Annotated in this window: 53 protein-coding genes (1 of these 53 cut by a window edge); 28 read left to right on the top strand and 25 right to left on the bottom strand. The window is 65.1% G+C overall.

Annotated elements, in window-relative coordinates; genetic code table 11:
- Positions 1-224: 224 nt before the first annotated feature.
- The 3 genes from P0R31_RS27360 to P0R31_RS27370 form a co-directional block, all read right to left on the bottom strand.
- Positions 225-1325 (bottom strand): alkene reductase, encoded by a 1101-nt coding sequence (locus tag P0R31_RS27360; protein ID WP_275517493.1) that lies wholly within the window; start codon positions 1323-1325, stop codon positions 225-227.
- A gap of 180 nt (positions 1326-1505) precedes the next feature.
- Positions 1506-2009 (bottom strand): DUF1993 domain-containing protein, encoded by a 504-nt coding sequence (locus P0R31_RS27365; protein WP_036013837.1) that lies wholly within the window; start codon positions 2007-2009, stop codon positions 1506-1508.
- A 111-nt stretch (positions 2010-2120) separates the two neighbouring features.
- The gene (locus P0R31_RS27370) at positions 2121-3416 is read right to left on the bottom strand and encodes a lytic murein transglycosylase (protein WP_275517495.1); all 1296 of its coding nucleotides are present in this window, start codon (positions 3414-3416) and stop codon (positions 2121-2123) included.
- Between the two features lie 282 nt (positions 3417-3698).
- Here P0R31_RS27370 and P0R31_RS27375 point away from each other — a divergent pair, with 282 nt between their 5' ends.
- Positions 3699-6023 (top strand): AI-2E family transporter, encoded by a 2325-nt coding sequence (locus tag P0R31_RS27375; protein WP_275517497.1) that lies wholly within the window; start codon positions 3699-3701, stop codon positions 6021-6023.
- A gap of 38 nt (positions 6024-6061) precedes the next feature.
- On the opposite strand, the gene P0R31_RS27380 is transcribed toward P0R31_RS27375, so the two are convergent.
- Positions 6062-8002, bottom strand: a complete 1941-nt coding sequence (locus P0R31_RS27380) for a glycosyltransferase (protein ID WP_275517498.1) — start codon at positions 8000-8002, stop codon at positions 6062-6064.
- The gene (locus P0R31_RS27385; protein ID WP_275517499.1) at positions 7999-9345 is read right to left on the bottom strand and encodes an HlyD family secretion protein; all 1347 of its coding nucleotides are present in this window, start codon (positions 9343-9345) and stop codon (positions 7999-8001) included. The genes P0R31_RS27380 and P0R31_RS27385 overlap by 4 nt, the downstream gene beginning before the upstream one ends.
- Before the next feature lie 284 nt (positions 9346-9629).
- Here P0R31_RS27385 and htpX point away from each other — a divergent pair, with 284 nt between their 5' ends.
- The 3 genes from htpX to P0R31_RS40895 all read left to right on the top strand — a co-directional run bounded on the left by htpX (position 9630) and on the right by P0R31_RS40895 (position 11946).
- The gene (gene htpX, locus P0R31_RS27390; RefSeq protein WP_036037078.1) at positions 9630-10568 is read left to right on the top strand and encodes a zinc metalloprotease HtpX; all 939 of its coding nucleotides are present in this window, start codon (positions 9630-9632) and stop codon (positions 10566-10568) included.
- 135 nt (positions 10569-10703) lie between these two features.
- Positions 10704-11345 (top strand): tetratricopeptide repeat protein, encoded by a 642-nt coding sequence (locus P0R31_RS27395; protein ID WP_275517500.1) that lies wholly within the window; start codon positions 10704-10706, stop codon positions 11343-11345.
- A gap of 208 nt (positions 11346-11553) precedes the next feature.
- Positions 11554-11946 carry a DUF3551 domain-containing protein gene (locus P0R31_RS40895; RefSeq protein WP_343299340.1) on the top strand — a complete coding sequence of 131 codons (393 nt, stop codon included), beginning with the start codon at positions 11554-11556 and terminating at the stop codon, positions 11944-11946.
- A 203-nt stretch (positions 11947-12149) separates the two neighbouring features.
- On the opposite strand, the gene P0R31_RS27405 is transcribed toward P0R31_RS40895, so the two are convergent.
- Positions 12150-12497: a hypothetical protein gene (locus P0R31_RS27405; protein WP_275517502.1), complete on the bottom strand. Its 348-nt coding sequence runs from the start codon at positions 12495-12497 to the stop codon at positions 12150-12152.
- A gap of 163 nt (positions 12498-12660) precedes the next feature.
- Complete coding sequence (locus tag P0R31_RS27410; protein ID WP_275517503.1) at positions 12661-13461, bottom strand: hypothetical protein; 801 nt, start codon at positions 13459-13461, stop codon at positions 12661-12663.
- Positions 13462-13689: 228 nt separating this feature from the next.
- On the opposite strand from P0R31_RS27410, the gene P0R31_RS27415 reads away from it, so the two are divergent.
- Positions 13690-13983, top strand: coding sequence for an antibiotic biosynthesis monooxygenase (locus tag P0R31_RS27415; RefSeq protein ID WP_275517504.1), 294 nt, complete (start codon positions 13690-13692; stop codon positions 13981-13983).
- Between the two features lie 179 nt (positions 13984-14162).
- On the opposite strand, the gene P0R31_RS27420 is transcribed toward P0R31_RS27415, so the two are convergent.
- The gene (locus tag P0R31_RS27420; protein ID WP_225137999.1) at positions 14163-15608 is read right to left on the bottom strand and encodes a helix-turn-helix domain-containing protein; all 1446 of its coding nucleotides are present in this window, start codon (positions 15606-15608) and stop codon (positions 14163-14165) included.
- A 227-nt stretch (positions 15609-15835) separates the two neighbouring features.
- On the opposite strand from P0R31_RS27420, the gene P0R31_RS27425 reads away from it, so the two are divergent.
- From P0R31_RS27425 to P0R31_RS27435, 3 genes are all read left to right on the top strand, one after another.
- Positions 15836-17470 carry an isocitrate lyase gene (locus tag P0R31_RS27425; protein WP_275517506.1) on the top strand — a complete coding sequence of 545 codons (1635 nt, stop codon included), beginning with the start codon at positions 15836-15838 and terminating at the stop codon, positions 17468-17470.
- A gap of 71 nt (positions 17471-17541) precedes the next feature.
- A complete protein-coding gene (locus P0R31_RS27430) occupies positions 17542-17754 on the top strand; it encodes a DUF4170 domain-containing protein (RefSeq protein WP_024341447.1) in 213 nt (70 codons plus the stop codon).
- A 193-nt stretch (positions 17755-17947) separates the two neighbouring features.
- Entirely contained in the window at positions 17948-18502 is a 555-nt protein-coding gene (locus P0R31_RS27435) for a hypothetical protein (protein ID WP_275517508.1), read from the top strand.
- Between the two features lie 122 nt (positions 18503-18624).
- Here the strand turns inward: P0R31_RS27435 and P0R31_RS27440 are convergent, their stop codons facing one another.
- Positions 18625-19509 carry a metallophosphoesterase family protein gene (locus P0R31_RS27440; RefSeq protein WP_275517567.1) on the bottom strand — a complete coding sequence of 295 codons (885 nt, stop codon included), beginning with the start codon at positions 19507-19509 and terminating at the stop codon, positions 18625-18627.
- A gap of 108 nt (positions 19510-19617) precedes the next feature.
- Here P0R31_RS27440 and P0R31_RS27445 point away from each other — a divergent pair, with 108 nt between their 5' ends.
- The 3 genes from P0R31_RS27445 (at position 19618) to P0R31_RS27455 (ending at position 21746) form a co-directional block, all read left to right on the top strand.
- Positions 19618-20109, top strand: a complete 492-nt coding sequence (locus tag P0R31_RS27445) for an NUDIX domain-containing protein (RefSeq protein ID WP_275517509.1) — start codon at positions 19618-19620, stop codon at positions 20107-20109.
- A gap of 86 nt (positions 20110-20195) precedes the next feature.
- A complete protein-coding gene (locus tag P0R31_RS27450; protein WP_275517510.1) occupies positions 20196-21137 on the top strand; it encodes a glycosyltransferase family 2 protein in 942 nt (313 codons plus the stop codon).
- A 93-nt stretch (positions 21138-21230) separates the two neighbouring features.
- Positions 21231-21746 (top strand): GNAT family N-acetyltransferase, encoded by a 516-nt coding sequence (locus P0R31_RS27455; protein ID WP_275517511.1) that lies wholly within the window; start codon positions 21231-21233, stop codon positions 21744-21746.
- Positions 21747-21859: 113 nt separating this feature from the next.
- On the opposite strand, the gene P0R31_RS27460 is transcribed toward P0R31_RS27455, so the two are convergent.
- Genes P0R31_RS27460 through P0R31_RS27470 form a run of 3 tightly spaced genes read right to left on the bottom strand, consistent with a single transcriptional unit; the run spans position 21860 to position 23894 of the window.
- Positions 21860-22972 (bottom strand): helix-turn-helix transcriptional regulator, encoded by a 1113-nt coding sequence (locus tag P0R31_RS27460; protein WP_275517513.1) that lies wholly within the window; start codon positions 22970-22972, stop codon positions 21860-21862.
- Positions 22973-23005: 33 nt separating this feature from the next.
- A complete protein-coding gene (locus tag P0R31_RS27465; RefSeq protein WP_275517514.1) occupies positions 23006-23185 on the bottom strand; it encodes a hypothetical protein in 180 nt (59 codons plus the stop codon).
- 16 nt (positions 23186-23201) lie between these two features.
- Positions 23202-23894, bottom strand: coding sequence for a sulfite exporter TauE/SafE family protein (locus tag P0R31_RS27470; RefSeq protein WP_275517569.1), 693 nt, complete (start codon positions 23892-23894; stop codon positions 23202-23204).
- Between P0R31_RS27470 and P0R31_RS27475 the strand changes: the two genes are divergently transcribed.
- A complete protein-coding gene (locus P0R31_RS27475) occupies positions 23788-24087 on the top strand; it encodes a hypothetical protein (protein ID WP_275517571.1) in 300 nt (99 codons plus the stop codon). The two genes, P0R31_RS27470 and P0R31_RS27475, sit on opposite strands and share 107 nt — an antisense overlap.
- Before the next feature lie 514 nt (positions 24088-24601).
- Here P0R31_RS27475 and P0R31_RS27480 read toward each other — a convergent pair.
- From P0R31_RS27480 to P0R31_RS27505, 6 genes are all read right to left on the bottom strand, one after another.
- Positions 24602-26992, bottom strand: coding sequence for a TonB-dependent receptor (locus tag P0R31_RS27480; RefSeq protein ID WP_275517515.1), 2391 nt, complete (start codon positions 26990-26992; stop codon positions 24602-24604).
- A 145-nt stretch (positions 26993-27137) separates the two neighbouring features.
- Positions 27138-27551, bottom strand: a complete 414-nt coding sequence (locus P0R31_RS27485) for a DUF2946 domain-containing protein (RefSeq protein WP_275517516.1) — start codon at positions 27549-27551, stop codon at positions 27138-27140.
- 143 nt (positions 27552-27694) lie between these two features.
- A complete protein-coding gene (locus P0R31_RS27490) occupies positions 27695-29758 on the bottom strand; it encodes a hypothetical protein (protein ID WP_275517518.1) in 2064 nt (687 codons plus the stop codon).
- Between the two features lie 7 nt (positions 29759-29765).
- A complete protein-coding gene (locus tag P0R31_RS27495) occupies positions 29766-32576 on the bottom strand; it encodes a DUF4159 domain-containing protein (RefSeq protein WP_275517519.1) in 2811 nt (936 codons plus the stop codon).
- Entirely contained in the window at positions 32573-33517 is a 945-nt protein-coding gene (locus tag P0R31_RS27500) for a DUF58 domain-containing protein (protein WP_275517520.1), read from the bottom strand. The genes P0R31_RS27495 and P0R31_RS27500 overlap by 4 nt, the downstream gene beginning before the upstream one ends.
- Positions 33517-34515, bottom strand: coding sequence for an AAA family ATPase (locus P0R31_RS27505; RefSeq protein WP_036013780.1), 999 nt, complete (start codon positions 34513-34515; stop codon positions 33517-33519). Before P0R31_RS27505 ends, P0R31_RS27500 begins: the two co-directional genes overlap by 1 nt.
- A 266-nt stretch (positions 34516-34781) precedes the next feature.
- On the opposite strand from P0R31_RS27505, the gene P0R31_RS27510 reads away from it, so the two are divergent.
- The 6 genes from P0R31_RS27510 to P0R31_RS27535 all read left to right on the top strand — a co-directional run bounded on the left by P0R31_RS27510 (position 34782) and on the right by P0R31_RS27535 (position 39460).
- Positions 34782-35393, top strand: coding sequence for a DUF1285 domain-containing protein (locus P0R31_RS27510; RefSeq protein WP_275517522.1), 612 nt, complete (start codon positions 34782-34784; stop codon positions 35391-35393).
- A 2-nt stretch (positions 35394-35395) separates the two neighbouring features.
- Entirely contained in the window at positions 35396-36067 is a 672-nt protein-coding gene (locus tag P0R31_RS27515) for a CoA pyrophosphatase (RefSeq protein ID WP_260376360.1), read from the top strand.
- Entirely contained in the window at positions 36064-36327 is a 264-nt protein-coding gene (locus P0R31_RS27520) for a DUF6111 family protein (protein ID WP_036013774.1), read from the top strand. The genes P0R31_RS27515 and P0R31_RS27520 overlap by 4 nt, the downstream gene beginning before the upstream one ends.
- Positions 36328-36337: 10 nt before the next feature.
- Entirely contained in the window at positions 36338-37594 is a 1257-nt protein-coding gene (locus tag P0R31_RS27525) for a CCA tRNA nucleotidyltransferase (RefSeq protein WP_275517524.1), read from the top strand.
- Positions 37591-38361 carry a sulfite exporter TauE/SafE family protein gene (locus P0R31_RS27530; protein ID WP_275517526.1) on the top strand — a complete coding sequence of 257 codons (771 nt, stop codon included), beginning with the start codon at positions 37591-37593 and terminating at the stop codon, positions 38359-38361. Before P0R31_RS27525 ends, P0R31_RS27530 begins: the two co-directional genes overlap by 4 nt.
- A 268-nt stretch (positions 38362-38629) precedes the next feature.
- A complete protein-coding gene (locus P0R31_RS27535) occupies positions 38630-39460 on the top strand; it encodes an outer membrane protein (RefSeq protein WP_275517528.1) in 831 nt (276 codons plus the stop codon).
- Between the two features lie 182 nt (positions 39461-39642).
- Here P0R31_RS27535 and P0R31_RS41110 read toward each other — a convergent pair whose 3' ends face one another.
- Positions 39643-39855 carry a glycosyltransferase family 29 protein gene (locus tag P0R31_RS41110; RefSeq protein ID WP_430516865.1) on the bottom strand — a complete coding sequence of 71 codons (213 nt, stop codon included), beginning with the start codon at positions 39853-39855 and terminating at the stop codon, positions 39643-39645.
- A 113-nt stretch (positions 39856-39968) separates the two neighbouring features.
- Between P0R31_RS41110 and P0R31_RS27540 the strand changes: the two genes are divergently transcribed.
- Positions 39969-40322, top strand: coding sequence for a cupin domain-containing protein (locus P0R31_RS27540; RefSeq protein WP_275517529.1), 354 nt, complete (start codon positions 39969-39971; stop codon positions 40320-40322).
- Between the two features lie 215 nt (positions 40323-40537).
- Here the strand turns inward: P0R31_RS27540 and P0R31_RS27545 are convergent, their stop codons facing one another.
- A complete protein-coding gene (locus P0R31_RS27545; RefSeq protein WP_275517530.1) occupies positions 40538-40732 on the bottom strand; it encodes a DUF2158 domain-containing protein in 195 nt (64 codons plus the stop codon).
- 102 nt (positions 40733-40834) lie between these two features.
- A complete protein-coding gene (locus P0R31_RS27550) occupies positions 40835-41884 on the bottom strand; it encodes a hypothetical protein (protein ID WP_275517531.1) in 1050 nt (349 codons plus the stop codon).
- A gap of 259 nt (positions 41885-42143) precedes the next feature.
- On the opposite strand from P0R31_RS27550, the gene P0R31_RS27555 reads away from it, so the two are divergent.
- The 5 genes from P0R31_RS27555 (at position 42144) to P0R31_RS27575 (ending at position 48971) form a co-directional block, all read left to right on the top strand.
- Positions 42144-42527 (top strand): hypothetical protein, encoded by a 384-nt coding sequence (locus P0R31_RS27555; protein WP_275517532.1) that lies wholly within the window; start codon positions 42144-42146, stop codon positions 42525-42527.
- A 51-nt stretch (positions 42528-42578) separates the two neighbouring features.
- Entirely contained in the window at positions 42579-44279 is a 1701-nt protein-coding gene (locus tag P0R31_RS27560; protein ID WP_275517534.1) for an efflux RND transporter periplasmic adaptor subunit, read from the top strand.
- 6 nt (positions 44280-44285) lie between these two features.
- On the top strand, positions 44286-47405 hold the full coding sequence (locus tag P0R31_RS27565) for an efflux RND transporter permease subunit (protein ID WP_275517535.1): 3120 nt from the start codon (positions 44286-44288) through the stop codon (positions 47403-47405).
- Positions 47406-47433: 28 nt separating this feature from the next.
- Positions 47434-47805: a hypothetical protein gene (locus P0R31_RS27570; protein WP_275517537.1), complete on the top strand. Its 372-nt coding sequence runs from the start codon at positions 47434-47436 to the stop codon at positions 47803-47805.
- A 182-nt stretch (positions 47806-47987) separates the two neighbouring features.
- A complete protein-coding gene (locus P0R31_RS27575) occupies positions 47988-48971 on the top strand; it encodes a Bug family tripartite tricarboxylate transporter substrate binding protein (protein ID WP_275517539.1) in 984 nt (327 codons plus the stop codon).
- 293 nt (positions 48972-49264) lie between these two features.
- On the opposite strand, the gene P0R31_RS27580 is transcribed toward P0R31_RS27575, so the two are convergent.
- Genes P0R31_RS27580 through P0R31_RS27595 form a run of 4 tightly spaced genes read right to left on the bottom strand, consistent with a single transcriptional unit; the run spans position 49265 to position 52023 of the window.
- Positions 49265-50008 (bottom strand): HAD family hydrolase, encoded by a 744-nt coding sequence (locus P0R31_RS27580; RefSeq protein ID WP_275517541.1) that lies wholly within the window; start codon positions 50006-50008, stop codon positions 49265-49267.
- Entirely contained in the window at positions 50005-50892 is an 888-nt protein-coding gene (gene hemF, locus P0R31_RS27585; RefSeq protein WP_225143225.1) for an oxygen-dependent coproporphyrinogen oxidase, read from the bottom strand. The genes P0R31_RS27580 and hemF overlap by 4 nt, the downstream gene beginning before the upstream one ends.
- Positions 50893-50912: 20 nt before the next feature.
- Positions 50913-51545 carry a 7-carboxy-7-deazaguanine synthase gene (queE, locus tag P0R31_RS27590; protein WP_275517542.1) on the bottom strand — a complete coding sequence of 211 codons (633 nt, stop codon included), beginning with the start codon at positions 51543-51545 and terminating at the stop codon, positions 50913-50915.
- A gap of 10 nt (positions 51546-51555) precedes the next feature.
- The gene (locus tag P0R31_RS27595) at positions 51556-52023 is read right to left on the bottom strand and encodes a tRNA (cytidine(34)-2'-O)-methyltransferase (RefSeq protein ID WP_275517543.1); all 468 of its coding nucleotides are present in this window, start codon (positions 52021-52023) and stop codon (positions 51556-51558) included.
- A gap of 279 nt (positions 52024-52302) precedes the next feature.
- Here P0R31_RS27595 and petA point away from each other — a divergent pair, with 279 nt between their 5' ends.
- The 4 genes from petA to P0R31_RS27615 form a co-directional block, all read left to right on the top strand.
- The gene (gene petA / locus P0R31_RS27600) at positions 52303-52833 is read left to right on the top strand and encodes a ubiquinol-cytochrome c reductase iron-sulfur subunit (RefSeq protein WP_275517545.1); all 531 of its coding nucleotides are present in this window, start codon (positions 52303-52305) and stop codon (positions 52831-52833) included.
- A 62-nt stretch (positions 52834-52895) separates the two neighbouring features.
- Positions 52896-54968, top strand: coding sequence for a cytochrome b/c1 (fbcH, locus tag P0R31_RS27605; protein ID WP_275517546.1), 2073 nt, complete (start codon positions 52896-52898; stop codon positions 54966-54968).
- Between the two features lie 184 nt (positions 54969-55152).
- Complete coding sequence (locus P0R31_RS27610; protein ID WP_057026276.1) at positions 55153-55827, top strand: dienelactone hydrolase family protein; 675 nt, start codon at positions 55153-55155, stop codon at positions 55825-55827.
- A 113-nt stretch (positions 55828-55940) separates the two neighbouring features.
- A protein-coding gene (locus tag P0R31_RS27615; protein ID WP_275517548.1) for a DMP19 family protein crosses the window boundary here: on the top strand, positions 55941-56155 show its beginning. The gene runs 985 nt beyond the window's last position; 215 of the gene's 1200 nt are visible here — the first part of the coding sequence; the start codon lies at positions 55941-55943; the stop codon falls past the right edge of the window.

A 56155-nucleotide genomic window follows, 5' to 3' on the forward strand; every position in this document is an offset into this window, starting at 1 on the left:
TTCGCCTCTCCCGCTCGCGGGAGAGGCCGACGCGCTCGCAGAGCGCGGCGGGTGAGGGCTCTCGCCGCGTAGGGACGTCCTCAATTATCCTCGATAATCCCGGCGCGGAGACACCCTCCCCCCAACCCTCCCCCGCAAGCGGGGGAGGGAGCCCACTGCCGATGCCGCTGCATCCCGCACATCATATGCGATTGCCTGCCGCTAGTGGGGAGAGGGCGAAGACATCACTCCGCCGGCTCGGCCGCGAGGGTCGGGTAATCCGTGTAACCCTTGGCGCCGCCGCCGTAGAAGGTGTTCTTGTCCCAATCGTGCAGCGCTGCTCCCTGCTTCAGCCGCTCGACGAGGTCGGGGTTGGAGATGAACGGCTTGCCGAAGGCGATGAGGTCGGCGGCGTTCGCGTCCAGCACCTTGCTGGCGAGCTCGAAATTGTAGCCGTTGTTGGCGACGTAGGCGCCCGAGAAGCGCTTGCGCAACGATGCATAGTCGAACGGCGCGATGTCGCGCGGCCCGCCGGTGGCGCCCTCGACCACGTGGAGATAGACCAGCTTCAACGCGCTGAGGCCGTCGACGATGTGATCGTACAGCGCTTGCGGATTGGAATCCGAGATGTCGTTGGCCGGCGTCACCGGCGAGATGCGGATGCCGGTGCGCTCGGCGCCGGCCTCGGCGACGACGGCCTTGGAGACCTCCAGCATCAGCTTCGCGCGGTTCTCGATCGAGCCGCCATAGGCATCAGTGCGCTTGTTGGCGCCGTCCTTGGCGAACTGCTCGAGCAGATAGCCGTTGGCGCCGTGGATCTCGACGCCGTCGAAGCCGGCTTCCAGCGCGTTCTTCGTGGCGCGCTTGAAGTCGTCGATGATCCCGGGAATCTCGGAGAGCTCGAGCGCGCGCGGCTCGGAGACGTCGGCGAAGCCGCCGTTGACGAAGGTCTTGCCCTTGGCTCGGATCGCGCTCGGTGCCACCGGGGCTGCGCCATTCGCCTGCAGATCGACGTGCGAGATGCGGCCGACGTGCCAGAGCTGGATGAAGATCTTGCCGCCGCGTTCATGCACCTTGTCGGTGACCTTGCGCCAGCCGGCGACCTGCTCCTTGCTATAGATGCCGGGCGTGTCCTGGTAGCCCTGACCTTGTTGCGAGACCTGGCTTGCCTCGGTGATCAGCAGGCCCGCGGACGCGCGCTGGGCGTAATATTCGGCGGCGAGCGGACCGGGCACGAAGGTGCCGGGTACGGCGCGGTTGCGCGTCAGCGGCGCCATGACGAGGCGGTTGGCCAGCGTGAGCGGGCCGAGCTTGTAGGTCTCAAACAATTTGGTCGAACGGCTCATTGGCAATGCTTCCGGGCGGTGAGAGGTCTCGAACAATTGTGCATCGCGACATCGGGCGCAAGGGATGAGCCATACGGAAAGTGCAGGCGAGCTACGCGGCAGGGCGCGCGTAGCATAATTCATGTGCAATGTCGGCTGCGACAGCGAAATCCCACTGTCGCGGCCGTGCGATTTCACAAATCAGTTCGCGCCGAGGAAGTCGCGCTTGCCGATCTCGACGCCGTTGTGACGCAAGATGCCGTGGGCGATCGCGGCGTGGAAATAGAGGTTCGGCAGCGAGAACGAGCTCAGGAATTGCTGTCCCGTCATGGTGATGGTCTTGCCGGGGCCGATCGGAAAGGTGACGTCCTTGGCGTCGGCGCCCTCAAACTGCTCGGGCTTGAAGGATTTGACATAGTCGATCGTTTTCGCCAGCCGCTGCTTCAACTCTGCAAAGCTCGTTTCGGTGTCGGGCGTCGAGGGGACCTCGCTGTGCGTCAGCCGCGCACAGCCTCTGGTCGGATAGTCGCTGACCAGCTGTATCTGCCGCGACAGCGGCAGCATGTCCGGGAAGAGGCGCGAGCCGAGCAGGACGCTGGGATCGATCTTCCTGGCCGCGCAATGCGCCTCAGCTTTGGTGAGCAGCCCGGTCACGCTGTTCAGCATCTGCAGATAGGCGGGGACGACGGCGTCGTAGAAGGACATGTGTTGCTCGCTTCAAATGGTGGGAAATCTCAGGAGAAAACCTGAGCCACTCACATGGGAGCCTCATGGAAAATTGCAATCGCGGAAAGCCGCTTGTGCGATGCGAAAATTCTACCGCACCGTCGTCTGGGGCAGGACCTGCGCCGTGCCGCCGCGCATGCGTGCAAGCAGCTCGGCGGTCGGCCAGGAATCCGCCGGCAGGCCGTACTTGATCTGCGTCGCCTTCACCGCGGCGCGGCTCTGCTGCCCCAGCACACCGTCGACCTTGCCGACGTTGAAGCCGGCGCGCACCAGCAGCTGCTGCAAGTCCTTGAGCTCGTTGAACGGCAGCTGCGCGACCGGCGCAGCCGGCTTGCGCATCGGCGCGGCCCCGGCGATGCGCGAGGCGAGATAGCCCGCGGTGGTCGCGTAGATCAACGAGTTGTTCCACTCGGTGTAGGCGGCGAAATTCGGATAGGCCATGAAGGCCGGCCCGAAGCGTCCCATCGGCAGCAGCACGGACGCTGCGAGATTGTCGTTCGGCAAGGGGCGACCGTCGGGATAGGTGACGCCCAGTTGCGCCCATGTCGAGCGCGGCTCGCGTACCGTGAGGTCGGTCTTCTCCCACGGCAGGTTGGGCGGCACCTTGATCTCCTCGAGCCACGGCTCGCCGCGCCGCCATTTCAGCCCATTTGCGATGTAGTTCGCGGTCGAGCCGATCACGTCGGCCGGCGAGCGCAACAGGTCGCGCCGTCCGTCGCCGTCATAGTCGACGGCGTAGTTGACGTAGTGCACGGGCAGGAATTGGGTCTGGCCGAGTTCGCCGGCCCAGGAGCCGATCATCTCGTCGGGATGCAGATCGCCGCGGTCGATGATCTTCAGCGCCGCGATGGTCTCGTTCACGAACATCTCCGAGCGGCGGCAATCATAGGCCAGCGACACCAGCGATTTCAGCGTCGGCAAATTGCCCATGTTGGCGCCGAAATCGCTCTCGAGGCCCCAGAACGCGGCGATCACCGCGGGCGGCACGCCGTATTCCTTTTCCGCGCGCGCAAACGCTGTGGCGTATTGCTTGATGTGCTGCTGCCCGTTCTGCATGCGATAGGGTGCGGCCATGCGGCCGGCGAATTCGGTGAAGAGCTGGCCGAACACGCGCTGGCCGCGGTCGCGGTTGACGATGCCCTGGTCGTAGACGAGATAGGGCGAGGCCTCCGCGATCGTGCGCTGCGACACGCCGGCGGCCGCCGCCTGTTGCTTCACCTCAGTCAGGAAGCGATCGAAGCTCGCGCCATTGTGGCACGAGGCGGCGCGCGGCGAGGCGGCCTTCGGCACTGCGGGCTTGGCAGGAGGCGGAAGCATTTGGGCCGAGGCGGTGGCGGACCATGCGAGAAGCGCGACGGCCGCGATCGAAAATCGGGTCTGGACCATGGGAGTTCCGGCGGGGAGGGGCAGGCGTGGATTCGGCCGAAGTTTAGGTGAAGCGGCCGCCCCAGACCATCCCCCCCCTGCACCTGATCTGGAGGACGATAGGCCGCCCGCCTTGGTTCGCAGGGGCATGTATTCAGTAATCAAGCGCTTGGGCTCCGTTGGATCAATCCCGCCGAATCAGGGTTGACCTGTCGAAACCGTTACGGAAAGGCTCGTGCTATGGCCGAGTTGCCTCCGGCGTCGACGCAACGAACACCGGCGGTGCCAGCCGCATCCTCGCCCATGCTCACGGCCGGCGGCATCGTCCTAGCCATCGGAGCCCTCTATCTCGGCCGGGAAATCTTCGTTCCTTTTGCCCTTGCGATCCTGCTGAGCTTCGTTCTCACGCCCTTGGTCAATTGGCTGAGACGTTGGAAAGTGCCCCGCATTGCGGCAGTGCTGATTGCCGTTTTCTTTGCCTTCATCGTCGTCGCAGGGATCGCCGTGGTCGTTGGGCGCCAACTGGTCCAGCTCGCCAGCAACCTTCCCAATTATCAGACCACCATCACCGAGAAGATCCGATCGTTGCAAAGCTCGGCGCCGGGCGGCGGGGTCGTCGACGCCGTCACCACGACGATGCAGGATCTCGGCAGAGAGATCTCGGGAGATGAGAAAAAGTCGCCGGCCGCGTCCTCCCGGCTTGGCACCGGTGGTGAGAGTCGGGAGCCAATCACCGTGCGGGTGGAGCCGCCACAGCCGAGACCGCTGGAGCTCATTCGTTCCGTCATAGGTCCGCTGCTGGCGCCGCTTGCGACTTCCGGGCTGGTCGTCATTTTCGTGATCTTCGTGCTGCTCGAGCGCGAAGACCTGCGCGATCGATTCATCAAACTGGCAGGAGCCGGTGACCTTCAGAAGAGTACTCAGGCCATCAACGATGCTGCGTCCCGGGTCAGCCGCTATCTGCTGATGCAGCTCGTTGTCAATCTGACTTACGGCGTGCCGATCGGTCTTGCACTCTACTTTGTTGGCGTACCGAACGCGATTCTCTGGGGCTTGCTCGCAGCGGTACTCCGATTCATTCCCTACCTCGGCCCTTTCCTGGCTGCGATATTTCCTGTTGCCCTGGCGATCGCCGTCGATCCGGGCTGGACGATGCTGTTCTGGGTCGTCGGTTTGTTCGTTACCGCTGAACTCGTCAGCAACAATGTCATCGAGCCTTGGCTTTACGGCTCCAGCACCGGGCTGTCGTCCCTCGCAATCATCATCGCCGCGATCTTCTGGACGATGCTGTGGGGACCCGTCGGGCTATTTCTGGCGACACCTTTGACCGTCTGCCTCGTCGTCATCGGGCGCTACGTCCCGCAGTTAGAGTTCTTGGGCATACTTCTCGGCAGCGACCCTGTGCTCGCGCCGGAGGAGCAACTCTACCAGCGCCTATTGGCCGGCAACCTGGAGGAGGCGGTTGAGTTCGCCGAGAATTATGTAGACGAGTGTTCCTCGTGTGAGCTGTACGATAACGTCGGAATTCCAGCGCTGCGCCTGGCGGAGAACGATCGTCAGCGCAGCAGCATTGATACCAACTATCGTCGTCTGGTCGCGGATACCGCTATCTCGGTTGTGCGGGAGGTTGACGACCATATCTGCGAGAAGGCGCCTGCAGTGAAAGAGGGCAATCACTCGGCGCAGCGACCATGCGTCCTCTGTCTCGCGGGACGCACGGAGCTCGATCATGCAGCGGCGGAGATGCTCGCGCAGGTGCTCGAGGAGCGCAGCATCGGCGCCAAGGTCTTGCCGCCGATCGTGGTCAGTCGGGGAGCATTGGAGCAACTTGATCTCCAGGCGGTCGACGTGGTGTGCCTGTCTTATTTTCACCCGCAGCCGCAGGTCTATGCCCGCTATGTCTTTCGCCGCCTGCGCCGTCGGGCTCCCCAGGTGAAGCTGGCTGCCTGTTGCTGGAATTTGATCGCGGGCACGGAACAGACGGGGGACCTCAAGACTCAAATGGCGGCAGACGCGGCATTCGCCTCTCTGCAAGCCTGTGTCGAGCAGGTCGAAGCATGGGTCGGTCGCGCGGCGACTCTGGGCGAGGCGCCTCAGCTCACGGCCGACGCCGAACGTGCGCAGCTCGCAGCGTTGCGCGGCCTCGGATTGGACGCCTCGAAACGCCAGGAGCTGGAGGAGGCGTCCAGAAAAGTCGCGCAGGCGTTCAACGCCCCGATCGCGCTGGTGACCTTGGTCGATAATATTCAGCCGACGCCCGCTGACAGCCGCGCCCAAGAGGTTCAAGCAGGTCCGCAGGGCAATCACCAGGGCTCCCTCGACGCGCATGTGATCGCTGCAGGCGATATGCTGGTTTCCGAGGATGTGATCGAAGACCCGCGCTTCGCCGACGATCCGCATGTGCTGGAGCGAGGCATTCGCTTCTATGCGGGAGTCCCGCTACGGACTTCATCCGGTCATGTTGTAGGCTGCCTTTGTGTCATCGATACTCAACCGCGCGAGTTCACCGACCGAGATCGTGACCGTCTGCAGGGGATGGCGAACGAATTGATGGTCGATATCCAGAACGCTCAAGCGACCACAGTCGTCGAGTCGGATAGCTCGACAGAGGTGCATCCCGCCCGCTAACGGACAGGAAGCCGACCTTCTCGCTAAGGTGCGTGGCGCTAGCCGAACAGGCGCATCAGCAGCGCCTTGCCGACCGGGAGCGCCCTGACGCTGCGATAGGCGCGGACATACTCGCCGGCATAGAACGCCCGGATCGCATGCACACGCGTGTCCATGCCTTCCTCGAACCGCACCGCGAAGCCATCCGCCGTCCGCCGCACCACGATGGCGGCGATCGCGCGGCCATAGATCCGGCACTCGATCGAGCTGCCGGGTGTCGGCGGATCGGGATCGATCAGCCGCGCGCCGGTGATGGAGATGTCGGCGAGGCGCGCCAGATGCGACCTGCCGTCCTGGCGCAGCAGCACCGGCTCGTTGCGGTGAAAGCGCTCCGCCTTACGCTTGCGCGGTTGCTCGATGCAGACGAAGCAGACCACGGTGAGGATGAACGCGTTGTAGAGGCTCCAGGCCAGCGCCAGCCCGCCATAGGCGATGCTCTCGCCGCGCAGATTGAGGATGAAGGCGTAGGCGACGGCCGCGAGCGTGATCAGGAGCGCGCTGCCATAGATCCGCAGCAGCGGCCATTCGACGAACCTGTTGTCGCGGTCGCCGCCTTTCGCGGTGACCTTGAATTTGTGCCCCTGAGGCTTCAGCAGGCCGGCCGCAACCGCCTTCAGCACTGCCGGTGCGGCGATGAGTTGCGAGACGTCCGTCATCATCGCGAGCGAGCGGCCATGCGACAGCCAGGCCATGGTGAGACCGTTCCAGACATAGAACGGCAGAAAGACGCGCAATAATTCGGTGAGATCGGCCCGGACCGCCTTGATGCCGAACAGCAGGAACAGCCAGGGCACCACCAGGCCCGCCACCCTCGATGTGTAGACCGCGGCCCAGCTCATGAAGGCGTCGATCAGCGAGAGCCGGTCGATGAAGGCAAGCTTTGACGCCCGCGAGAGCGGTCCGCTGCGGCCGCGGACGATCTGCATCAGGCCGAGGCACCAGCGCGCGCGCTGGGTGATGTATTCCTTCAGGCCTTCGGGCGCGAGCCCGATCGTCAGCCGCTCGTTGAGATAGATCGTGGTGAAACCGCGTTCCTTCAGGCGCAGCGTGAGGAGATAATCCTCCGTCACGGAGTCGGTCGGGAAACCGCCGATCTGCATCAGCCCTTGATAGCGGATGAGTGACGAGGTGCCGCAGCAGAACGCGACGCCCCAGGCGTCCTTGGCCGGCAGCAGGATGTCGAAGAAGAAGCGTTGCTCGTCGGGCCAGACGTCGGTCGCGGCAAGGTTGGTCTGGATCGGGTCGGGATTGATGAAGTGCTGCGGCGTCTGCACCACGCCGACCGACGCATCGGTCATGAGCGATACGGTGCGGGCGAGGAAGTCTGGGCGCGGCACGAAGTCCGCATCGAGGATGGCGACGAATTGCGGCCGCTCCGGCAGTGTCCCGACATGCCGAAGCGCATGATTGATGTTGCCCGCCTTGGCGTGGCGATTATCGGGCCGCGTCAGATAATGGCAGCCCAGTTCGCCGGCGAGCCGCCGCAGCCAGGGCCGCCGGCCGTCGTCGAGCACCCAGACGCGATAATTGCCGTACTTCATGCCGGTCGCGCCGATGATCGTGCGCTCGAGGATCGATCGTTCCTCGTTGTAGGTGCAGATGAAGACGTCGATCAGCGGCGCTTGCGGGTCGGTGGCGCGGCCATCGACCCTGGCCGCCTTGGTGCGGTCGCGCGTGCGACTGAGGAACAGCAGTGACAGCGCGACCGCGACCAGCGAGGCGGCCTCCAGCAGCATGAAGGGGTAGCCGATCGCGGCGTCCGCCGTCAGGCGCGGTGGAGGCAGCGTCGACGTGACGCGCCAATGGAGATAGCGAAGCAGGAGAACCAGGGACACCACGGCGAGGAACGCGCGCGCCATCGTGCTGTCGCGCTTGAGCAGCGGCACGATCGCCAAGAAGGCGCCGAGCGCGATCAGGCCGGGCGTCAGTGCCATCGTCACGATGCGCTCTCGCGCCGGCCAAACACGACGCGGCCGGTGCGGCCCACCGTGCAGCCGTGGGTGGCGGCATCGGCAAGCGCGACGGTGACGCGATACGGCTCCTTGCTCAGCGCGTCGGGATTGATGGCGAGATTGGCGGGCGCGCCCGCGGCGCCGGTCAGGTTGACCACGGTGCCGGAAATCGCCGCGCCGCCGTCATTCGGCTCGAAGGTGGCGTGGTCCCCGAGCTGCAGGCGGTTGTAGACGTTCTCGGTGACATTGGCCGTGATGACGGCGCTGCTGCAATCCAGCACCTTGAGCAGTGGCTGGCCGGCCTGCACGTCCTCGCCCGGCGAGGTCATCATCTCCCAGACGCGGCCGGCGACCGGTGTCGTGATGTTGGCCTCGGAAAGATCGGCGAAGCGGACCTCCTCGACGATGATCTCGTTGGCGAGCCAGGCGGTCTCGGTGTCGGTGCGCGCGAGATCGGCCTCGAGGTCGGCGGCGCGCTGGCGCATCTCCTCCTCGCGCTGAACCGAGCTCGGGCGGTCGTTGTAGCTGTCGCCGAGGAAGGAGCCGTTCCGGGCCGCGGCAAGCTCGACCCTGGCGGCGTCCAGCCGCTTGCGCGCGCCGAGCTCGGTCTGCTGTGACACCGAAAGCTCGCGCGTCAGCCGGGCCAGCTCCACGGTCGAGACGTTGCCGGACTTCGCCAGCGACGAAGCGCGCTCGACGGCGGCGCTGGCCTCGTCCCGCCGCGCCGCGGCCGCCTCGATCGAGGTCTGGATCTCGGCAATGCGGGCTTCGAGCTGCAGCACCCGTCCGTCGCGGAATTGGGCGGCCTGCCGCGCCAGGTCCTTTTGCGCCGCCTGGGCCGAGGCAAGCTTGGCGGCAAGGCTCGGCCGCTCGTTCTCCAGGCGCGATTTCTGCCGCCGGAGATCGTCGAGCCGGGTGCGGTCGCCGCGCGAATTCACGACGCGCAGGACCACGGTTCCCGCCTCCAGCCTGGCCTGATCGGTGATGCGTTGGGCGGCGGCGACGCGGCCTCCGATCGGCGTGCGCAGGGTGACGAGCCGGGAATTCAGCACGGCCTCGACGCTCGAATATTCCCAGATCGCGCGCAGCGGCAGCCAGCCGAACACGGCGATGATCGCAAGTCCGATCGCGATCTTGGCGCCACGCCGCAGATGCGGCCAGCGATACCCGGATTCCGCTGCCGCCTCTACCTCGGGCGCGTGGCGGGGCTCGTCATTGGCGAACAGCTGCTCGTGAAGCGTCTCCTGCAAGCCCTTCGCGTCGGTCTTTGCGTCCTGAGGGGAGGGGGCGGATGGTTGGTCGGCGGAAACGGCGCGCGAGCGGTCTGCCATGGCGGTCACCTTGCTGACGGAAGGTCAACAGAACCGGTCAATGCGCAAGGACCGTGCAGCGTGCCGGTTAGCGGGATTAAGCCCAACGTGCACTTTCCAGGTTGCTAACCCTCCGCGAGTGTTTTTGCGCAAATCCCGGTCAAGCTTTAGCGAGGCGGGAAAGGTTGCAGGTGCGGCGACGTATCTGCGGCCCGGCGACGCACGAACCTTGCGGTCGTCTCGTGCATTCATACCTCGAAGATGCCGGCCGGAGGCTTGCCCGCGGCCGGCCAGGAGAGACGGCCATGAACTATTTTCGTACCGCAATGCTGCTCGCTGGCCTGACCGCCCTGTTCATGGGCGTCGGCTATCTGATCGGAGGCGCCTCGGGCGCCATGATCGCGCTCGTCATTGCCGCCGCAACCAACCTCTTCACCTACTGGAACTCCGACCGCATGGTGCTGTCGATGTACGGCGCCCATGAGGTCGATCGTTCGACCGCGCCGGAGCTGGTCGGCCTCGTCGCCGAGCTTGCGGGCCGTGCCGGCCTGCCGATGCCGCGCGTGTTCGTGATGGATGAGATCCAGCCCAACGCGTTCGCCACCGGCCGCAATCCGGAAAACGCCGCGGTCGCCGTCACCACCGGTCTGATGAACCAGCTCAGCCGCGAGGAGCTCGCCGGCGTGATTGCGCACGAGCTCGCGCACATCAAGCATCACGACACGCTGCTGATGACGATCACCGCGACCATTGCCGGTGCGATCTCGATGCTGGCGCAGTTCGGCATGTTCTTCGGCGGCAATCGCGACAACAACAGCGGTCCGGGCATCATCGGCTCGATCCTGTTGATGATCCTCGCTCCGCTCGGTGCCATGCTGGTGCAGATGGCGATCAGCCGGACCCGCGAATATGCCGCCGACAATCTCGGTGCGCGCATCGTGGGACAACCTATGTGGCTGGCCTCTGCGCTGGTGAAGATTGAGGGCGCCGCGCACCAGGTCCCGAACTACGAGGCCGAGCGAAACCCTGCGACCGCGCACATGTTCATCATCAATCCGCTGTCGGGCCACGGGGTGGACAACCTGTTCGCCACCCACCCCTCGACGCAGAACCGCGTCGCCGCGCTCCAGCAACTGGCGGCCGAGCTCGGCGCGCGCGCGGCGCCGTCGGTCGGCGCCAACGAGAACTATCCACCGCGCGGGCCGTGGGGCCGCTCCTCCTCACGTCGTAGTCCCTGGGGCTGACGGAGCCGGCAAGGATTGCGTCTGGCTTTGTGATCTGGCGCACACAGGGGGGGCCGCGACCAGTGTTAACTCCTCGGCGTGACCATTCCTTCGAAAGGGGATGGGTGGCTGGCGCGCTGCCGGCCACCGTCGAAGATGACCAGAATTGCCGTACCATTGCTGATCGTCCTTTGCGTGCTCGTCGGCTTGTCCACGCACATGGTCGTCAATTGCGGCGACGAGGATGATCCCGACATCTGCTCGGCCGTGATCGGCTTCTCGCCGCTGCGCGGCTCGCTGATCGCCTTCGCCTATGCGGGACGTGGACGGATCGCGCTGCGTCACGGCGACTTCAAGCGGGCGATCGCCGATTTCGACGAGGCCATCCACCTCAATCCCAACCGCGCTTCGCTCTATCGCGACCGGGCGCTGGCGCGCCGGCAGAACGGCGACCTCGAGCTTGCCGTTGCGGATTACGACGAGGCGATCGCGCACGATCCCAAGCGCGCGGCACCTTATCACCAGCGCGGTCTCGCGCTCGCCGCAATGGGCGATCTCGACCGCGCCATCCTGAGCTACAGCACGGCGGTCCGCCTCGACCCCTCCGATGCGCAGGCCCGTCTCGACCGCGGCCTTGCGTTCCTCGCCCGCGGCCAGACGGACGACGCCCGCGCCGATTTCGAGGCCGCGCTGGCGCTGCCCGCCGGCAAGGACGGTCACGCGCGAGAGGTCGCCCGCGCCAAGCTCGCGGAACTCGCCAGCGCCGAGCCGACACTGGTGGCCGCGCCGCGAAGATGAGGATCTGGCGCGGCATTCGCGACGGCACTTCTCACATCTTTAGGACAGGTGGCTTGCCGCATAGTGGCGAGACCGGTGAGAGATGCGGAAAGCGAGACTGTCGCGGCTGCCTGCTGCGCGTATGAACCAATTCAACTAGTATTGAGTTGGATCAAGACTGTCCGGGGCCAGAGTGCATCCATGTCGTGCGCCCCTGGAGGAGCTTCCAATGTGCAAATGGGCTTTGACGATTCTGACCGTGACTATCGCCCTGACAGCGGGGCAGGCTCGGGCCCAAAAATACGACCCGGCTTATCCCGTTTGCTTGAATGTCGTTTCTCGCGGAATGACCCCATACTACCGATGCAGCTTCACGACGATGGACCAATGCAGGGCGTCGGCAAACGGCCAGATGTGCGTCCTCAATCCCTACTACGCCGGTCCTGCGGCGAAAGGAAACGCTCGGCGTCAGCATCGCCAGACCTACGCGCCACCAAGGCCGCCGATCCACTACCGGGCTGCACCCTATAATCAGTTCAATGAACCCTATTATGGGGCATCCCAAGGTTACGCGCCCGGCGAGAAAGAGCGCTTTCTCCAAAGTGTGAGGCAATACATGTGAGGAATGTCGCTCGACTGTGTTGGCGCAGCGCATCCTAGGGCTGGCATCGTCGAGGTCGCGGCCGGCCCGATTGCGGAGGGCGCGCGGGAGCGTGCCGCAAACGCGCAACGCGGCGATCCGATCACGCCGGAGATGACAAGGTAGACAGGTCGTCGAGCCTCCCTGATCGCCAACCTGCGGCGGCGATCAGGGAGGAGCAACGGCTACGTCTTCTTTTTCACTTTGGCTTTCTTTGCGGCCTTCTTCGCCGGCTTCTCGTCCTTTGCCTTCTCCGCCTTCACCGTAACAGGCGTGCTGGCGGCCAGGCGCATCGATCGCGCGTAGCTGTCGGCGACGTTGTCGGCGGACATCTGCAGGCGCTTGGCGGCCGCATTGGCCTGCTCCATGGTGGCCTTGGCCATCATCTTGAAGCGATCGCCGGTCTCCTTGCCCTTGGCCTTGGCCGCAAGGCTGTTGAAGCGATCCCGCCGCTCCTTGGCGCGGGTCATCAGCCCCGCATGCAGCTGTCTGGCCAGTTGCCGGATCACGACATCCAGGTCGGCTTCCGCCATGGTCTCTCATCCCCTTCGAAAACGGTATCGATGCGGGCGGGACTATGCAGATCGGACCCCGCCTTGGCAATTCCCGGCTGTGCGTCATCCGCAGCTTACCGAGTGCGCAACAAAAAAGCCGCGCTGTTCGCGCGGCTCTTTGGCTTGGCTTGGCGCCGTCCACTCACTTGAGCGAGGCGACCGGGCCGTTCGAGGCTGCCGGCTCGGGGTCGAAGCCGAACACGCCGACCAGGTATTTGTAATAGTCCGGCATCTTCTCCTTGAGCGCCTCGCGCGACTTCGGGTCGTGGAATTCGCTTTTTCCGGCCAGGAAGATGCTGGCAGTCACCGCAAAGAATTCCATGGGATTCTTCATCGCATAGGATTCCTTGGGCAAGAGGTCCTTGGACTTGGCGAGGGCGTAGTAGGTGATCACGCCCTTGTTGGCGTAGCCGTCCGGCAGCAGCCGCGCGTGATAGGCGTGCAGCAGCTCGTGCAGCAGCACGGCCTCCTTCTCGTAGCGCATCATGTCCGGCCGCAGCATGATCACGCCGAGGCCCGAATCGACCGCGAGGTCGACGGCATTGGGATTGGTCCAGCGCTGCTTGGCGGGGTCCCAGACCGTCAGGGTCCGGGGCGCGGTGCGCTGCATGTCCGGCGTGACCCGGCCGTAGCAGGCGGTGGCGGCGCCTTCGTCGAGGCAGGCGAGCTCGCTCGCGACGATCGGAACGGTGTGGAAGAAGCGCAGCACGCGCGGAGACAGGCCGACGCTTTCGACGACGTCGATCTGGCTCTTCAGGTTCTCGGTGAGCTTGTCGACATCCTTGCGGTCGCGATTCTCGGAGATGTCGAACATGTAGCCGCGATAGCTCTGGAAGCCCGGCGGCAGCGGCTGCGCCGCGCCGGCATCGAGCGACCCGGCGATGGTTGGACTGGCGAACAGCGCGCCGACAATGGTCGCGGTCAGCAGCAACGCAATGCGCATGGTGAACCCCCTGATGTCACTTCGCCCGGCAGATTAGGCCGCCCTTGTTTGCGAAAAGTGAGTGCGGCGAGACTAAGGCACTGATGTTGAGGCGTGCTTAACCGTTGGTTGCAGATCGCGCGGGCGGATTAGGGTCGGGTTAACCAAGCGTGGATCGGCTGCGCGCTTCGGCGTAACATCCCGCCCGGGCTCGAGGCCCTCACATCATAGCAGGAAGGGGAGGATGCCATGTATGCCGCCATCCGTCAGGCCAAGGCGAAAAGCGGGAGCGCGGAAGAGCTGACGCGCCGCATCAAGGACGGCGCCGTTCCCATCATCAGCGACGTCGAGGGTTTCCGCGCCTATTACGTCGTCTATGCCGGCGACGACACCGTCACCGCGATCTCGATCTTCGACAAGTTCGAGCAGGCCGAGGAAGCGAACAGGCGCGCCATCGCCTGGATCGAGAAGGATCTCGGCCCGCTGCTCGCCGGCGACGCCCGCGCCGTGGCGGGACCGGTGATCGTGCATACGCTGGCGTAGTTGGGCGGGTCGCTATCGCCACACATTCAACTGTCGTCGCCCGCGAAGGCGGGCGATCCAGTACTCCGCGGCAGCAGTGATTGAGCCGATGGGCCGCGGCGTACTGGATGCCCCGCTTTCGCGGGGCATGACAGCGGTGGGTGTAGCGTGTTCCTTCTGCCAAACGCGCAGCCGCTCCCTCACAACTCCCTTGCATTCGAGAACGCAAAGCTGGACACCCGCCGCGTCGTCTCATCCAAAATCAACGTGCGCGTGATCGGCGGCTCGGCGCGCTGGGCGCAGTTCTCGCGTTCGCAGAGGCGACAGTTGACGCCGATCGGGGTGCCCTCGGCCTTCTCCAGGTCCATGCCGGTGGCGTAGGTCAGGCGGGCGGCGTGGCGGATCTCGCAGCCGAGGCCGATGGCAAAGCGCGGCTGCGGCAGCGGATGCGGCGCCACGGGACGGCGCACCATCTGCGCGATCGAGAAATAGCGCGTGCCGTCGGGCAGCTCGATCACCTGCTTGAGCAGACGATCCGGCGTGTCGAAGGTCGAATGCACGTTCCAGAGCGGACACGTGCCGCCGAATTTCGAGAACGGGAAGGTGCCGGAGGAGAAACGCTTGGAGACGTTGCCGGCATTGTCGACGCGCAAGAGGAAGAACGGAATGCCGCGCGCATTCGGTCGCTGCAGCGTGGTGAGGCGGTGGCAGACCTGCTCGAAGCCGGAATTGAAGCGCTGTGCCAGCACGTGGATGTCGTAGTTCAGCGCTTCGGCGGCCGCGAGGAACGCCGGGTAGGGCATCATCACGGCGGCCGCGAAGTAATTGCCGAGCGTGATCCGGAACAGCCGCCGCGGCGCATCGTCCAGCGGGCCGGCACGGCCGATGATGGTCTCCAGCGCCTGCGCGCATTCCGCTAAGCCCAGCTGGAAGGCGAGCTGGAATGCGCGGCCGGGCGGATCGACCAGCTCCGAGATCAGCAGCTGCCGGCGGTGGCGGTCGAATCGGCGGAGCGTCTCGCGCATCACGTCGACCGGCATGATGCGGGTCTGGATCGAGTGCTTCTCGCGCAAGCGCGCGATCAGCGCGGCATACAGCCCTTCGGCGGGCTCGTTCAGCTCGTCGCGCAGATTTTCCGCCGCCTGCTCCAGCTCCGGAAAATAGTTGCGGTTGGCCTCGATCAGCTCGCGCACGCGCTCGACCGGATTGGCTTCAAAGCGCGTGCCGACGTCGCGGTCGGCCATCTGCGCCGCGGCCAGCGTCTCGCCCTGACGCGCCTCGGTATAGGCCGCGTAGAGCCGCTGCAGCGCATGGGTGACGCCGGGGCAGAGCTCGGCGAGGTCGCGTAGCTCCTGCTTGGGCACGTCGATCTGCCGGAACAGGGGATCGGAGAAGATCTCGTTCAGCTCGGCGAAGAAGCGGTCCTCGTCCGCGGTGGCGAGGTCGCGCAGGTCGAGGTCATAGGTCTCGGCGAGCCGCAGCAGGATCTGCGCCGTGACCGGGCGCTGGTTGCGCTCGATCAGGTTGACGTAGCTCGGCGAGATCCCGAGTCCCTCGGCGATCTGGGTCTGCGACAGCCCCAATTGCTGCCGGATCCGCCGGAAGCGCGGGCCGACGAAGAGTTTCTTGCCGGAATCGGCGGGCATGTCTCAGATCTCCAGACTCGATCAAGGTCAGAAGCATTGACCTATTATTTACAAATTTTACAAAGTGACATCTATTACACGTTCATATGTTACATGACATCACCAATAAAAAACAAGCCATCTGTACGAACTTTGCCTTTTCGCGTTTAGCTCCTGACACGCATCTCGCAATGCATTGTCAAGAATGTCGATGGCTCGACCGCCATCGTCGCGAAAGGATCAGGCACATGAATTACCAGCCCCGCGGTATCAACACCCTCCAGGGTCCGTCCTCGTATCAGGACGAGGTCAAGGCGGCTCAGGCGCTCCTCGAGACCCAGCCGACCTGGAACGGCGTGTCGGCCGAGGCCGTCGCGCGCATGCGCCTGCAGAACCGCTTCAAGACCGGCCTCGACATCGCCCGCTACACCGCGGCCGTGATGCGCGCCGACATGGCCGCCTATGACAAGGATCCCACCAAGTACACCCAGTCGCTGGGCTGCTGGCACGGCTTCATCGCCCAGCAGAAGCTGATCTCGGTCAAGAAGCACTTCGGCGGCAAGACCGACCGCACCTACCTCTATCTCTCCGGCTGGATGATCGCGGCGCTGCGCTCCGAGTTCGGTCCGCTGCCCGACCAGTCCATGCACGAGAAGACCGCGGTGCCGGCGCTGATCGAGGAGCTCTACACCTTCCTGCGTCAGGCCGATTCGCGCGAGCTCAACGACATCTTCCGCCTGCTCGACAAGGCGCGCAAGGAAGGCGACAAGACCCGTGAGAAGGAGCTGATCGAGAAGATCGACAACTTCCAGACCCATGTCGTCCCCGTCATCGCCGACATCGATGCCGGCTTCGGCAACGCGGAGGCGACCTATCTGCTCGCCAAGAAGATGATCGAGGCGGGCGCCTGCGCGCTGCAGATCGAGAACCAGGTCTCCGACGAGAAGCAGTGCGGCCACCAGGACGGCAAGGTCACGGTGCCGCATGACGTCTTCCTGGCGAAGATCCGCGCCTGCCGCCACGCCTTCCTCGAGCTCGGCGTCGAAGACGGCATCGTCGTGACCCGCACCGACTCGCTCGGCGCCGGCCTGACGCAGCAGATCGCCGTCAGCCACAAGCCCGGCGACATCGGCGACCAGTACAACAGCTTCCTCGATTGCGAGGAAATCACCGCGGAGAACGCCAAGAACGGCGACGTCATCATCAACCGCAACGGCAAGATGATGCGTCCGAAGCGGCTGCCCTCGAACCTCTACCAGTTCCGCCCCGGCACCGGTGCAGACCGCTGCGTTCTCGATTGCATCACCTCGCTGCAGAACGGCGCCGACCTGCTCTGGATCGAGACCGAGAAGCCGCATATCGAGCAGATCGCCAGCATGGTCGACCGCATCCGCAAGGTGGTGCCGAACGCCAAGCTCGCCTACAACAACTCGCCGTCGTTCAACTGGACCCTCAACTTCCGTTGGCAGGTCTACGACGCGATGAAGGAAGCGGGCCAGGACGTCAGCAAGTACAACCGTGCCGAGCTGATGAAGGCGGAGTACGACGACACGCCGCTGGCGAAGGAAGCCGACGAGCGCATCCGCACCTTCCAGGCGGATTCGGCCAAGCGCGCCGGCATCTTCCACCACCTGATCACGCTGCCGACCTACCACACGGCCGCGCTCTCGACCGACAATCTCGCCCGCGAGTATTTTGGCGAGCAGGGCATGCTGGGCTACGTCAAGAACGTCCAGCGCGCCGAGATCCGTCAGGGCATCGCCTGCGTGAAGCACCAGAACATGGCCGGCTCCGACATCGGCGACGACCACAAGGAATACTTCGCAGGCGAAGCTGCGCTGAAGGCGGGCGGCGTCCACAACACGATGAACCAGTTCGGCTAACGGCGGATCGGACCGGTCTGGAAGCCAGGTTGGAGTCCAGGCCGGTCACGCACCTCAACAGGAGACTGACAATGACCAAAGGCAGCAATTTCTGGGTGATCGGCGGCGAGTTCGGTTCGATGAACTTCCACAAGCTCGTGGAAGGCTCGGCCCAGGTCAAAGGTCCGTTCAAGACCCGCAAGGAAGCCGAGGACTGCTGGCGCGAGGTGTCGGAAGAGAGCCGTCACAAGGCCGGCGTCCGCTTCTCGATCGTGGAAGAGCCGCAACGCGCCCCGGCAGCCTGATCGGCCGCTGCCGAGCTGAAACAAGAAGACGTCCAAGGACGGATGGTCCCATCCAGGCCTAGCCTGGGTGGGATCGTCTGCTTTTGGCACAGGTGAAACGGCTGTGGGCGCCGTAAGTCTCTGGAATTGTAGGCCTTTGCGGAGGGTTTGGTTGCTGATAGGTTAATGGAATAAGTCGAGGACGAGGCCGACAATGTCAGAGCCCGAGACCAGCGGGACCGATCCCGGCCAGCCGCGCCCGGTGCGGCTGCGCGATGCGCTGCTGCGCGCGCGGATCGAGGCGGCCGACCGCACCGGCGTCGTCGTCGATTTGCGCGACGCCGAGGTGGCGCGGCTCGAGATCCTCAACGATGCGCTCGATCCCCTGTTCGCGCAGGTGCCTGATCGGATCGACCTGTTCGACCGCGGCATCAGCCAGGGCGATACGCCGCGGCTGTGGATCGACGTCGTCGCCCACATCGTGATGGGGCGTGACAAGCGGATGTACCGCTTCGTCCAGGACACCCGCTTCGGCCGCATCGTGCTCGCCGAATCGCACGACACCGCCGTGATCGTCGAGGCCGTCACCGACTATGTCGCGCGCCGCATGGTCGAGCGTGAACGCGCGATGGTGGTCGCGCCCGAGCCGCAGGCCCCGTCCGCCGCGCCGCCGCGCCGCTCGCGCCTGTGGCCGTTCGTGTTCGGCTTCGTGCTCGGCGCTGCTGCGTTGTTCGGGGTGGCAGTGCTTGCGGTCTTGCGGAGCTGGTAGATTTCTCTCGGCCGTCATTCCGGGGCATGCGAAGCATGAACCCGGAATCCATCGAGCAACAGCGCATGCGGGTGAATGGATTCCGGGTTCGCGCTGCTGCGCGCCCCGGAATGACACTGCCACTAAATCAACCGCACATGCTTGATCTGCCCGATCTGAAATCCAGCCCCGAGGCTTCGCACCGTCTGCTCGCAACGCCAGCCGGCATTGTCCTTCTCGATCGTGAACAGATTATACGCCGCCGCTGGATAACGTCCGTGCGCCAGCGCGGAGGCCGACGGCACGCCGAGCGCGGGAATGTTGCCGTTGGGACCCTCGAACCACATCGTCGAATGAATGTGGTCGTGCCCGTGCAGGACCAGCTCGACGCCGTGGCGTTTCAACAGTCCCAGCAATTCCGGCGCGTCCGTCATCCGCTTCGCCCGCGCGCTGGATTTCAGCGGATGATGCACCAGCAGCACGCGGAAGACGTCTTCCGCGGCGAGTCGCTCGAGCACCTCCGCAAGCGCGGCGAGCTGATCGCGCCCGAGCGTGCCGGTCGCCATCAGCGGCAGGGTCGGCACCGCCGTGGACAGGCTGATCAGCGCCAGCGGCCCGCGCCGGCGCACCGCTGGGAAGGCTGCTCCGCCGGGTGTGTCCGCGGCGATGTAGTGCAGGAACGTCTCGCCGAAGCGATGGCGCGTCGCGCTGACATAGGCGTCGTGATTGCCGGGAATCGCGGTCACGCGGTCGGGCGGGCCGACGCTTTCGAGCCAGGCCAGCGCCGGTGCGAACTCCGCCTCCAGCGCCAGGTTGACGAGATCGCCCGTCACTGCGATGTGGTCGGGCGCCTGCGCCTTCATGTCGGCGACGAGCGCGTCGAGAACCTCGCGGCGCTGGTACTTGTGGCGATTGCGCGTCCAGTTGACATAGCCGAGCGCGCGCTTGCCCGCGAGCTCGATCAGCCGCGGCTTCGGCAAAGGCGCCAGATGCGGATCGGACAGGTGGGCGAGCGTGAAGGGAGTCAGCGTCAACGGAGTCATGGCGCGCGAATGCCTCGCTATTGCTCCGCTGTAATGGCAAGGTCGCGCGCGCCGCGCAAGCAGGGCCTAAAACGGGGCGCGTCGAGGAGCCTGATGGGGGAACGTCTGAACCGAGCCCGACGGAAAGCCGAGCCGCTGCTGCGGCGGATCTTCCACGTCTATTTCCTGCTCGTCCGCGGCATGACGCTCGGCGTCCGCGCCGTGGTGCTGGACGCCGACAATCGCGTGTTCCTGGTCAGGCACAGCTACGTCAGCGGCTGGTATTTGCCCGGCGGCGGCGTCGACTTCGGCGAGACCATGGAAGAGGCGCTGCGGCGCGAGCTCAAGGAGGAGGGCGACATCGATCTGACTGGCGAGGCGATCCTGCACGGGGTCTTCCTCAACAGCCACGTCTCCCGCCGCGACCACGTCGCGGTCTACGTGGTCAGGCGGTTCAGGCAGGACCGCGTCCCTGAGCCCAACCGCGAGATCGTCGAATGCGGGTTCTTCGACAATGCCGCATTGCCCGAGGGCACCACGCCCGGCACGCGGTTGCGGATCGCCGAAGTGCTCGACGGCAGGCCCGTGATTGCGACGTGGCGCTGAGGGCGGCCTGTGCTAGTAACCGCTCGACGCGCACGGCAGGCCACGCCGCTCGGGCGCGAGCCGACAAGCCTCGGAGTGCCGTCCTGATGAGCTCAACGCAACTTCGTATCGCGGTGCTGGTGCCCTGCTACAACGAGGAGGCCGCGGTCGCGACCGTCGTTGCCGATTTCCGCAAGGCGCTGCCCGCGGCGGAGATCTACGTCTACGACAACAGTTCGCGCGACCGGACCGCCGCGGTCGCGCGCGAAGCCGGTGCGATCGTGCGCAGCGAGCGCCGGCAGGGCAAGGGCCACGTCGTGCGCCGCATGTTCGCTGACGTCGAGGCCGACGTCTATGTGCTGGTCGATGGCGATGCCACCTACGATGCGCCGAGCGCACCCATCATGATCGACAAGCTGCTCGACGAGCATCTCGACATGGTGGTCGGGCTTCGCGTCGATCAGGTCCAGGCCGCCTACCGGCTCGGCCACCGCACCGGCAACCGCATGCTGACCGGCTTCCTGTCCGACACCTTCGGCCACGCTTTCAAGGACATCCTGTCCGGCTACCGGGTGTTCTCGCGCCGCTTCGTCAAGTCCTTTCCTGTCCTCTCCGACGGTTTCGAGATCGAGACCGAGCTCGCGGTCTATGCGCTGGAATTGTCGCTGCCGGTCGCCGAGGTCGAGACACCCTATTACGCGCGCCCCGAAGGCTCGTTCTCCAAGCTCAACACCTGGCGCGACGGTTTTCGCATCCTCGGCACCATGCTGAAGCTCTATCGCAGCGAGCGGCCGTTGCGCTTCTTCACGGTGATCGGAATCCTGCTGGCGCTGGCGTCGATCATCTTCGCGATTCCGATCGTGATCACCTTCATCGAAACCGGCCTCGTGCCGCGCCTACCCACCGCCGTGCTGTCGATGGGCCTGATGATCATGGCCCTGCTGTCGGTGTCATCAGGACTCGTGCTCGATACGGTGACGCGAGGGCGGCGGGAGATGAAGATGCTGGCCTATCTGTCCCAGCCGGCGTCGAAACGGGACGCGGGTTGAGCCAGGCCTGCAGTTCGCCCGCCGGGAGGTGAAACGGGGCACCGACGCCGCCCATGGACCTTCGCAGGCGCAAGTGCTACTCCGCGAATTGACATGAACGATCTCTCACTGACCATTCTTCCCGAAGCCGCCGGCGACGCCCAGGCGATCGAGCGGCTGCACGAACGCACCTTCGGCCCCGGACGCTTCGTGCTGAGCGCCTACCGCATCCGCGAGCACGTCGACCATCTGCTCGCACTGTCCTTCACGGCCCGTATCGGCACGCTCCTGGTCGGCTCCGTCAGGCAATTGCCGATTCTGATCGGCGAAACGCCGGCGCTGCTGCTCGGGCCGCTCACCGTCGAGCCGCCGTTCCGCGATCGCGGCATCGGCCGTCAGTTGATGGAGCGCGCACTGAAGGACGCCAAGGCGAAAGGTCACCGTCTGGTGCTGCTGGTCGGCGACGAGCCCTATTACGGCCGGGTCGGCTTCAAGCAGGTCGCCAAGGGCCGCATCACCATGCCCGGCCCGGTCGATGCCGCGCGCATCCTGGTGTTCGAGCTCGTCGACGGCGCCTTCGAGGGCGTGTCGGGCGTGGTCGGCCCCGACTGGAGCAAGGCGCGGGGGTAGCTGCAGCGGCGGCTCCACGCCCGGATGGAGCGTCCGCCGTCGCTAAGGCGACGGCGGAAGCGCAATCCAAGGCCAGGCGGACAAGTCCCGGGTCTCGCTCCGCGCGATCCTGCCTACGAGGCCTCCCCGGGGGATCTGACGACACCTATTGTCGCGAGAAGTGCAGCAAGCTCAGCCTGACCTCTCGTGTCGGTTTTGGCAAAGACTCGCCTGAGATGCGTTTTGACGGTATTGGCGGACAGCCCCAGCATGACGGCTGCTTCGGATGTCGTCCGGCCGGAGGACGCTGCAACTGCCACGCGTGCTTCCGCCCTGGTCAAGCCATATGCGTCCGTCAATTGCTGCGAGCTCGCCGTTCGTCTTTGCGAGGGATCGATCACGAAGGCGGCGCAGGCCGCGTTGCGGATGAAGGCCCCGCCGAGCATCCCGACTTCTTCGCTGCGCAGTCCCACGACGACAATAGTCAGAAGCCGCGTCCCCTCCACCGCTGGAACACTCATCGTTCCGCCGGCTCCGCCGGCCAATGTCGACCGGACAAGGTTTGCGAGGCGTCTCGAATGCAGGGCTGACCAGGTCGCCATCGAAGGCTTGAGCTTGAGCGTCCCTTCCGCTTCCAGCGAACAGGCCGTCTGGTTCGCAAAGACGACATGTGCCCTGGGACCCATGACGACGACGCCGTCCGCTAGTTGATCGATCACGTCGAACGCGGCTCTCCTCAATGCGTGATACCCGGTCAGACGAAATCCCAATGTGACGGATCTCCGCAGATGGGGAGCCAGCATTTCGATGTGCTTACGGCCGGCTGCGTCGAATTCTCCGCGGCGCCTGCTGCGGCAGATGTTGAAGGCCACACGGAAGTCGTCCTTCGCTGCCAGCGCAATCATCGCGTTGTGCCCGATGCCTTGCGGCCTGAGGACCTCGTCGTAGAAGCCCGATTTCTCGAGCTCGCGCAGCGGCACCACCTCGTCCGACAGGACCACTTGCCCGATTGGCTTGTCCTCCATCGCCTCCGACCAGGCATTCTGCATATGGCGTTCCTGGTAGACCTGATTGCATTGCTGGTTCAAGCGGCCGTTGAAATCGAAGTAGACCTGCTCGGCCGCGAGCGATTGTCCATACAATACCCCGCCTTCACTTCCTGTGAGATCGGCGATGGCGGTGAGAACGGCAGGCCAGAGGTCTTGTTGGCCAGCGGCCTCGTATATCAAATCGAGGATGCGTTCCATCGTTACGATCCAGGATGCACCTGACAGGCCCTTCTACTTCCTCGGAGATGCGGGAGGCACGTTCGTACCCGCAATTTGAACGTCACGACCGGTCGTCAGCGCCAGCGCCAGCATGACAGCCAGCAGCGATCCGTAGAAACTGACGACCGCAAGCCGCCATTTCCGCACCACGGGGCGGTCTGGCTGGGGGAGATCCTGTGGGAATTTCTGCATGGCATACTCCGACGTTTCAGAGGGGCCTGACAAAACCGATCCCCGCAGCCATCAGCAGCAGCCCCACGATGCGGTTGAACGTAGCGGTATCGACGCGGTTGAAGATCATCAGCCCAACATAGGCGCCGAGTACGGCGGGGGCTGCATAAAAGAGCAGGCCGAGCGGCATCACCTCCGACGGCCGCAAGACCATCAGCAACGACAGCGACAGGAGCTGGTTGACCAGGATGAAGGGCTGGATGATTGCGCGGGCGCGGTGCTTGTCGAAACCTTGGACATGGCACCACATCGAAACGAAAGCGGCAGGAAATGCTGCAAGGCCTCCGGTAATGCCTCCCAGCGCGCCAACCGTGATGCGTCCCCACAAGGGATCCTTCCCGGACCGCAGAGTCGGCTTCAGCGCCGTGAAGGCGCCATAGATGATCAACAGAGCTCCCAACATCGGTAGCAAGGTGGACGCCGAAGTGTTGCAGAGGAGATGAAGGCCGATGGGTAACGTCAAGATGCTGCCGAAGAGGTAGGGAGCGCACCGACGCATCTCGATCGATTCACGCAAGCGCCAGACGCAGTAGACTTGCTGGGCGATCGAAGCGACCAGGAGAATGCGGACGATCGTGATCGGCTCGCTCAAGCTGTGGAAGAGGAAGGCGCCGGCGATCGGCGAGAATGCGAAGCCTGCGATACTCGAAACCAGCGCGGACAGCAGCACGACCCAGCAAGCTGCTTTCGTCGCACTCGACGAGATGGCAAGCGCGACGGCGAAGATTCCCAGGCAGACCGTCGGAATTGCTGGAAATGCTCTGACGATGGATAAAGCGGAAGCTGCCTTTGGATCGACAGGCGGCATGAAAACCTCCGACAGCAAGACTTTGGTGGCAATCGCGGGTATCGATCTCCGATGACCCTATCCGCGCGGCAGTACAATGCGTGTGAACCAATTCACGACGTCGAGCCAAATATCGGGCTCGGTGCTTCTGATGCTAACGACTGCGAAGCAACGCAGCGTCACCCGACCGGGTGACAAATAGCGGAACACTCGCAATCAACACGCGCGGTGAATGCAGCGTCGCGTTGCTTGAAAATTGTGCGCTTCGGTCACAAATCTGAAACGTTTAGTAGAATTGTGCTTCGCCGATATGCAATTGGAACGATAATCTCACTTTTCGGTCATGTTTTGCTGCTTAGTTTGGCAATACAGAATCCATGTTCGCGCCGACATCGCGAGGATCTCTGGTCCGACTCCTGAGGCAACGATCGGCTTGGCGCGTTGATTGCTGGAAAGCCGCCGGCCGACGGCCATCAACAAGCGCCTTCGCCACGCGCACTACGTTGCCAACTAGAGCATGATCGAAGTTCTGTATTCCGCTCACGCGGGAGGGATAGCCCCTCCCGCATAACTCATGGCCTGATCAGCGCTCAGAACTTGAAGTTCGCGAACGCCCTGACGCCGATGCCGGGCAACAGCACCTGGTCCTTGTTGAAGGAGACGGCGTTGCGGATGTTTTCGTTCAGCAGGTTGTTGCCGACGAGCCCAACATGCATCTCGCGCGCGCCGAACCAACGTTGATCGAGCTGCGTTTTGTAGCTGACCTCGGCCCTTAGCAGGTTGTAGCCGGGCGTCGGCGTCTCCGCGATCGGTGCGATGTCGTTTTGCGCGAACGCGTGCAGCAGGTTGATCCGCGCAAACCAGTTGGCGTCGCGATAGTACACACCACCGCCCAGCCGCTGGGGCGGAATGCGTGGCACGTTGGTGCCGTCGTCGAAGGTCGCACGCACGATGTCGTATTGACCCTCGATGCCCCAGATCCCGTTCCAGACCGGTATCACGTCGTACTGGAACTGGAATTCGCCGCCACGAAATGTCGCGTCGCGCTGCGAATAGACCGCCTGATTCAGTTCGAGGCCAGCGCCAAGCTGGCAAACGCCGTCCTCACACGTGTTGCCGGTCAGGCGCCGGTAAATGAAGCCGTTGAACTTGGTGTAGTAGCCGGTGATTTCGAAGCGAAGCGGCCCTACCGCCCGTCGCAGTCCCGCCTCGACCGACTTGGCGGTCTCGATGCCGAGATTGGGATTGCCTATGTCGAACGTGGTGGTGGCATCGTGGCCGCCGCGCGAGAACAATTCCGCCGGTTTCGGCGCACGCTCGACATATTGGCCGGTGATGCTGGCGACCAGATCCCAGGGAAGGCTGTGGATCAGGCCGATGCTCCCGCTCACCGGCGTGAAGTTGCGATTGACCGCCGTTGCGGGGCCGATCGCGGCCGGATCGACGGCGAGGTCGAACACATCGGGGACGAAGGCTGGCGCCGTGCCGCTCAACCTTGCACTCTCGACGCGTCCGGCGATCTGAGCCTTGGTAGCTTCGGTGAACTTGAACTCGTTGAAGATGTACCCGGCGACCTTTGTGTTCTTGTTCGGATCGAACAGTCCGTTGATCGGGCTGCCTGGATCGTCCGGACTCGGCGCAGTCAGCTTCTGGTGCGACGCCTGAACGCCCACGGCGGTGGTCAGCGCGGCAAAGCGGACGTCGAACGGCGCAAGCTGCACCTCGACGCGGCCTTCCTGTTCCTTGTTGGTGAAGGTCTGTCTCACGCCGAGGGAGCCGAGGTCGGCAGAGTCGGCGAGCCCGACCTCATCGTGCTTATAGTCGGTGGCGCTGGCCCAGAACCGGATCGCATCGATCGCCGCCGCGTCCGGCCGGTATTCGCCTTTTGTCGTGAATTTGGTTTGTCGTCCGTCGATCCGCGTCAGGAACTCGCTGCCCTCGATACCGGGAATGTGGTAGAGCGCGTTGTGCTGCGTGATCGCCGCGCCCACGTAGCCGCCGTCGAAGATGTAGGAGCCGCCGACAGATCCGCCGTAGGCCTGCGATGCCGAATTCGGCTGGCGTCCGTTGAACGGCAGCGTCGGGTCCGTCAGGAACGGATAGCTCGGGATGTTGTAGTCGCCGGCCTTGCGGCCAAAGGCATCGGCGTGGAAGGCAAAGTTGCCGCCGCCGGCATCGAGCAGCACGGCACCTTCGGTCCCGCGATCGACCGAAGTCACCGCCGTCCGTGTTTCCGCGGTGATGCAGCCCGGCGATCCCACGTTTGCCAGCGGCGCCTTGGTCGGGAGTCCGTAAGTCGGAAAGGGCGCCGTGCAGGACGGCAAGGCATCCGGAATTCGATTGTTGGTTGCGCTGACCACGCCGCCGATCGCGGTGGAGCCGTAGCGCAGCGTCGCCGGTCCGCGGATGACCTCGACCTGGGTGGCTGCCAGCGGATCAATCGGCACGAAGTGATCCTCGCCGAGATCGGACGCGCCGTTGCTGCCCGTTCCGTTCTCGACAATGCCGACCCGGTTGGTGTCGAGCCCGCGAATGATCGGGCGGCTGGATGCGCCGGGTGCGTATTCAGAGCCGGTGATGCCGGGCTTGGAGAACAGGAGATCGCCGAGCGTGCCGCCGCCGTTGCGCCGAATCTCCTCGTTCGGCACCACGGTGACAGTCGCGAATTGATCGGTCACTACAGGCAGCACGCCTTGCTGAGGCGCGGCGGGCACGGGAGCTGCCGGTGCCGCTTCAGCCGCCTGCTCGCGGCTGCGCACCCGCGCGGTCCGCGTGCCGCGGCCTGCGTTGCGGGTCGGCACCACCGCTCTGCGTACGATCGGGCTCGGCGCCGTTACGGTGATGGCGGGGAGCTCGGTCGACGATTTGTCCTGTGCCGTCTGTTGCGCCGAGTCCTGGGCGAACGCGGATGTAGCGGCGGCGCCGAGCAGGAGCAGGCTTGCTCCGCCAAGGCGCTGCGCGCGTCGCAATTGAAATGACATGGTCCTGGTTCCACTCAAGGCGCCGTCCGGACGATGCTGTGCTGATCGGAGGCGGCCTGCCGTCGCGACGCGACGGAATTCGACTTCAACTTCTCCCAGGCACTTGCCGATGCGCGGCGAGGCTGGGCGTGATCAAGCGTTGGAGTCAGGACGCAGGAGGGGCGCGCGGCTGGAACGCCGTGCCGGTGGATGTCAGATGAGCAAACTCGGCGTCGAGGCTGCGCCGGAGCAGCTCGATCGCCTGCGGTAGCAGCAGCACGGGCGGCGTCGCCGACACGATCGCGCCCGCCATCGCAATGATGGCGCAGATGGCGCAATTGTCCTCGCCCGAATGCTCGCGGTCAGGGCTGCCGGGCGATTGCTTCTGCACCGCGGCGCGGTCGCTCGCGGCAACGCCGTCGATGCCGTCCTTGGTGTCGGTCTGCTGGACTGAGGATTGAGCAAGGGGCGCGGCCTGCGCGAACCAATGGCTGTGGCCGAACGTCAGCGCAAACTGCACCAGCATCGCGAACAATGCGAGCCGGGCGCCGTGCCTGATATTCGACCGGAACCACTTCATCTGGAAAACGCCACCCCCACACCGGGCGTCAATCCCAGGACGCCGCGATGTTATAGTGTAACATCGCCCGATCGGTTCACCGATGTCAACGGCAGGCGGGATCGGCGCACACTCGCCGCCCAGCCGATGTGTCGTTCAGGCAACTACCGCCCCTCGCGCACCCAGGTCGCCGCGAAGGCGCCGAGCAGCAGCAGCAGGCCGATCACGCCGGCGAAGATCGGCAGCACACCGACGCCCTTGACCACGCTGGCATCGCGCATCCGCACGCCCATCCAGCCGTCGCCGTGGAACATGCCGACCGAGCGCACCGGCAGGATGCGCGGCAGCTCGACGCTCGAGCCAGAGGCCACGCGCACGGCATCGCCGCCTGTCGCCTGTGTCAGCGGCTTCAACGTATCGACCGTGGAGGTCACTTCCGAAAATTCCTTCGGATTGGTCGGGCCGACATTGATCAGCGCCTTCAGCGTGCCGTCGGTGGCCTGCCACAGGCCGAGCTCGCTCGCCGGCAGGCTGGCGCGCCACTCGCCGGGATCGCCGGCGCTCAGCGTCAGATCCTGCGATACACCCGACGGCGAGGTCACGCTGACGGGCTGGACGCTGTCCGCCATGGTCTGACGCACCACGACGAGGTCCTTGCCCTGCACCTGGAGGCGCAACGCCTCCTCGTCGAGATCAGGCTGCTTCATCAGCCAGTGCGACATCCGCCGCAGCAGGTCGAGATGCGGACCGCCGCCCTCATAGCCGCGCGCCCACAGCCAGATGTGGTCGGACAGCAGGAGCGCGACGCGGCCCTCGCCGAAGCGCGACAGGAACAGCAGCGGCTTGCCGTCGACGCCGGTCATGACCGGCGGGTTGACCGCATTGCGGGTGTCGACGGTGCGGAAGAACCGGCTCCAGCGCGGCGGCTCGCTGGCGGAGCCTTCCAGCCCGCGCGTGACGGGATGACGTTTGCCGATGTCGGACAGATGCGCATAGAACGGCTTCTCGGTGACGCCGACGGGCTCGGCCGGCAGCACCGAATCGAGCGGCGTGCGCCAGATGCTGCTGTTCGAGGCATAGTCGGGACCGGCCGAGACCAGCACAGCGCCGCCTGCGCGCACGTAACGCGCCATGTTCTCGAAATAGGGGATCGGCAGCACGCCCTGGCGGGCATAGCGGTCGAAGATGATCAGCTGGAATTCGTTGATCTTCTGCTGGAACAGCTCGCGGGTCGGAAACGCGATCAGCGACAATTCGTTGATCGGCGTGCCGTCCTGCTTCTCCGGCGGGCGCAGAATGGTGAAATGCACGAGGTCGACGCTGGCGTCGGACTTGAGCAGATTGCGCCAGGTGCGCTCGCCCGAATGCGGCTCGCCCGAGACCAGCAGCACGCGCAGCTTGTCGCGCACGCCATCGATGGCGACGACGGCGCGATTGTTCACCGGCGTCAATTCGCGTTCGAGCGGCGAGGCCTCGATCTCGACGATGTTCGGCCCGGCATGCTTGATGTCGACGTCGACGCTCGCGGCCTGGCCGCTGGAGAGCGTGCGCTCGTTGATGACCTCGCCGTCGCGGCGGACCGTGACCCTGGCGCGCTCGCCGGTGACACCCTGGTCGTCGAGGCGGTAGGAGATGGTCTGGCTCTGCCCGACGATACCGAAGCGCGGCGCGGCGGTGATCGCGATGCGGCGGTCGCGCTCGTCCTTCTGGCCCGTGACCAGCGCGTGCACCGGCGCCTGGAAGCCGAGCGCGGCGGCGTTCGCCGGTATGTCGTGGACGCGGCCGTCGGTGATCAGGAACGCGCCGGCGACGCGGTCGACCGGGACGTCCGCCAAGGCCGAGGCCAGCGCGCCGAACAGCTTGGTGCCGTCGGTTTCGCCGTCGGCCTGTCCGGCTTCGACGACACGGACCTCGAGGCCCTTGATCTTCTTCAGGCTGTCGACCAGCGCCTCCTGCGCTTGCGCAGCTTCGCGATTGCGGTTGCCGAAGTTCTGGCTCGGGCTCTTGTCGACGACAACAGCGGCGACCGAGGTGAGGGGATCGCGGTCCTCGCGGGTGAAGGAGGGATTGGCGAGCGCGAGCAGGAACAGCGCCAGCGCGGCCACGCGCACCGCGGCGCCGCGCGCGCGCGCCACCAGCAGCACGAGCGCGACAATGACGATCGCGGCGAGTGCGAGCCACAGCACGATGGCGGGAACAAGCGGTGTGAACGCGATGCCGTAATTCATGTCGATCCTATTGCCCCAGCCGTTCGATCAGCGCCGGAGCGTGCACCTGGTCGGCCTTGTAGTTGCCGGTCAGCGTGTACATCACGATGTTGGCGCCGGCGCGGTAGGCGAATTCGCGCTGGCGGGCGTCGCCGCCGGTCACCGGCAGCATGGCCTGTCCGTCGGGCCGCACCGCCCAGGCGCCGGCCAGGTCGTTCGAGGTGATGATGATCGGGGAGACGCCGTCGCCGCCGCGCGCCGGCCGCTGCGCGCTCTCATCGTCGTCTTCGCGCGGCAAGGTCTCGACCCAGGTCTGGCCGGCGGTGAAGCGGCCGGGGAAGTCGCGCAGCAGGTAAAAGGTCTTGGTCAGCACGTGCTCGCGCGGCACCGGCTCGAGCTCGGGCACGTCGAGCGAGGACAGGATCTCGCGCAGCGTCTGCATGGCCGGGGTCTGCGCCGCGCCGTTGGCGCCGGGCGGCGCCTCGATCGCGTCGCGGGTGTCGAACAGCACGGTGCCGCCCTGCTTCATGTAGGCGTCGATCTTGTTGATGGCGTCCTGCGGCGGCTTCGGCGCGCCCGGCACGATCGGCCAGTAGATCAGCGGGAAGAACGCGAGCTCGTCGCGCGCGGGATCGACGCCGACGGGATCGCCGGCCTCGAGCGCAGTGCGCTGGGCCAGGAACAGCGTTAGCCCGTTCATTCCCGCCTTGACGATGGAATCGACGTCCGCATTGCCCGTGACCACATAGGCGAGACGGGTCTGCGACACCGCCTTCATCGCGAACTCGTCGGATACGCCGTCGGCGCGCGACGGCGCCGGCGAGAGCGCCGCGAATCCCGCGAGCAGGGCGAGCACGATCATCGCGGGCGCGGCGCGGCGGCGCAGCAGCGCGGCAATGCCGCCGCCGAGCACCGCGATGATGATGGCGTCGATCAGGAACAGCGCGAGCGCCGTCGACAGCAGCCAGCCGCGCAAATCGCGCGGCTCGGCATTGGTGTAGGTGGCGTGCCGGGCGCGCAGGCTCGCGGTGTTCAGGGCGGCGATGCGGTCGGCGCTGGCAAGCGTGTTCACGGCGAGCGGTCCTTCTGCCGGACCGTAGAAGCCGGGCGGATGATCTGATGTGGCGCGGTCGCGATAGTCAGCAGGAAGCGGCTTGGCCGTCGCTGGCGGCGGACCGAACGCGCCAAAGCCGTCGAGGATGTGCAGCGGCGCCACCGTCTCAGTGGTCGCTTCGCCGGCAACGCCAGCGCCGGGTTTCGACGTGTAGCCGGACATGTCGACCACCCGCCGCAGCATTTCGACGAAGGTGCCCGACATCGGCAGATCCGACCAGCGCATGTCGGCGCTGACGTGGAACAGGCTGACGAGGCCCTTGCCGCGATGCTCGCCGGTGACGAGCGGGGTGCCATCTTCCAGCGAGGCCCAGCTCTTGGTGGCGAGCACGGCATCGGGCTCGGCCAGCACCTGCCGGCTCACGGTGACGTCCTTCGGCACTGCGACCCCGGCGAACGGACCGTCGGCGGCGAAGGAGGCGAGATGCTGCGGCTTCTCCCAGGTCAGGCTGCCGCCGAGCGTGCGGCCGCCCTTGCGCAGCTTGACCGGCACGAGGTCGTCCTCCGCCTGTGCCAGCCGGGGCCCAGCGAACCGCACCAGCACGCCGCCCTGGTCGACCCAGGCATTGAGGCGTTCGCGCAGCTCGGGCGCGATCGTGCCGACATCGGCGAGGATGATCATCGGCAGCTTCTGGTCGAGGAACTGCGTGATGCCCTGCTGCGGCGAGCCCTTGTCGGCGAGGCGGACGTCGGCGAATGGCGCCAGCGCGCGGGTGAGATAGAAGGTCGGCGCCAGCAGTGGCTGCGCGGTCTCGCTGGTCGCGCCCGAGATGATGCCGATGGCACGGCGGCGCCAGCGCTTGTCGAGCAGCTGCACCGCGCCGGCCGAGCGCTCGCCGGAGATTTCGAGCCGCGTGATGTCGTTGCGCAGCTCGACCGGCAGGTCGAACGCCGCCTCGGTTTCCTTGTCCTGCGGGCCGAACGAATAGCGCGCTTCGCCGATCGGCGACGCCTTCTGGTCCAGCGCGCGTACCGTGCCGACCGCAATCCCGCTGTCGGTGCGCAGCACCTTCACCGTCATCTTCGCCGCGGCGTTCTCGGCGGCGACCAGGGCCAGCGGCGAGGAGGTGCCGCCTTCGAACACGGTCAGGCTGCGGTCGCCGATGGTCTTGCCGAGGCCGGCCACGAAGTCCTCGCCGCGGCCGGTGTCGACGCCGTCCGAGAGCCAGGCGATCTCGCAGTCGCCGGTGACCTTGAGGAAACGGTCGACCGCGGCCAGCGTCTCGACGCGGTCGATCGAATAGGGCTTTGGCGCCAGCTGCCGCAGCGCGACGCGCGCCGCACCCGCCGGCATCAGGGTGATGTCGCGGTTCGGCTCGGACAGCGGCACCAGCGCGATGCCGCGGCCGTCATTGTCGGCATTGGCGATAAGCTCGTCGGCGGTCCTGATCCTGACGTCCCAGTGCGATGCAGCGCTCCAGCCGTCGTCGAACATGATCATCAGCGGCGCCTTGCTCCCGGCGACGCCCGTTTGCGGATTCCAGATCGGGCCGGCGGCGGCGAAGATCACCAGCGCGGCGGCGAGCAGGCGAAGCGCGGTCAGCCACCATGGCGTCCGCGAGGGCGTCTCTTCGCGCGGCGTGATGTCGAACAACAGCCGCGTCGGCGGAAACTCGATGCGGCGCGGCCGCGGCGGCATCACGCGCAGGAGCCACCACAGCACGGGCAGGCTGAGGAGGCCGATCAGGAGCAGCGGTTGCGTGAAGGCGAGCGGCAATCCCATCATGCGGCCGGCCCCGCCTTGATCGTCGTGGTGCGCGCGCCGGACTTGCTCACCTGCATGCCCGCATGCAGGAACAGCAAGAGCTCGGCGGCGGAACGGTCGGTCGCGTGCGTCGTGAACAGCCAGTCGAGCTTGTTGGTCTCGGCGCGGATCTGGTCGCGGTGCAGCGCGAGGCGCGCGGTGTAGTCCTGCGCCCAGCTCTCGGCGCGGCCGGCGGTGATCACGCCGAAGCCTTCGGGCTCGACGAACTCGACGCGGCCGGAATAGGGGAACGATTCCTCGGCGGGATCGACCACCTGCACCATCGTGCCGTGCGCGCCGGAGCTGGAGAGCCCCGCGAGCGTCGTCCTGATCTCGGCGATCGGGGACCAGAAATCCGACAGCACGATGATCTCGGCCAGCGCGGCCGGAACGAAGGATGGCGGCAGGCTCAGTCGGTCGGCATCGTCATGCAGCATCGCCTGCGCCATCCTGTCGATGACGCTGCGGCTTGCGGTCGGTGCCATCAGCCCGGGAATGCCGACGCGCTCGCCGCCGGCGACGAGCAGCTCGGCCAGTGCAAAGGCGACGATCAGCGTCCGCTCGAGCTTGGACTCGCGCGCGGTCTTCGAGGCGAACGCCATCGAGGGCGAGCGGTCCGGCCAGATCCAGACCGTGTGCGAGGCTTCCCATTCCAGCTCGCGCACGTACAGATGGTCGTCGCGCGCCGAGCGGCGCCAGTCGACGTTCTGCGACGGTTCGCCCGAGACGAAGCGGCGGTACTGCCAGAAGTTTTCGCCCGAGCCGGCGCGGCGCCGTCCATGCAGGCCGTGGATGACGTTGGCGGCGATGCGGCGGGCCTCGAGCACCAGGCGCGGCAACGAAGCGGCGAGCGTGCGGCTTTCGCCATCGGCACGTCGGATCGCCAGGATCTCCTTCGCCGCCCGCCCGTTCTCCCCTGCCATCAACCGATCCGTGTCTTCAATTGCCGGATCACGTCCGGAATCGTGCGGCCTTCGGCGCGCGCCTGGAACGTCAGCGCCATGCGGTGCTTCAGCACGGGCTCGGCAAGATCGAGCACGTCGTCGATCGAGGGCGCCAGGCGGCCGTCGATCAGTGCACGCGCGCGCACCGCCAGCATCAGGGATTGGCTGGCGCGCGGGCCGGGGCCCCAGGCAATGAACTTGCCGGCTTCGCCGGAGTCCGGGCCCGGGCGGGCCGAGCGCACCAGCGAGAGAATTGCTTCCACCACGGAATCGCCGACGGGCAGGCGCCGGATCAGGCGCTGCGCGGTGATCAGCGCATCGGGCGTCATCGCGCCCTTGGCCAGCGTCTCCTCCGCGCCCGTGGTCTCGAACAGGATGCGGCGCTCGGCATCGCGGTCGGGATAGTCGACGTCGATCTCCATCAGGAAGCGGTCGAGCTGGGCTTCGGGCAGCGGATAGGTGCCTTCCTGCTCCAGCGGGTTCTGCGTCGCGAGCACGTGGAAGGGTTTCGGCAGATCATGACGCGCGCCGGCGACGGTGATGTGCTGCTCCTGCATCGCCTGCAGCAGCGCCGATTGCGTGCGCGGTGAGGCGCGGTTGATCTCGTCGGCCATCAGGAGCTGCGCGAACACGGGACCGGCAATGAAGCGGAAGGCGCGCCTTCCCGCGGTGCTCTCGTCCAGCACTTCGGCGCCGAGGATGTCCGAGGGCATCAAATCGGGCGTGAACTGGATGCGCTTGGCGTCGAGACCGAGCGTGACGCCGAGCGTTTCCACCAGCTTGGTCTTGGCAAGGCCCGGCACGCCGATCAGGAGCGCATGGCCGCCGGAGAGGATGGTGACCAGCGTGTTTTCGATCACGCGATCCTGGCCGAAGATGACGGAGGCGATCGCGTCCTTGGCCGCACGAACCTGGCTCGACACCTGCTCGGCCGAACGGACGATCCCGTCCTCGAGTTTCTCGACACTCTCCGCCATTCGCTTGCTCCTTCAGCCTGCCACGCGGCTTGCTTGCATCGTCAGCCTGTCACGTCAGGTCATCACGCCAGATCATGGGCCCCATGCTAGACTTGCAGGAAGGCCATGTATTCGTTGAATTAACCTATCCCCACCTTATCGGCTTCGGGTTATGTACGGCATCACGAAGTGGCGACCTCCACACCGGACTTTTCCGGATGGAACCGCGCGCCTAAGTACAACGTAGACCTGCACCAATCGTGCCAATCACAAAGTCAGGGCAAACCATGGCGAACCAAGGGCAGAGCGCCGATCGCGGTCTCGAGGGGCTGACGGCCGCCGCCAAAAGCGCTGCCAGTGCCGAAGGCGCCAAAAAGGGCCTGCCTCCGGTGCATCTGTGGAATCCGCCGTTTTGCGGCGATCTCGACATCCGAATCGCCTCCGATGGTACTTGGTTCTACATGGGGACGCCAATCGGGCGTCCCGCCTTGGTGCGGCTGTTTTCGACCATCCTCAAGCGCGAGGGCGACAAGCATTTCCTGGTCACGCCGGTGGAGAAGGTCGGCATCCGCGTCGACGATGCGCCGTTCATGGCGGTCGAGATGCAGAAGGACGGCGAGGGCAGCCATCGCGTGCTGCGCTTCCGCACCAATGTCGACGATTGGGTCACCTGCGACGCGGCGCACCGGTTGCGTTTCGAGCAGGCGGAGGATGGCGGGCTGACGCCCTATCTGCACGTTCGCGCCGACCTCTGGGCCAAGGTGACGCGCGCGCTCTATTACGATCTGGTTGACATGGGCGAGGAGCGGATGGTCGATGGCCAGCCGATGTTCGGTGTCGAGTCGGCCGGCGAGTTCTTCGCCATGGCCGATGCGGAGCAGGTGAGGGCGGCGCTTTGAATTTGAACAACCCTATCCTGACGAACGAGCCGGTCGCGCTTGGCGCTGCGGATTTCTTCGCCCGCTCCAGGGCGCGGCTGGGCTTCGACGTGCCGCCCGGCCTCTATGATCCCAACATCATCCCCGCCTCGGGCGATCCCGGCACCGACAAGATGCTCGAGATCATCGCGCGCGAGCAGCCGGTGCGCCCGGCCGCGGTCCTGATCGCGGTGGTCGATCATCCCGAGCCCACCATCCTCCTGACGCAACGCTCGGCGCATCTCAACGACCATGCCGGCCAGATCGCCTTTCCCGGCGGCAAGATCGACGCGACCGATGCCTCGCCGCTGGATGCGGCGCTGCGCGAGGCGGAGGAGGAGGTCGGGCTGTCACGCGACTTCGTCGAGCCGCTCGGCTATCTCGATCTCTACGGCACCGCCTTCGGCTTCCGTATCCTGCCGACGGTCGCGAAGGTCAGGCCGGGCTTTTCGCTCAGCATCAACCATTCCGAGGTTGATGATGCCTTCGAGGTGCCGCTATCCTTCCTGATGAATCCGGTGAACCACCAGGTGCACAGCAAGGAATTCCGCGGCACGCCGCGATCCTATTACGCGATGCCGTTCGCGGAACGCTACATCTGGGGGGCGACGGCAGGCATGCTGCGTGTGCTGTATGAGCGGATCTATTCGTCATGATCCGGACGGTTCTGACCGAGATCGGAATCTTCCTCATCCCCTTTGCCGTCTATGCGCTGTTCCTGGCGGCGACGCGGTCCGGCGTGTTCGCACGCTCCTCATGGCCGGTCGCGATCGTCGCGCGTCTTGCGCTGGTGGCGATCGTGCTGGTCATCGCCGGCCTCATCGGCTTGGCGGAATTCTCCGGCGCGCCGCCGGATTCGACCTACGTCCCCGCCCATATCGAGGACGGCAAGCTCGTGCCGGGCACGGAAAAATAGGGGCGGGCCGATGAGCGCGGAGCCTTTACTCGCCGATGCGCCCTGGCTGACCGCAGGCGGGACCGCGCGCGTCCTGGCGCTGCTCGGCACCGATGGCGAGGAGGCGCGGGTGGTCGGCGGCGCCGTGCGCAACGCGCTGCTCGGTCTCGCGCCGGGTGACATCGACATCGCGACCACGGCGCTGCCGGACGAGGTGATACGGCGGGCCAAGGCTGCCGGCATCAGGAGCGTGCCGACCGGCATCGACCACGGCACGGTCACGCTGGTGATCGACGCCCACCCCTATGAAGTCACGACGCTGCGCGAGGACACCGAGACCTTCGGCCGCAAGGCCAAGGTCGCGTTCGGCCGCGACTGGGTCAAGGATGCCGAGCGGCGCGACTTCACCATGAACGGCCTGTCGGTCGATGCACGCGGTGTGGTCTACGACTATGTCGGCGGCATCAACGACGCCAAAGCGCAGCGCGTGCGCTTCATCGGCGATCCCGACCAGCGCATCGCCGAGGATTATCTGCGCATCCTGCGCTTCTTCCGCATCCATGCCGCCTTCGGTGCCGGCGAGCCCGACCGCGACGGCTATCTCGCCTGCATCCGCCGACGCGCGGGCCTGGCCGGCCTGTCGGCCGAGCGGGTGCGCATGGAGATGCTCAAGCTGCTGGTCGCCGGTGGTGCGGCTGCGGCCGTGCGAGCCATGGCCGAGGGCGGATTGCTGCAGGCCTTGACCGGCGGCGTCGTCTATACCGGTCCCCTGGACACGATGATCGCAATCGAACGCGAGCTCGGCCTCAGCCCCAGCAGCACGCGGCGCCTTGCCGCGCTCGCGGTCGCCGTCACCGAAGACGCCAAGCGCCTCGCTGCGCGCCTGCGGCTCTCCAATGCCGAGGCCAAGGCGCTGGATTCGATGGGGCACCGCTGGTGGCGCTTCGCCACCAAGGACGAAGCCAGGGCACGGCGCTTGCTGTACCGGCTCGGGCCCGAGCGTTATCACGACCGCGTATTGCTGGGCTGGGCACGCGCCGCCGCTGACGTGCATTCGCCGCGCTGGCGCGCGCTCGCCGAGCTGCCGCAGCGCTGGACCGCACCGAAATTTCCGCTGAAGGCCGCCGATTTCATCGCCCGCGGTCTCGCCGAAGGACCTGCGCTCGGCCATGTGCTGGCGCTCGCCGAAGACGCTTGGCTCGCGGCGGATTTCCCGCTGGAAGAAGCCGCGCTCGCCGCGCTCGCCGATCAAGCCGTGGCCCGCATCAGAGGCGACCAGAAAGATTGACCATCGTCTCAGGCTTCGCCGATATCTCGCTTCTGCAGCTTCTGCTGGTCGCAGCGATGGCGTTGTTTGCATCGATCATCGGTGGTCTCGCCGGCTACGGCACCGGTGCGCTGATGCCCTTGGTGCTGGTGCCGCTGGTCGGGGCCGAGCCCGTCGTGCCGATCATCGCGATCTCCGCGATGCTGACCAATGCGAGCCGCGCGCTTGCCTATGTCCGCCATGCCGACCGCCGCCGCGTGCTGATCGTGCTGGCCTGCGCCGCGCTGACCACCGCACTCGGCGCCTACGGCTATACGCGCCTCACCAATGCCGGCGCCGCGCTCGTGATCGGCACCATGCTGATCCTGAGCGTGCCGTTGCGCCGCGTGCTCCGCCGCCGCGATGTCAGGATCGGCGACGCCGGGCTTGCCGCCGGCTCGGTCGGCTATGGCGTCCTGGTCGGCGGCACCTCGGGCTCCGGCGTGATCCTGCTCTCGCTGTTGATGGCCGCAGGGCTCGAAGGCGCCGCCGTGATTGCGACCGACGCGATGATCTCGCTCGGGACCGGCCTGATCAAGATCTCGGTATTCGGCCTAGCCGGCGCCGTCACCGCGCAGGTGCTCGCCTTGGCGCTGCTGATCGGCGGCATGGCCGTGCCCGGCGCGTTCCTGGCCAGGGCTTTCGTCGAACGGATGCCGTTGCAGATTCACGCGGCGATTCTCGATGCTGCCGTGATCACCGGCGGGCTGGTGATGATCTCGGCAGCGGCGAGGCAGCTGATGGTCTAGCGCCGCCGGCTGAAATGGCGTTCTTGGCGTCTGAGGAGTACCTGATGTCGCTACAATCTGGACCGCGTCGCGTCAGGCGAACTTCGCGCGCGTGAACCGTGTTCCGCAGCTCCACGCTGTGTCTCCGCCGCTACAGCCAAGACGTTGGATCACGTCTAACAATCGACTTGTAATACAATAATTGGCGCATGACCGGTCATAGGCGGTTCTACCGGTGCTCGCGCGGCGAGGCCCTGCCTTGTCACGGCGCACAACATTGAGGGAAGTTATGAAGTCCATCGTCTCTGCTGCCCTTCTGGCCTCGGCGCTGTGTCTGTCCCAGGGCGCCTTCGCGGCCGATCTCGGCAGGGCTTACACCAAGGCGCCGCCCGCGCCGGTCGCATTCAGCTGGACCGGTTTCTACGCCGGCGTGCATGGCGGTTATGGCTGGAGCGATCCGACCGCGACCTTTGATCCGGGCGCGCTCGCAACCGGGACGGTGCCCGGCTATGTCGTCACGGGCGGGACTGGGCCGTTCACCCTGGATGTGAGCCCCAAGGGCGGATTCGGCGGCGGCCAAATCGGCTATAACTGGCAGTCCGGCACGTTCGTGTACGGTCTGGAAGCGGATGTCAGCGGCGCAGCCATCAGGGAGACGGCGAGCCGCCCCTTCAGCGTCACCGGAACGATCGGCGGCGACAATGGCGCCTTCACCGGCGTATTCAATCTCAAGCAGGAAATCGATGTCTTCGGCACGGTCCGCGGACGTCTCGGATACGCGGCGAACAATGTGCTGATCTACGGTACCGGTGGCTTCGCCTGGGGCCACGTCAAGAACAGCATCTTCACCTCCAATCTCGCCACGCCGAACATCGCCAATTTCAACGGCTTCTTCCCGGCCCTGACGCGAAGCGCGTCCTCGTCGGAGGTCCAGGTGGGCTTCTCCGCGGGTGGCGGCGTTGAATGGGCTTTCGACCCGCGCTGGACGTTCAAGGCCGAGTACATCTACATCAATCTCGGAAAGTCGAACGGCAATGCTCTTGCATTCCCCGGAGCGTCGTTCACGGATACCGAGGTTCAGCTTCATACAGCCAAGGGCGGCATCAACTATCGGTTCTGATCCGATCGGCATCAGCTCGCAGGAGGGTTTCGCCGTCGCGAAACCCTCCGCCTCGATCCATGTCGTCATTTGCTCACCGCCGGTGCGGTGAGCAGCATCGTCAGCCGACAATCCGGCCAGCTCTCAGGCAATGCCGTCATCGCAAGCCCTCATTGCCATTGACAGCGCTATGCAGCAGCCCGTCAGGGCGCGCGAACATCAAGTCTCGTTATCGCCCCCCGCTGCACAAGCTGACTGAAATAATCGACTTCCCGAGCGTACGCGTGACCGACCGATTCCTCATAACCGTTGGTCCGGAACTCGTTGATGCGAACGACTCGATCGCACCTGTCAATCAATGGTCCAAGCTTCATTTTGAGCGGACCACCGCCATTTCCGACAATCGCGATCCTCATCCATGGTGCTCCTTGAAGGCGTCATATGAAGCTCCCAAAGCACGTCGTGCTATCCCTTCCAGGAGCATAACCCGTCACCATATGAGCTGGAAGTTTTCACCTGAGGAAACGCGATGAAGGCACCCGCAAATCTCGCCGAGAAGCTCGCAACGTTTGTCGATCGCTTCTCCCCGCGCACGGTGGCGACCTATAACGATAACGACATCATGGTGGCCAAGCTCGAGGGGCCGTTTCATTGGCACAAGCACGAGGACACGGACGACTTTTTTCTCGTGCTCAGCGGGACGCTGGACATCGAGCTGCGGGACCGCACCGTCACCCTCAACCCCGGCGAGGTTTTTGTCGTGCCGAAGGGCGTTGAGCACCGGCCGGTGGCGCGTGGGGAAGTGCACATCCTCTTGATCGAACCGACGGGGACGCCGAATTCCGGCGACAAAGCCACGGCGGCGCCTCGTATCCTCGTCTGATCAACCCGCGCCCGTCATCAGGGCCGCGGTGAGGCCCTCGACGCACGGCGCCTTCACCGTCGAGCCATTGGCGGCGAGCTTGGCTTGCGAAATCCATCGCTTGCGCTTCTGCGACATCCAGCGATGTCCGCTATCGCCCTGTGTTGAAAGGGAAGCGGACATCGGGCGCGCCGGAGCCGAACTCGGCTCGCACGAGAATGCAGTCGGAGAAGTGCCTATTCCTCGTCATCGTCTTCGTCTTCGTCGTCCTCCTCCACCTGCACGAGCACGGCGAGCGGCAGCGTCTCGCGGAACAGGTCGCCTTCCATGCCCATCCACAGGCACAGCGCCTCGTTCTCCTTCACCTCCGCGACGGTCAGCGGCTGACCGCCGGATTTCAGCATCACGACATCGCCGGCCTTCAGATCCATGGATTGTCCTTTCGGGTTGATCGACACGGCCGACGCTAACAGGCCGTCATGACAGGCCGATCACGCCGGCTGCGGCGCCGGAAGGTGTCTCCGCGGTACGGCTCAGCTGCGCTCGCTCGTGACCGGCTGGTTCGGCAGGCACTGGTTGCTGAAATAGCCGATGGCATCGCGCGCGAGCGGAACATGGCAGAAGAAGCCGGTGGGGCGGTATCGCACCCTGATGCGATCCAGCTGCGCCATGGTCAGCGTCATGAACGCGTCCAGCCGGCGGGCCTGAAGCTGCAGCCTGTGCTCATTACTGTCGCGTGGTTTGTCGAGCTTGCGATCGTTCGGCACGTCGTTGCCGGACGCCGGAGCTTGCAACGCATTCGGCCCGCCGCGGAGCACCTCGAAGCAATGGTGCATCACCAGGACGTGGTGCTTGGCGCTCCACCAGTTGATGGTCACGACCTTCTGCAACGCATCGATCTCGCCGTCCGCCCGCCTGGCACAGAGGTTGACGTAGGATTTGAGCCCATTGGCCGTCGGGTCGTTGCACAATTCGTCGCTGGGGCGTCCGGGATCGGCGCCATTGAAGATCGCGCCTCTGAACTGCGGAAGATTGTCTTCGGAATCGCAATTGAAATTGTACTTGGTGAGCAGCGTTGCCGTCAGGGGATCCTGGTCGAGCGTGTGCTCCGCGGCCGGATCGCGCCCGAGGTCGCTGGGCCAGTCGATGTAGATCTCCGCCTTGCGCGCAAAGATGGCGCCGTTCCGCCGCAGCGACGTGCGCGCCTTCCAATAGTCCGAGAGCGAGCCGAATGTCTTGGAGTCCACCGGAATCAAAGCGGGGCTTGCCTGCGCCTTCAGCGAGCCGAACTGCTCGCGCAGCATGGTCTCCTGCTGGATCTGCACGTCGGCGAAGGCGTCCGAGATCTCAAGGAAGGTGTCGGTCGCCTTCTGCATGTCCGCCTTGGCCTGCTCGCCGACCTTCTGCTCATAGGAATTCAGATACTGGAAATATCCGCCCAGGAAGCCGGTCAGCAGGGTCACGGCCGTCAGTCCCTTGGTGACCGAGAGGCGGCTGTCCCAGGATTGAATTCTCTGCCAGATACCCGCCGCCTTCACCGGGGATCGGGTGCGCGCTGCCTGCTTCGGAAGGTCCTGCTCCATTGTCGCCTCCAACTCACCACGCCCCATGGCACGAGGCTACCGCAATCCCGGATTGCGGCTTGTGAAGCATTTCACTTCAAGTAAGGCAGGCGGGCTGCCGGATGTCGGGCGGCGGCAGCTCCTCGTGCGAACGGAGAGGGTGTCTGGACCACTTCCCACGCGATGCGAGCGTCGCCTTGAATTCGCGGTCGGCTTCGCCTAGTTTTTCGGCGTGCCGCACGATATCCTCCGCCATCTTCGTCAACTCGCCAGAACGGCCATGTTCGTGGCGATATCTGCGTTTGTGCTTCAGGCGGCCCTGATTTCGGTCTCGCAGGTGAAGGCGGCTGTTGGCGCCATGCCGATGCCGTCCGTCACGCTCAGCGGTTCCCTGCATTTCCACGATCAATTGGCAGGCCACGTGCATTCCCACGCCGGCGACGACGCGGAAGGCCACGTCCATGACGGGCCGGATCACGACGAGGACGGCGCTTCCGGCGTGGCCTGGGACATGTTTGGCACCTCGATCGCATCAGCGCAGGTCATTCACCTGCTTAGCGTCTTCGAAGTGCTCGGCGCCATGGACCTGCCGCTCGCGCGGGCCATTGTCGGGGTGCGCCCCGACGGACTCGTCCGGCCACCAAGTACCTTCAGCATCGCGTAGTCCCGGCGGCGCTTCGGCCGCCGCCTTTTCGCATGTCTGAAGGATCTTTCGATGTTGATGAATCAGCGCTGCCCGAAAGGGCGGCTCGCAGCTCTTGGGCTGGCTGGCGCTTGTTGGTTGGCGAGCCTGGTCTTTGGCTTGTCGGGCGCCTTTGGCCATGAGGGGCACGATCACGGCGACGCCGAGAAGACGGCGGTCGTGTCCTCAGCCTATCCGAGGATTGCCGCGCGCTCCGAGCTCTACGAAGTGGTCGGCATCCTGAAAGACGCCAGGCTGTCCGTCTTCATCGATGATGCCGCGACGAACGAGCCGGTCTCGGACGCCGCCTTGCAAGTCACGATCGGCGATTCTGCCCCGATCGAGGCATCGAGCCGCCAGGACGGCGTCTACACCGCCCCGATTCCGAACGGCACACCGTCCGGATCGGTCGAGGTGATCTTCTCGATCAACGCTAGCAGGGGAAATGATCTGCTGGTCGACTCGTTCATACCGCGTGCAGAGGCCCGGCCCGCGCAGCAGAAGCACGCGTCCGGCTGGCTTCTCTCGACCCGAGCCGCCATCGCCGCGTCCGTGCTCGCCGCCTTGGGCTTCGGCGGTCTCTTCGCCTATTGGAAGCGGCGTGGCCGCTTCATGGCGGTCTCCATGTCCGCCGTGGCGGCGGGGGCTTTCGTCATTCTCGCCGCAATCATGTTCGGCGAGGGCCGGACCAATGCAACGCAACCAAATCCGCCTGATGTTCCCGCGCTGAGCGATGCCCCGCGACGCCTGCAAGACGGCAGCGTCTTCGCGGCCAAGCCCACGCAGCGCCTGCTCGAGGTACGGACCGCTGCAGCCGAGCCGCAGACGATTCATCCCGCCGTCACCCTGATCGGCCGCGTCATGGCCGACCCCAACCGCAGCAGTATCGTGCAGAGCATCTACGGGGGCCGCGTGGTTCCGGGCGATGACGGCATCCCCCGCATCGGGCAAACCGTCCGCAAGGGCGATCTGCTCCTCCGGATCGAGCCGCATCTGCCAATCGCCGATCGCACGACGATCCTCGAGAAGGTCGGCGAGATCGAACAGCTGATGGCGATCACGGACAACAAGCTGCGGCGTCTCCGGCCGCTGGCAGAACGCGGCGCGGTGCCGCAAGGGCAGGTCAACGACCTCGAAAGCGAATTGGAGGGTCTGCGGGCGCGCCGCGAGACCGTTCGCAATTCCCGCACCGGCTTCGAGGAGCTGCGGGCATCGACCGATGGCATCATCACCGCAGCCAAGGTCGCGCCGGGCCAGGTCATACAGCCGCAAGACGTCCTGTTTCAGATCGCGGACCCCCGCAGCCTTTGGGTCGAGGCACTCGCCTATGACGAAATCGGCTTGAAGCAGCCTGAAGCGGCAACGGCAATGGCCCCGAACGGGAAGCAGATTGCGCTGAGCTTCGTCGGGACGAGCCGGGCGCTGCGCCAGCATGCGTCCGTGGTTCAGTTCGCCATTCCGGAGCCACCGGCAGGTCTCAACATCGGTCAGCCGTTGAATGTGATGGTCCAGACCGGAGCGCCGGTGTCGGGCCTGGTCGTGCCGCGCAATGCCGTCGTTCGAAGCGGCAGCGGTGAGAATATCGTTTGGCTGCACACAGAGCCCGAACGCTTCGAGCCGAGGCCGGTTCGCGTGGTGCCGGTAGACGCAGCCCGCGTGATCGTGGCCGCGGGTATCAACGAAGGCGAACATATCGTCGTTCGCGGCACCGACCTCATCAACCAGATCCGGTAGCCGACCATGTTCAAGCTCATCGTCCAGACCAGCTTGCGCAATCGCCTGTTCGTGCTGGCGGTCGCCGCCGTCCTGGTCGGCTACGGCCTGTTCGTCCTGCCGAGCGTTTCGGTCGACGTCCTGCCTGACATCAACCGCCCGACCGTCAACATCCTGACCGAGGCAGAGGGACTGGCGCCCCAGGAGGTCGAGCAGCTGGTGACGTTCCCGATCGAGACGTCGATGAACGGCATGCCCGGCGTCATCCGCGTGCGCTCGGTCTCGGGCGTTGGTCTGTCGGTCGTCTATGTCGAGTTCGACTGGGGCGTCGACGTCTACCGCGCCCGGCAATTCGTCTCCGAGCGGCTGGCGCTGATCCGCGAGCAATTGCCGTCCGCGGTCAATCCCCAGATGGGCCCGGTGACCTCGATCATGGGCGAGATCATGCTGATAGCGCTGACGAGCGATGGCACGGCTTCACCCATGGACGTGCGCGAGATCTCCGACTTCGTCGTCCGGCCGCAACTCCTCGCCATTCCCGGCGTCGCCCAGGTGATACCCATCGGCGGCGAGGTCCGCCAATATCGCGTGACGCCGAACGTCGCCACCATGCAGGCACTCGGCGTCACCCACGATCAGATCGAGCAGGCGGTCGCAAGATTCGGCACCAACAGCGGCGGCGGCTTCGTCGACCAGCATGGCCGCGAATATCTGATCCGCAATGTCGGTCTCACCAGGCGCATCGAGGACCTCCGCAACACCGTCGTCGTCAACCGCGGAGAGCAGCCGATCCTGCTGAAGCAGATTGCCTCTGTGGATTTTGCCGCGCGGACCAAGCGCGGTGACGCCGGATATAACGGCAAGCCCGCCGTCATCGTCAGCGTCATGAAGCAGCCGGCTGCGGATACTGTGGCACTGACGCGCAATGTTGAATCAACGCTGCGGGAGCTGCAACGCACCATGCGCGGGGGCATCAGCGTCACCAACGTGCAGTTCCGGCAGGCCACCTTCATCGAGACCTCGATCGGCAATGTCGAGCGCGTCCTGATCGAGGCCGCGATTGTCGTCGCAATGGTCCTGTTCGTCTTCCTGATGAACGGTCGCGCCGCGTTCGTCTCGCTGACGGCCATTCCAATATCGATCCTGGTGACCGTCCTGGTGTTTCGCGCCTTCGGCCTCACGATCAACACCATGACGCTGGGTGGCCTCGCCATCGCGATCGGCGAGCTGGTCGACGATGCCGTGGTGGACGTCGAAAACATCCTGCGGCGCCTGCGGGAGAATGCCGCGTCGAGCGCGCCGCGCCCCGTCCTCGACGTGATCGCCGGCGCGAGCCAGGAGGTTCGTTCCAGCATCGTCTATGCAACGATGATCATCGTTCTCGTCTTTGTGCCGCTGTTCGCCCTTCCGGGAATCGAAGGGCGGCTGTTCACGCCGCTTGGCGTCGCCTATGTGGTCTCGATCCTCGCGTCGCTGCTGACCTCGATCACGGTGACGCCGGTGCTGTCCTATTATCTGCTTTCGGGACGAACTCATTCAGGTGACCGCGAGAGCTTTGTCGTCACGAAGCTGAAGCAGGCCAATCGGCGGGTGCTCGGCTGGGCCTTCGAGCGGCAGGGCCTGGTGCTGGTCTTCGTCGCCGCTGCGGTCGCGGTGGCGGGCTATGCCGCGAGCCAGATGCCCCGCAGCTTTCTTCCTCCCTTCAACGAGGGGACGCTGGTCCTGTCGCTGCAGTACAATCCAGGCATTTCGCTCGCGGAATCGAGCCGTCTTGGCCTATTGGCGGAGCAGTTGCTCGCAGAGGTGCCCGAGGTGAAATCGGTCGGACGCCGTACCGGCCGCGCCGAGCTCGATGAACACGCCGAAGGCGTGCACTACAGTGAGATCGACGTCGATCTCACGCCGTCCAAGCGCCAGAAGGCGGACGTCTATGCGAGCATCAGGGAGGCCCTGTCCGCACTGCCGGCGTCGGTGGCCATCGGACAGCCGATCAGCCACCGCCTCGATCATCTCCAGTCGGGTATTCGTGCCCAGATCGTGCTCAAGATCTTCGGCCAGGACCTCGAGATGTTGCGGCGGCTGTCCGAAACGGTACGCCAGCGTCTATCGACGATCCCGGGCCTGGTCGATCTCCAGGTCGAGAAGCAGGTGCTGATTCCGCAGGTGCGGGTTCAAATCGACCATGCCCGCGCCGCGCTTCACGGCCTGACGCCGGCTGCGGTCACCCAGGCACTCGACGCGCTGTCCAATGGCCGGAAGGTCTCCCAGATCGTCGACGGCAATCGCCGCTTCGACGTCGTGATGCGCCTGTCGGAGCAGGACCGTTCGACGACGGGGCTGCACAATTTGCTCATCCCGACCGGGTCGGAGTTCGTCCCGCTGAGCGCTTTGGCCGACATCGTCGAGACAGACGGGCCGAACCAGATTCAGCGGGAGGGGACCCAGCGCAGGATCGTCGTCTACGGCAACGGGGACGGGCGCCGCGACATCGCCGATATCGCTGCCGACATTCAGAGGTCGGTTCGCGAGCTCGATTTCCCGCAAGGCTACACGATCAGCCTCGAAGGCGCGTTCCAGGCGCAGCAGGAGGCGACCTGGCGCATCGGCGTTCTGTCGCTGGCCTCGATGGCGATGATCTTCGTCGTCCTCTACAGCCGCTACCGGTCGATCGCACTGGCGCTGATCATCATGGGCGGCATTCCACTCGCTTTGATCGGCAGCGTCGCTGCGCTGAAGATCTCCGGGCAGCCCTTGTCGGTGGCCTCGATGATCGGCTTCATCACACTGGCTGGCATCTCGGCGCGCAACGGGATCTTGAAGATCTCGCACTACATCAATCTCGCCATCCACGAAGGCGAGCGTTTCGGGGCCGCCCTGGTCATTCGCGGCAGCATGGAGCGCCTCAGTCCGGTGCTGATGACCGCGCTTTGCGCAGGACTAGCGCTCACGCCGCTCTTGATCGGAGCGGACGAGCCGGGCCGGGAAATCCTGCACCCGGTGGCCGTGACGATCTTCGGCGGCCTGCTCAGCGCCACGATCCTCGACACAATCGTGACCCCGATTCTGTTTCTGATGTTCGGCAAACAGCCGCTGCAGCGACTGGTGGCCGGACACGCCGCAACGTTCACCCCCGCGGAAGCCTATTGATGCGCGGACAACCACCGAGGAGCCTACAATGAGAATATATATCGGCCTTGCCATGACGGCTGTGATGATCGCGACGCTGGATGTTGCCGCGGCGCAGACGAAGGGCAGCAACGGCGGCCCCGTCGTCAAGTCGCAAGGACATCCGATCGAATTCGTCAGCAAGGGGACCGACATCGTCTTCTACGTTGGGGACGACGATGGATCGCCGCTGTCGACCAAGGATATGCGCGGACGCGCAACGATTCAGGATGGCGGCAAGACGGTCACCGTTCCGCTTGCGCCGGCCACTCCCAACATGATGACGGGAAAGCTGCAGGCCGAGCTGTCGCCGAAGGCGATCGTGGTGTTCTCCGGCAGCTTGCACGGTCATTCGCTGACCGCGAGATATGCTGCGCAATGATTGACATGTGAAAAGGCGCGCCGCGCACCCGCAACGCGTCGGTGCTCGCGACCGACATCGGCGATTTCGCTGCGACAAAACCGCGATAAATAGTGGATCAATCAATACAGCCTGAGCATCGATCGGGATGGAATGAGCACGTAAGATACGCCCTCAGAAAATGTCGCAACGGAGGATCGACAATGGGCAATGCAACTCTCTTATCGAAGATTCGATTTGGTGCGGCTGGCATCATGCTTCTTGCCGCGACCTCGATGGCATGCGCGGCCTGGCCGGAAAGGAATATCACCTTTATCGTTCCATTCCCGGCCGGAGGCTCGTCCGACATGGTCGCGCGAGCAATCGGACAGAAGGTCTCCGATACGCTGGGGCAGCCGGTGGTCGTCGAAAACCGCTCCGGCGCAACGGGTGCGCTTGGAGCAACAGCGGTGGCCCGGGCGGCAGCGGATGGATACACCATTCTCGTCGGCTCGATCGGTGTCTATGCGACGAATCCATTTCTTCAGCCCAATCTGAAGTATGATCCTCTGAAGGACTTCGACCTCTTGACGGTCGCTGTGCGCGCACCGAACGTCCTGGTTGCCAACTTGAACTTTCCGGCAAGCACGGTCGCCGAATTGGTGGACCAACTGAAGAAGGCTCCCGGCAAGATCACTTTTGCAAGCTCGGGTGCGGGTTCGTCCGATCATCTCACGGCGGCGCTGTTCTGGCAGCGCACTGGGACGACCGGCCTCCACGTGCCGTATCGCGGCGGGGCGCCTGCCGTGAGTGATCTCATCGCGGGGCATGTCAACGCATCGTTTCAAAACATCAACGCCGTCATCGGGCAAATTCAATCCAAGCAGCTCAAGGTCCTCGCCATCACCGGCGATGCCAGATCCCCTCTTTTGCCCGAAGTGCCTACCTTGAAGGAACTTGGGATCGATGGTGTGGACGTCTTTTCGTGGCAGGCGGTGGCTGCTCCGAAGGGCCTTCCTGCCGACGTGAAGGCAAAATTGCATGGCGAGATCGTCGCGGCGCTGAAGGCACCGGACGTACGCAAACGAATGGAGGATATCGGCCTCGAAATCGTGGCCAACACCCCGGAGCAATTCCAGGAGTTTCTGGTCTCTGAGCTGGCCCGCTGGAAGCGGGTCATCGAGACCGGCAACATCACCGTGGAATAGGCTGCCTTGGGCGTGCTCGAGCCTCTCGCGGGAGGGACTAGAGCATGATCCGGAAAAGTGCGTAGCGGTTTTCCGAAAAGATCATGCGCAACCAATAAGCTAAAGCGCGATGACGATTCATCCTAATCGCATCGCGCACTAGGCTCGATACACCCCTCGCGACGATGCCATAATACCCCTGTTTTGCCCGACGGATCAAATTCGTTTCGTAAAATCCGTAAGTCGTTGATTTTGCAGCCGCCGGCTACTGTGCATGGGGTTGTTTTTCGCGCTTTTTGTTTTTGGGCCCTCGATCATGCCCGGTCGGGCAGCAGCTCGCCGAGCGAACGGATGATGCGGTCGGGCTTGACCGTCGAGCCCTCGGGCAGGCCATCGCCATGCACGTCCATCCAGATCGCATAGATGCCGAGGCGCTGCGGCGTCACGACTTCCCATTCCAGATTGTCGCCGATCATCCAGGTGTCCTCAGCGGTGACGCCGAGCGCCTGCATCGCGTGCAGATAGGCGCGCTCCTCGGGCTTGCCGAAGCCATGCTCGCCTTCGATCTGGATGTGGTCGAAGCGATGCGCCAGCTCGAAGCGCTCGACCTTGGCGCGCTGCATGTCGGCGGCGCCGTTGGTGACCAGCGCGAGCTTGATGCCGAGCGCCTTGAACTGGTCGATCGCCTCATGCGCGCCGGGAAAGACGAACATCTCCTCCTCGCGATAGGCGGTGAAGCGGTCGGCGAGGCGAATGGCGAGGTCGTCGGGCAGGGCGCGGTGGCCTGCGGCCGCGAGCGCGGCGAAGCCGCCCTTCACGGTGAGGTGACGCGCCTCGGCGAGCTTCATCCGCCACGCGGCTTCCGCATTGGCCCAGAAGTTTCGCGCGAAGGCCAGCACCGCGGTTGCGACCATCGGCGGCGGCAGCGGGGCCAGCTCTTCGGCGAATTCGGCCGTGATCGTGTTCCAGGCGATCTCGGGCCGGCCATAGGCCGACAGGATGGTGTCGTCCATGTCGATCAGCATGGCGCGGGGCAGCGGCGGCAGTACGGCGTTCATGGCCACTTCACCTCCGGCGGCAGCGACGACAGGATGGAGTCGACATTGCCGCCCGTCTTCAGTCCGAAGATGGTGCCGCGGTCGTAGAGCAGGTTGAACTCGACGTAGCGGCCGCGGCGGATCAATTGCTCCTCGCGGTCCGCAGGGGTCCAGGCGCTCGCGAAGTTGCGTCGCACGATCTCGGGATAAATCTTCAGGAAGGCGCGGCCGACGTCCTGGGTGAAGGCGAGGTCGGCGTCCCAGTCGCCGCTGTCGTGCCAGTCGTAGAAGATGCCGCCGATGCCGCGCGCCTCTTTCCGGTGCGGCAGGTAGAAATACTCGTCGCACCATTTCTTGTACTTGTCGTAATCGGCAACGCCGCTCGGCTGCGCGCAGGCCTGTTTCATCGCGGCATGGAAGGCGATGCTGTCGGGATCGTCCTGCGTCCGCCTTCGCTCTAGCACCGGCGTCAGGTCGGCGCCGCCGCCGAACCAGGCCTTCGTGGTGACGACGAAGCGCGTGTTCATGTGTACGGCGGGAACGTTCGGATTGCGCATGTGCGCGATCAGCGAGATGCCCGAGGCCCAGAATTTTGGATCCTCCGCCGCGCCGGGGATCTGGGCCCGGAATTCGGGTGCGAACTCGCCGTGCACGGTCGAGCAGTGCACGCCGACCTTCTCGAACAGCCGGCCATGCATCATCGACATCACGCCGCCGCCGCCAGCCGCGCCGGAATGGTCGGTGCGCTGCCAAAGCGTGCGCTTGAAGCGGCCGACCTCGCCCGGATAGAGGCTTTGCGGTGCGTCGTCCTCGAGCCGCTCGAAGCTCGCGCAGATGTCGTCGCGCAAGCGCTCGAACCAGGCGCGGGCGCGGGCCTTGCGGGCTTCGATCGTCGTGACGTCCATCTGCATTCGCGGATCGCGTCCTATCTGATGCCGAGCGATTTGTGGGTCTGCACGCTGAGCCGCCATTGCGGATGGTGCAGGCAATAATCGATCGCGCGCGCGGTGTTCTCGATGACCTCAGGCCCGTCCATCGGCTGCAGCGAGAAGCGCTCGAAGGCGAGATCCTCGAATGCTTCGGGCATCGCCAAGGCCTGGGGATAGACCAGCTTCAGCTCGTGGCCGCGCCGCAGGACCAGCTCGCTGCCGCCCTTTGGGCTGACGCAGATCCAGTCGAGCCCATCAGGAGCTGCGATCGTGCCGTTGGTCTCGACGCCGATCTCGAAGCCTCGTTCGTGCAGCGCCTCGATTAGCGCAGCGTCGACCTGGAGCAGCGGCTCGCCGCCGGTCAGCACCACATAGCGGTTGGCGTCCGCCGCCGTCCATTGCGCGGCGATGGTATCGGCGAGTTCCGCAGCCGAGCCATAGCGCCCGCCGAGCGTGCCGTCGGTGCCGACGAAATCCGTGTCGCAGAACTTGCAGGTCGCATCCGCGCGGTCGGCCTTCCGCCCGCTCCAGAGGTTGCAGCCGGCAAAGCGGCAGAACACCGACGCGCGCCCGGCATGGGCGCCTTCGCCTTGCAGGGTCAGGAAGATCTCCTTGACCGCGTAACTCAAGCCTCTCTCCTCAACCTGTCAAACCTTGCGGGTTCCGGATCTGCCGCAGCGCCTCGCCGGCGGCCATGGCCACGCTCATGGCCACATTGAGCGACCGCAGCCCCGCTTTGATCGGGATCACCAGACGCGCATCGGCGGCCTCGACCACCGCGTCGGTGACGCCGGCGCTCTCGCGCCCGAATAGCAGGATGTCCGAGCTCTGGTAACGAAAATCGCGATAGTCGGTGGCGGCCTTGGTGGTGAACAGCAGCAGCCGGTGGCCCTGGCCAGCGCGCCAGTCCTCGAATGTCGCCCAGGAGACGTGGCGGTTCAGCCTGACATGGTCGAGGTAATCCATTCCCGCCCGGCGGAACAGGCGGTCCGAGATGGGGAAGCCCGCCGGTTCGATGATATGGGCATCGAGCCCCAGGCAGGCGCAGAGGCGAAGAATCGTGCCGGTGTTCTGGGGGATGTCGGGCTGGAAAAGTGCGATCTGCATGGGCGGCGGCGAGTTGGCTTGCGGGCGCAAAATGTCTCAATAAAACATCGCCCGCACGGGAATTCGTGCATTGCACGCTCCCACGCCGTTAGCGGGCTTGCGCTCGCCCGGCAAGGGTGCCAATAGAACGATTCTGGACTGCTGTTTCACCCGTTTAGAGGTGAAAAAGCCAAGTTCTGCCGCCGCGGGGGGCCGCGGGCGCCGGCAGCCTTTCCGGGGACCTCTTGGGCGCCCCTCGGAGCGGTTCCACCGGTAGCACAAGAAGAAAGGGTTGGAATCGTGACGACAGCGTCTTCGGCGGACCATCCGACACGCCGTGATTTCTTATTCGTTGCAACAGGGGCATTTGCAGCAGTAGGGGGCGCGGCTGCGCTCTGGCCCTTCATCTCCCAAATGAATCCGGATGCCTCGACCATCGCCGCCGGTGCGCCGATCGAGGTCGATCTCAGCCCGATCGCGGAAGGTCAGGACATCAAGGTGTTCTGGCGCGGCAAGCCGATCTACATCAGTCACCGCACCAAGAAGCAGATCGACGAGGCGCGCGCCGTCAACGTGGCGAGCCTGCCGGATCCGCAGACCGACGAGGCCCGGGTCAAGTCGGGCCACGAGCAGTGGCTGGTCGTGATCGGCATCTGCACCCATCTCGGCTGTATCCCGATCGCTCATGAAGGCAGCTACGACGGCTTCTTCTGCCCCTGCCATGGTTCGGTGTACGATACGTCCGGCCGCATTCGCCAGGGCCCTGCGCCCTCGAACCTGCCCGTGCCGCCGTACCAGTTCGTTTCCGACACCAAAATCCAGATCGGCTGAGCTTCGGACTCAAGTCCGAAGCTTCGCGCCGTCTCGTCGTACTATTTCCTCAGGATCGCATCATGAGCGGACCATCCGACTACCAGCCGAGCAATCCGGCCCTGCAATGGATCGAGCGGCGCCTGCCGATTTTTGGTCTCATCCATTCCTCCTTCGTCGCCTATCCCACCCCGCGCAACCTGAACTATTGGTGGACCTTCGGCGCCATTCTTTCCTTCATGCTCGGAATGCAGATCCTGACCGGCGTGATCCTGGCGATGCACTACACGCCGAACGCCGATCTCGCCTTCAAGTCGGTCGAGCTGATCGTCCGTGACGTGAACTACGGCTGGCTGCTGCGCAACATGCACGCGGTCGGCGCCTCGATGTTCTTCGTCGCCGTCTACGTCCACATGTTCCGCGGTCTGTACTACGGGTCGTACAAGGAGCCGCGTGAGGTGCTGTGGATCCTCGGCGTCATCATCTACCTCCTGATGATGGCGACCGGCTTCATGGGCTACGTGCTGCCCTGGGGCCAGATGAGCTTCTGGGGCGCCACCGTCATCACCAATTTGTTCTCGGCCGTTCCCTATGTCGGCGAGAGCATCGTGACGCTGCTCTGGGGCGGCTATGCAGTCGGCAACCCGACGCTGAACCGCTTCTTCTCGCTGCACTATCTCTTGCCGTTCGTGATCGCGGGCGTCGTCGTGCTCCACGTCTGGGCGCTGCACGTCGCCGGCCAGAACAACCCTGATGGCGTCGAGCCGAAGACGGAAAAGGACACGGTGCCGTTCACGCCGCATGCGACCATCAAGGACATGTTCGGCGTCGCCTGCTTCCTGCTGCTGTACGCTTGGTTCATCTTCTACATGCCGAACTATCTCGGCGACGCCGACAACTACATTCCGGCGAACCCGGGCGTGACGCCGCCGCACATCGTGCCGGAATGGTATTACCTGCCGTTCTACGCGATCCTGCGCTCGATTCCCGACAAGCTCGCGGGCGTCATCGCGATGTTCGGCGCGATCATCATCCTGTGCTTCCTGCCGTGGCTCGACACCGCCAAGACCAAGTCCTCGAAGTACCGTCCGCTCGCCAAGCAGTTCTTCTGGATCTTCGTCGCGGTCTGCATCCTGCTCGGCTATCTCGGCGCACAGCCGCCGGAAGGCATCTACGTCATCGCCGGCCGCATCCTGACGTTCTGCTACTTCGCCTACTTCCTGATCGTGCTGCCGCTGCTCGCGCGCATCGAGAAGCCGCGGCCGGTGCCGAACTCGATCTCGGATGCCGTGCTGGCCAAGACCGGCAGCCGGTCGACGCCGATGGTATCGACCGCGATCGTGCTGGCGCTCGCCGGCTCGCTGTTCGCGGGCTCGATCGACAGCGCGAAAGCGGCCGAAGGCGGCGACAAGCCTCCGGGCAACAAGTGGTCGTTCGCGGGCCCGTTCGGTACGTTCGATCGCGGCGCCCTGCAGCGCGGCCTGAAGGTCTACAAGGAGGTCTGCGCCAGCTGCCACGGCCTGTCCTTCGTCGCCTTCCGTAACCTCGCCGAGCCCGGCGGGCCCGGCTATTCGGTGGCGCAAGCCGCGGCGTTTGCATCCGAGTACAAGGTCAAGGACGGCCCGAACGATGCGGGGGACATGTTCGAGCGCCCGGGCCGGCCGGCGGACTATTTCCCCTCGCCGTTCGCGAACGAGCAGGCCGCGCGTGCCGCGAACGGCGGTGCGGCGCCGCCGGACCTGTCCCTGATCACCAAGGCGCGCTCCTACAAGCGCGGCTTCCCCTGGTTCATCTTCGACGTCTTCACCCAGTACCAGGAGCAGGGGCCTGACTATGTCACCGCGCTGCTCCAGGGCTATGAGGACAAGGTGCCGGAGGGCGTCACCCTCCCGGAGGGCTCGTACTACAACAAGTACTTCCCGGGCCACGCCATCAAGATGCCGAAGCCGATCAGCGACGGCCAGGTGACCTATGACGACGGCTCGCCGACCACGGTCGCGCAGTATTCCAAGGACGTCACCACCTTCCTGATGTGGACCGCAGAGCCGCACATGGAAGCGCGCAAGCGCCTCGGCTTCCAGGTCTTCGTGTTCCTGATCATCTTCGCGGGCCTGATGTACTTCACCAAGAAGAAGGTCTGGGCCGCCTCGCACTGAGCGGCGCGAGACTCGATGAAATGAAAAGCCCCCGTAAGGGGGCTTTTTTTCGGCCCAACTCTCCGTCATTCCGGGTTCGGTGCTGCGCACCGCCCCGGAATGACGGGAGTGTGGATTGCGTCGCGCCCGACTAGACGCCACAATAACCCTCAACCGCTCCCCAAAAAATGCGTCGGAGGACACCATGGGAACCAGCATCACCTTCAAGCGCCCGGACGGTAAGGACGCCTCGGGCTATCTCGCCAATGCCGGGCGCGGCAATGCGCCGGGCGTCGTCGTGATCCAGGAATGGTGGGGCCTATCCGATCAGATCAAGGGCCTGTGCGACCGCTTCGCGCTGGCCGGCTTCGACGCGCTGGCGCCCGATCTCTACAAGGGCAAGGTGGTGCCGTATCACGACACGGACAGCGCCAACAAGGAGATGAACTCGCTCGACTTCATGGACGCCACCACGCAGACCGTGCGCGGCGCCACGCAATATCTGTCGCGCAACGGCGCCAAGGTCGGGCTGACCGGCTTCTGCCTCGGCGGCGCCGTGACCATCATCGGCGCGACCAAGATCCCGGAGCTCGCGGCCGGCGTCGTGTTCTACGGCATTCCGCCGGAGCAGGCGGCCAAACCCGCCGACGTCAAGATCCCGCTCCAGGCCCATTTCGCCAACAAGGACGATTGGTGCACGCCGGAGCTGGTCAACGGCTTCGAAAAGGCCATGAAGGCCGCCGGCAAGTCGCTTGAGCTGTTCCGCTATGACGCCGAGCACGCCTTCGTCAACGAGCAGCGCCAGGCCGTGCACGACCGCGAAGCCGCCGAACTCGCCTGGGGCAGGGCGACGGAGTTTTTCAGGAAGCATCTGGGCTAGCACTAGCGGTAGTGCGCGGGTTGATCTGCGCACGTGTTGCATCGCCATAACGGCTCGCTGCAATCATAGGCTGCAGCCGTGTAGCGCTTCGCTACGCGACTGTGGAGGGGGTGATGATTGTGGATGGTCGGTTAACGACGGTTGTTTTGCCTCGCGGGCGGCTGGAGGCGGCCCAGGACCCTGAGAAGGCCGAATATCTAACCCACGCGGTGGTCGACTACGTCAACCAAATGCAACGCGTCGGTGTGTACTCCGGACGTGAACTGCCCGCTGTGGCCATGCAGGCCTATCACGCCGACTACTATCTGGCTCAGGTCAACAACGGCGG

The sequence above is a fragment of the Bradyrhizobium yuanmingense genome, assembly GCF_029167105.1.
Taxonomy (GTDB): Bacteria; Pseudomonadota; Alphaproteobacteria; order Rhizobiales; family Xanthobacteraceae; genus Bradyrhizobium; species Bradyrhizobium yuanmingense_A.

Bases quoted from the DNA above. Each gene is read 5' to 3' on its own strand.
- P0R31_RS27360 (WP_275517493.1), bottom strand. From the start codon at position 1,325: ATGAGCCGTTCGACCAAATTGTTTGAGACCTACAAGCTCGGCCCGCTC.
- P0R31_RS27365 (WP_036013837.1), bottom strand. From the start codon at position 2,009: ATGTCCTTCTACGACGCCGTCGTCCCCGCCTATCTGCAGATGCTGAAC.
- P0R31_RS27370 (WP_275517495.1), bottom strand. From the start codon at position 3,416: ATGGTCCAGACCCGATTTTCGATCGCGGCCGTCGCGCTTCTCGCATGG.
- P0R31_RS27375 (WP_275517497.1), top strand. From the start codon at position 3,699: ATGCTCACGGCCGGCGGCATCGTCCTAGCCATCGGAGCCCTCTATCTC.
- P0R31_RS27385 (WP_275517499.1), bottom strand. From the start codon at position 9,345: ATGGCAGACCGCTCGCGCGCCGTTTCCGCCGACCAACCATCCGCCCCC.
- htpX (WP_036037078.1), top strand. From the start codon at position 9,630: ATGAACTATTTTCGTACCGCAATGCTGCTCGCTGGCCTGACCGCCCTG.
- P0R31_RS27395 (WP_275517500.1), top strand. From the start codon at position 10,704: ATGACCAGAATTGCCGTACCATTGCTGATCGTCCTTTGCGTGCTCGTC.
- P0R31_RS40895 (WP_343299340.1), top strand. From the start codon at position 11,554: ATGTGCAAATGGGCTTTGACGATTCTGACCGTGACTATCGCCCTGACA.
- P0R31_RS27405 (WP_275517502.1), bottom strand. From the start codon at position 12,497: ATGGCGGAAGCCGACCTGGATGTCGTGATCCGGCAACTGGCCAGACAG.
- P0R31_RS27410 (WP_275517503.1), bottom strand. From the start codon at position 13,461: ATGCGCATTGCGTTGCTGCTGACCGCGACCATTGTCGGCGCGCTGTTC.
- P0R31_RS27415 (WP_275517504.1), top strand. From the start codon at position 13,690: ATGTATGCCGCCATCCGTCAGGCCAAGGCGAAAAGCGGGAGCGCGGAA.
- P0R31_RS27420 (WP_225137999.1), bottom strand. From the start codon at position 15,608: ATGCCCGCCGATTCCGGCAAGAAACTCTTCGTCGGCCCGCGCTTCCGG.
- P0R31_RS27425 (WP_275517506.1), top strand. From the start codon at position 15,836: ATGAATTACCAGCCCCGCGGTATCAACACCCTCCAGGGTCCGTCCTCG.
- P0R31_RS27430 (WP_024341447.1), top strand. From the start codon at position 17,542: ATGACCAAAGGCAGCAATTTCTGGGTGATCGGCGGCGAGTTCGGTTCG.
- P0R31_RS27435 (WP_275517508.1), top strand. From the start codon at position 17,948: ATGTCAGAGCCCGAGACCAGCGGGACCGATCCCGGCCAGCCGCGCCCG.
- P0R31_RS27445 (WP_275517509.1), top strand. From the start codon at position 19,618: ATGGGGGAACGTCTGAACCGAGCCCGACGGAAAGCCGAGCCGCTGCTG.
- P0R31_RS27450 (WP_275517510.1), top strand. From the start codon at position 20,196: ATGAGCTCAACGCAACTTCGTATCGCGGTGCTGGTGCCCTGCTACAAC.
- P0R31_RS27455 (WP_275517511.1), top strand. From the start codon at position 21,231: ATGAACGATCTCTCACTGACCATTCTTCCCGAAGCCGCCGGCGACGCC.
- P0R31_RS27460 (WP_275517513.1), bottom strand. From the start codon at position 22,972: ATGGAACGCATCCTCGATTTGATATACGAGGCCGCTGGCCAACAAGAC.
- P0R31_RS27465 (WP_275517514.1), bottom strand. From the start codon at position 23,185: ATGCAGAAATTCCCACAGGATCTCCCCCAGCCAGACCGCCCCGTGGTG.
- P0R31_RS27475 (WP_275517571.1), top strand. From the start codon at position 23,788: ATGCGGACGATCGTGATCGGCTCGCTCAAGCTGTGGAAGAGGAAGGCG.
- P0R31_RS27480 (WP_275517515.1), bottom strand. From the start codon at position 26,992: ATGTCATTTCAATTGCGACGCGCGCAGCGCCTTGGCGGAGCAAGCCTG.
- P0R31_RS27485 (WP_275517516.1), bottom strand. From the start codon at position 27,551: ATGAAGTGGTTCCGGTCGAATATCAGGCACGGCGCCCGGCTCGCATTG.
- P0R31_RS27490 (WP_275517518.1), bottom strand. From the start codon at position 29,758: ATGAATTACGGCATCGCGTTCACACCGCTTGTTCCCGCCATCGTGCTG.
- P0R31_RS27495 (WP_275517519.1), bottom strand. From the start codon at position 32,576: ATGATGGGATTGCCGCTCGCCTTCACGCAACCGCTGCTCCTGATCGGC.
- P0R31_RS27500 (WP_275517520.1), bottom strand. From the start codon at position 33,517: ATGGCAGGGGAGAACGGGCGGGCGGCGAAGGAGATCCTGGCGATCCGA.
- P0R31_RS27505 (WP_036013780.1), bottom strand. From the start codon at position 34,515: ATGGCGGAGAGTGTCGAGAAACTCGAGGACGGGATCGTCCGTTCGGCC.
- P0R31_RS27510 (WP_275517522.1), top strand. From the start codon at position 34,782: ATGGCGAACCAAGGGCAGAGCGCCGATCGCGGTCTCGAGGGGCTGACG.
- P0R31_RS27520 (WP_036013774.1), top strand. From the start codon at position 36,064: ATGATCCGGACGGTTCTGACCGAGATCGGAATCTTCCTCATCCCCTTT.
- P0R31_RS27525 (WP_275517524.1), top strand. From the start codon at position 36,338: ATGAGCGCGGAGCCTTTACTCGCCGATGCGCCCTGGCTGACCGCAGGC.
- P0R31_RS27535 (WP_275517528.1), top strand. From the start codon at position 38,630: ATGAAGTCCATCGTCTCTGCTGCCCTTCTGGCCTCGGCGCTGTGTCTG.
- P0R31_RS41110 (WP_430516865.1), bottom strand. From the start codon at position 39,855: ATGAGGATCGCGATTGTCGGAAATGGCGGTGGTCCGCTCAAAATGAAG.
- P0R31_RS27540 (WP_275517529.1), top strand. From the start codon at position 39,969: ATGAAGGCACCCGCAAATCTCGCCGAGAAGCTCGCAACGTTTGTCGAT.
- P0R31_RS27545 (WP_275517530.1), bottom strand. From the start codon at position 40,732: ATGGATCTGAAGGCCGGCGATGTCGTGATGCTGAAATCCGGCGGTCAG.
- P0R31_RS27550 (WP_275517531.1), bottom strand. From the start codon at position 41,884: ATGGAGCAGGACCTTCCGAAGCAGGCAGCGCGCACCCGATCCCCGGTG.
- P0R31_RS27555 (WP_275517532.1), top strand. From the start codon at position 42,144: ATGTTCGTGGCGATATCTGCGTTTGTGCTTCAGGCGGCCCTGATTTCG.
- P0R31_RS27560 (WP_275517534.1), top strand. From the start codon at position 42,579: ATGTTGATGAATCAGCGCTGCCCGAAAGGGCGGCTCGCAGCTCTTGGG.
- P0R31_RS27565 (WP_275517535.1), top strand. From the start codon at position 44,286: ATGTTCAAGCTCATCGTCCAGACCAGCTTGCGCAATCGCCTGTTCGTG.
- P0R31_RS27570 (WP_275517537.1), top strand. From the start codon at position 47,434: ATGAGAATATATATCGGCCTTGCCATGACGGCTGTGATGATCGCGACG.
- P0R31_RS27575 (WP_275517539.1), top strand. From the start codon at position 47,988: ATGGGCAATGCAACTCTCTTATCGAAGATTCGATTTGGTGCGGCTGGC.
- P0R31_RS27580 (WP_275517541.1), bottom strand. From the start codon at position 50,008: ATGAACGCCGTACTGCCGCCGCTGCCCCGCGCCATGCTGATCGACATG.
- hemF (WP_225143225.1), bottom strand. From the start codon at position 50,892: ATGGACGTCACGACGATCGAAGCCCGCAAGGCCCGCGCCCGCGCCTGG.
- P0R31_RS27595 (WP_275517543.1), bottom strand. From the start codon at position 52,023: ATGCAGATCGCACTTTTCCAGCCCGACATCCCCCAGAACACCGGCACG.
- fbcH (WP_275517546.1), top strand. From the start codon at position 52,896: ATGAGCGGACCATCCGACTACCAGCCGAGCAATCCGGCCCTGCAATGG.
- P0R31_RS27610 (WP_057026276.1), top strand. From the start codon at position 55,153: ATGGGAACCAGCATCACCTTCAAGCGCCCGGACGGTAAGGACGCCTCG.